Source organism: Mesorhizobium sp. NZP2234 (assembly GCF_013170765.1).
GTDB classification, from domain to species: Bacteria; Pseudomonadota; Alphaproteobacteria; order Rhizobiales; family Rhizobiaceae; genus Mesorhizobium; species Mesorhizobium loti_D.
Window position 1 is genome coordinate 3,289,943 of sequence record NZ_CP033364.1, and the last position, 55,430, is coordinate 3,345,372.

At 63.7% G+C, this 55,430-nt stretch carries 53 protein-coding genes, 1 other RNA gene and 1 pseudogene (2 of these 55 running past the window's edge); 35 read left to right on the plus strand and 20 right to left on the minus strand.

Annotation, left to right across the window (positions count from 1 at the left end; genetic code table 11):
• The 3 genes in view from EB230_RS16170 to EB230_RS16180 are tightly spaced (at most 41 nt apart) and all read left to right on the plus strand, a layout consistent with a single transcriptional unit that may run on beyond the window.
• Positions 1-671, plus strand: the 3' portion of a protein-coding gene (locus EB230_RS16170) for an ABC transporter permease (protein WP_172373203.1). It extends 208 nt beyond the left edge of the window; the window shows 671 of its 879 coding nt (coding positions 209-879); its start codon lies beyond the left edge, outside the window; it ends in the stop codon at positions 669-671.
• Positions 668-1,822, plus strand: coding sequence for an ABC transporter permease (locus EB230_RS16175; RefSeq protein WP_172373204.1), 1,155 nt, complete (start codon positions 668-670; stop codon positions 1,820-1,822). The genes EB230_RS16170 and EB230_RS16175 overlap by 4 nt, the downstream gene beginning before the upstream one ends.
• A gap of 41 nt (positions 1,823-1,863) precedes the next feature.
• A complete protein-coding gene (locus tag EB230_RS16180; protein ID WP_172373205.1) occupies positions 1,864-2,835 on the plus strand; it encodes an ABC transporter substrate-binding protein in 972 nt (323 codons plus the stop codon).
• A gap of 61 nt (positions 2,836-2,896) precedes the next feature.
• On the opposite strand, the gene EB230_RS16185 is transcribed toward EB230_RS16180, so the two are convergent.
• Positions 2,897-3,355 (minus strand): Lrp/AsnC family transcriptional regulator, encoded by a 459-nt coding sequence (locus tag EB230_RS16185; RefSeq protein ID WP_056571969.1) that lies wholly within the window; start codon positions 3,353-3,355, stop codon positions 2,897-2,899.
• A 122-nt stretch (positions 3,356-3,477) separates the two neighbouring features.
• Here EB230_RS16185 and EB230_RS16190 point away from each other — a divergent pair, with 122 nt between their 5' ends.
• Both EB230_RS16190 and EB230_RS16195 read left to right on the plus strand, forming a co-directional pair.
• On the plus strand, positions 3,478-4,761 hold the full coding sequence (locus tag EB230_RS16190; RefSeq protein ID WP_172373206.1) for a cystathionine gamma-synthase family protein: 1,284 nt from the start codon (positions 3,478-3,480) through the stop codon (positions 4,759-4,761).
• A gap of 164 nt (positions 4,762-4,925) precedes the next feature.
• Positions 4,926-5,369, plus strand: a complete 444-nt coding sequence (locus EB230_RS16195) for a CHRD domain-containing protein (protein ID WP_056571975.1) — start codon at positions 4,926-4,928, stop codon at positions 5,367-5,369.
• A 43-nt stretch (positions 5,370-5,412) separates the two neighbouring features.
• On the opposite strand, the gene EB230_RS16200 is transcribed toward EB230_RS16195, so the two are convergent.
• The 3 genes from EB230_RS16200 to EB230_RS16210 form a co-directional block, all read right to left on the minus strand.
• Complete coding sequence (locus EB230_RS16200; RefSeq protein WP_172373207.1) at positions 5,413-7,062, minus strand: thiamine pyrophosphate-binding protein; 1,650 nt, start codon at positions 7,060-7,062, stop codon at positions 5,413-5,415.
• Complete coding sequence (locus tag EB230_RS16205; protein WP_172373208.1) at positions 7,059-8,234, minus strand: CaiB/BaiF CoA-transferase family protein; 1,176 nt, start codon at positions 8,232-8,234, stop codon at positions 7,059-7,061. The genes EB230_RS16200 and EB230_RS16205 overlap by 4 nt, the downstream gene beginning before the upstream one ends.
• Before the next feature lie 99 nt (positions 8,235-8,333).
• A complete protein-coding gene (locus EB230_RS16210) occupies positions 8,334-9,266 on the minus strand; it encodes an alpha/beta hydrolase (protein WP_056571982.1) in 933 nt (310 codons plus the stop codon).
• 183 nt (positions 9,267-9,449) lie between these two features.
• Between EB230_RS16210 and EB230_RS16215 the strand changes: the two genes are divergently transcribed.
• On the plus strand, positions 9,450-10,457 hold the full coding sequence (locus tag EB230_RS16215; RefSeq protein WP_172373209.1) for a ribonuclease: 1,008 nt from the start codon (positions 9,450-9,452) through the stop codon (positions 10,455-10,457).
• A 38-nt stretch (positions 10,458-10,495) separates the two neighbouring features.
• Here the strand turns inward: EB230_RS16215 and EB230_RS16220 are convergent, their stop codons facing one another.
• On the minus strand, positions 10,496-11,782 hold the full coding sequence (locus tag EB230_RS16220) for a GGDEF domain-containing protein (protein WP_172375092.1): 1,287 nt from the start codon (positions 11,780-11,782) through the stop codon (positions 10,496-10,498).
• A 253-nt stretch (positions 11,783-12,035) separates the two neighbouring features.
• Here EB230_RS16220 and ettA point away from each other — a divergent pair, with 253 nt between their 5' ends.
• From ettA to EB230_RS16245, 5 genes are all read left to right on the plus strand, one after another.
• Entirely contained in the window at positions 12,036-13,685 is a 1,650-nt protein-coding gene (gene ettA / locus EB230_RS16225) for an energy-dependent translational throttle protein EttA (RefSeq protein WP_056571985.1), read from the plus strand.
• Between the two features lie 45 nt (positions 13,686-13,730).
• A complete protein-coding gene (gene tam, locus EB230_RS16230; RefSeq protein WP_056571987.1) occupies positions 13,731-14,501 on the plus strand; it encodes a trans-aconitate 2-methyltransferase in 771 nt (256 codons plus the stop codon).
• Between the two features lie 109 nt (positions 14,502-14,610).
• Positions 14,611-14,946 (plus strand): hypothetical protein, encoded by a 336-nt coding sequence (locus EB230_RS16235; RefSeq protein WP_056571989.1) that lies wholly within the window; start codon positions 14,611-14,613, stop codon positions 14,944-14,946.
• 129 nt (positions 14,947-15,075) lie between these two features.
• Positions 15,076-16,197: a beta-ketoacyl-ACP synthase III gene (locus EB230_RS16240; RefSeq protein WP_056571991.1), complete on the plus strand. Its 1,122-nt coding sequence runs from the start codon at positions 15,076-15,078 to the stop codon at positions 16,195-16,197.
• Positions 16,198-16,366: 169 nt separating this feature from the next.
• Positions 16,367-16,816 (plus strand): GFA family protein, encoded by a 450-nt coding sequence (locus tag EB230_RS16245; RefSeq protein ID WP_056571993.1) that lies wholly within the window; start codon positions 16,367-16,369, stop codon positions 16,814-16,816.
• On the opposite strand, the gene EB230_RS16250 is transcribed toward EB230_RS16245, so the two are convergent.
• The 4 genes from EB230_RS16250 to EB230_RS16265 all read right to left on the minus strand — a co-directional run bounded on the left by EB230_RS16250 (position 16,783) and on the right by EB230_RS16265 (position 19,408).
• Positions 16,783-17,725, minus strand: a protein-coding gene (locus EB230_RS16250) for an IS630 family transposase (RefSeq protein ID WP_156394344.1) whose coding sequence is annotated in 2 segments (ribosomal slippage) — positions 16,783-17,388 and positions 17,390-17,725 — 942 coding nt in all. Because the reading frame shifts where the segments join, the coding sequence is not laid out codon by codon here. The genes EB230_RS16245 and EB230_RS16250 overlap by 34 nt on opposite strands.
• Before the next feature lie 122 nt (positions 17,726-17,847).
• Positions 17,848-18,414, minus strand: a complete 567-nt coding sequence (locus tag EB230_RS16255) for an isoprenylcysteine carboxylmethyltransferase family protein (protein WP_056573369.1) — start codon at positions 18,412-18,414, stop codon at positions 17,848-17,850.
• Between the two features lie 153 nt (positions 18,415-18,567).
• Positions 18,568-18,966: a glyoxalase/bleomycin resistance/extradiol dioxygenase family protein gene (locus tag EB230_RS16260; RefSeq protein ID WP_056573540.1), complete on the minus strand. Its 399-nt coding sequence runs from the start codon at positions 18,964-18,966 to the stop codon at positions 18,568-18,570.
• Between the two features lie 19 nt (positions 18,967-18,985).
• Positions 18,986-19,408, minus strand: a complete 423-nt coding sequence (locus tag EB230_RS16265; RefSeq protein WP_056573365.1) for a hypothetical protein — start codon at positions 19,406-19,408, stop codon at positions 18,986-18,988.
• A 197-nt stretch (positions 19,409-19,605) separates the two neighbouring features.
• Between EB230_RS16265 and EB230_RS16270 the strand changes: the two genes are divergently transcribed.
• Both EB230_RS16270 and EB230_RS16275 read left to right on the plus strand, forming a co-directional pair.
• A complete protein-coding gene (locus EB230_RS16270; protein WP_244494106.1) occupies positions 19,606-20,163 on the plus strand; it encodes a TetR/AcrR family transcriptional regulator in 558 nt (185 codons plus the stop codon).
• Between the two features lie 17 nt (positions 20,164-20,180).
• Positions 20,181-20,798: an MOSC domain-containing protein gene (locus EB230_RS16275; protein WP_056573358.1), complete on the plus strand. Its 618-nt coding sequence runs from the start codon at positions 20,181-20,183 to the stop codon at positions 20,796-20,798.
• A gap of 48 nt (positions 20,799-20,846) precedes the next feature.
• Here EB230_RS16275 and EB230_RS16280 read toward each other — a convergent pair whose 3' ends face one another.
• Positions 20,847-21,686, minus strand: a complete 840-nt coding sequence (locus tag EB230_RS16280; protein WP_056573356.1) for an SDR family oxidoreductase — start codon at positions 21,684-21,686, stop codon at positions 20,847-20,849.
• Between the two features lie 131 nt (positions 21,687-21,817).
• Complete coding sequence (locus EB230_RS16285; RefSeq protein ID WP_172373211.1) at positions 21,818-22,780, minus strand: D-amino acid aminotransferase; 963 nt, start codon at positions 22,778-22,780, stop codon at positions 21,818-21,820.
• Between the two features lie 287 nt (positions 22,781-23,067).
• Here EB230_RS16285 and EB230_RS32640 point away from each other — a divergent pair, with 287 nt between their 5' ends.
• On the plus strand, positions 23,068-23,313 hold the full coding sequence (locus EB230_RS32640; RefSeq protein WP_244494105.1) for a hypothetical protein: 246 nt from the start codon (positions 23,068-23,070) through the stop codon (positions 23,311-23,313).
• A gap of 15 nt (positions 23,314-23,328) precedes the next feature.
• On the opposite strand, the gene EB230_RS16295 is transcribed toward EB230_RS32640, so the two are convergent.
• Together EB230_RS16295 and tsaA are read right to left on the minus strand one after the other, a co-directional pair.
• Complete coding sequence (locus EB230_RS16295) at positions 23,329-23,643, minus strand: DUF2293 domain-containing protein (protein ID WP_056573349.1); 315 nt, start codon at positions 23,641-23,643, stop codon at positions 23,329-23,331.
• A complete protein-coding gene (gene tsaA, locus EB230_RS16300) occupies positions 23,640-24,164 on the minus strand; it encodes a tRNA (N6-threonylcarbamoyladenosine(37)-N6)-methyltransferase TrmO (protein ID WP_081295086.1) in 525 nt (174 codons plus the stop codon). Before tsaA ends, EB230_RS16295 begins: the two co-directional genes overlap by 4 nt.
• A gap of 187 nt (positions 24,165-24,351) precedes the next feature.
• Here tsaA and EB230_RS16305 point away from each other — a divergent pair, with 187 nt between their 5' ends.
• Positions 24,352-25,374: a metalloregulator ArsR/SmtB family transcription factor gene (locus EB230_RS16305; protein ID WP_056573343.1), complete on the plus strand. Its 1,023-nt coding sequence runs from the start codon at positions 24,352-24,354 to the stop codon at positions 25,372-25,374.
• Complete coding sequence (gene metF, locus EB230_RS16310; protein WP_140775777.1) at positions 25,374-26,291, plus strand: methylenetetrahydrofolate reductase [NAD(P)H]; 918 nt, start codon at positions 25,374-25,376, stop codon at positions 26,289-26,291. The genes EB230_RS16305 and metF overlap by 1 nt, the downstream gene beginning before the upstream one ends.
• A gap of 428 nt (positions 26,292-26,719) precedes the next feature.
• Here the strand turns inward: metF and EB230_RS16315 are convergent, their stop codons facing one another.
• Positions 26,720-27,637, minus strand: a complete 918-nt coding sequence (locus EB230_RS16315; protein ID WP_056573335.1) for a DMT family transporter — start codon at positions 27,635-27,637, stop codon at positions 26,720-26,722.
• A 225-nt stretch (positions 27,638-27,862) separates the two neighbouring features.
• Between EB230_RS16315 and EB230_RS16320 the strand changes: the two genes are divergently transcribed.
• On the plus strand, positions 27,863-29,083 hold the full coding sequence (locus EB230_RS16320) for an alanine racemase (protein ID WP_056573332.1): 1,221 nt from the start codon (positions 27,863-27,865) through the stop codon (positions 29,081-29,083).
• Positions 29,084-29,161: 78 nt separating this feature from the next.
• Here the strand turns inward: EB230_RS16320 and EB230_RS16325 are convergent, their stop codons facing one another.
• Both EB230_RS16325 and EB230_RS16330 read right to left on the minus strand, forming a co-directional pair.
• Positions 29,162-30,340: a lytic murein transglycosylase gene (locus EB230_RS16325; protein WP_056573329.1), complete on the minus strand. Its 1,179-nt coding sequence runs from the start codon at positions 30,338-30,340 to the stop codon at positions 29,162-29,164.
• Between the two features lie 297 nt (positions 30,341-30,637).
• The gene (locus EB230_RS16330; protein ID WP_056573324.1) at positions 30,638-31,438 is read right to left on the minus strand and encodes a GH25 family lysozyme; all 801 of its coding nucleotides are present in this window, start codon (positions 31,436-31,438) and stop codon (positions 30,638-30,640) included.
• A 288-nt stretch (positions 31,439-31,726) separates the two neighbouring features.
• On the opposite strand from EB230_RS16330, the gene EB230_RS16335 reads away from it, so the two are divergent.
• Entirely contained in the window at positions 31,727-33,106 is a 1,380-nt protein-coding gene (locus tag EB230_RS16335; protein WP_056573538.1) for a serine hydrolase, read from the plus strand.
• Between the two features lie 130 nt (positions 33,107-33,236).
• Here EB230_RS16335 and EB230_RS16340 read toward each other — a convergent pair.
• The 3 genes and pseudogenes from EB230_RS16340 to EB230_RS16350 form a co-directional block, all read right to left on the minus strand.
• A pseudogene (locus tag EB230_RS16340) lies at positions 33,237-33,905 on the minus strand (class I SAM-dependent methyltransferase); the annotation flags it as partial.
• Positions 33,902-35,200 (minus strand): DUF3419 family protein, encoded by a 1,299-nt coding sequence (locus EB230_RS16345; protein WP_056573317.1) that lies wholly within the window; start codon positions 35,198-35,200, stop codon positions 33,902-33,904. The gene EB230_RS16345 and the pseudogene EB230_RS16340, both read right to left, overlap by 4 nt.
• Positions 35,201-35,232: 32 nt before the next feature.
• The gene (locus tag EB230_RS16350) at positions 35,233-39,174 is read right to left on the minus strand and encodes a hydantoinase B/oxoprolinase family protein (protein WP_065005565.1); all 3,942 of its coding nucleotides are present in this window, start codon (positions 39,172-39,174) and stop codon (positions 35,233-35,235) included.
• Between the two features lie 177 nt (positions 39,175-39,351).
• Between EB230_RS16350 and EB230_RS16355 the strand changes: the two genes are divergently transcribed.
• From EB230_RS16355 to EB230_RS16385, 7 genes are all read left to right on the plus strand, one after another.
• Positions 39,352-39,558, plus strand: coding sequence for a hypothetical protein (locus EB230_RS16355; protein ID WP_027044745.1), 207 nt, complete (start codon positions 39,352-39,354; stop codon positions 39,556-39,558).
• Positions 39,559-39,716: 158 nt separating this feature from the next.
• Positions 39,717-40,436 (plus strand): DnaJ family molecular chaperone, encoded by a 720-nt coding sequence (locus EB230_RS16360; RefSeq protein ID WP_056573535.1) that lies wholly within the window; start codon positions 39,717-39,719, stop codon positions 40,434-40,436.
• Positions 40,433-41,188 (plus strand): N-acetylmuramoyl-L-alanine amidase, encoded by a 756-nt coding sequence (locus EB230_RS16365; RefSeq protein ID WP_056573311.1) that lies wholly within the window; start codon positions 40,433-40,435, stop codon positions 41,186-41,188. Before EB230_RS16360 ends, EB230_RS16365 begins: the two co-directional genes overlap by 4 nt.
• A gap of 211 nt (positions 41,189-41,399) precedes the next feature.
• On the plus strand, positions 41,400-42,107 hold the full coding sequence (locus EB230_RS16370) for a transglycosylase SLT domain-containing protein (protein ID WP_056573308.1): 708 nt from the start codon (positions 41,400-41,402) through the stop codon (positions 42,105-42,107).
• A gap of 77 nt (positions 42,108-42,184) precedes the next feature.
• Positions 42,185-42,583, plus strand: an RNA gene (gene rnpB, locus EB230_RS16375) — RNase P RNA component class A.
• A 164-nt stretch (positions 42,584-42,747) separates the two neighbouring features.
• The gene (locus tag EB230_RS16380) at positions 42,748-43,185 is read left to right on the plus strand and encodes a ribbon-helix-helix domain-containing protein (RefSeq protein ID WP_244494104.1); all 438 of its coding nucleotides are present in this window, start codon (positions 42,748-42,750) and stop codon (positions 43,183-43,185) included.
• The gene (locus tag EB230_RS16385) at positions 43,085-43,321 is read left to right on the plus strand and encodes a type II toxin-antitoxin system RelE/ParE family toxin (RefSeq protein WP_348626812.1); all 237 of its coding nucleotides are present in this window, start codon (positions 43,085-43,087) and stop codon (positions 43,319-43,321) included. Before EB230_RS16380 ends, EB230_RS16385 begins: the two co-directional genes overlap by 101 nt.
• 8 nt (positions 43,322-43,329) lie before the next feature.
• Here EB230_RS16385 and EB230_RS16390 read toward each other — a convergent pair whose 3' ends face one another.
• The gene (locus tag EB230_RS16390; protein ID WP_056573302.1) at positions 43,330-44,445 is read right to left on the minus strand and encodes a cystathionine gamma-lyase; all 1,116 of its coding nucleotides are present in this window, start codon (positions 44,443-44,445) and stop codon (positions 43,330-43,332) included.
• Positions 44,446-44,850: 405 nt separating this feature from the next.
• Between EB230_RS16390 and mraZ the strand changes: the two genes are divergently transcribed.
• The 10 genes in view from mraZ to murG are tightly spaced (at most 54 nt apart) and all read left to right on the plus strand, a layout consistent with a single transcriptional unit that may run on beyond the window.
• Positions 44,851-45,309, plus strand: coding sequence for a division/cell wall cluster transcriptional repressor MraZ (gene mraZ / locus EB230_RS16395; RefSeq protein WP_056573299.1), 459 nt, complete (start codon positions 44,851-44,853; stop codon positions 45,307-45,309).
• The gene (gene rsmH / locus EB230_RS16400; RefSeq protein ID WP_056573296.1) at positions 45,306-46,340 is read left to right on the plus strand and encodes a 16S rRNA (cytosine(1402)-N(4))-methyltransferase RsmH; all 1,035 of its coding nucleotides are present in this window, start codon (positions 45,306-45,308) and stop codon (positions 46,338-46,340) included. Before mraZ ends, rsmH begins: the two co-directional genes overlap by 4 nt.
• Before the next feature lie 4 nt (positions 46,341-46,344).
• Positions 46,345-46,740: a hypothetical protein gene (locus tag EB230_RS16405; protein ID WP_056573294.1), complete on the plus strand. Its 396-nt coding sequence runs from the start codon at positions 46,345-46,347 to the stop codon at positions 46,738-46,740.
• Positions 46,737-48,446: a penicillin-binding protein 2 gene (locus EB230_RS16410; protein WP_056573290.1), complete on the plus strand. Its 1,710-nt coding sequence runs from the start codon at positions 46,737-46,739 to the stop codon at positions 48,444-48,446. Before EB230_RS16405 ends, EB230_RS16410 begins: the two co-directional genes overlap by 4 nt.
• Positions 48,447-48,500: 54 nt before the next feature.
• Positions 48,501-49,955: a UDP-N-acetylmuramoyl-L-alanyl-D-glutamate--2,6-diaminopimelate ligase gene (locus tag EB230_RS16415; RefSeq protein WP_172373213.1), complete on the plus strand. Its 1,455-nt coding sequence runs from the start codon at positions 48,501-48,503 to the stop codon at positions 49,953-49,955.
• Positions 49,952-51,409: a UDP-N-acetylmuramoylalanyl-D-glutamyl-2,6-diaminopimelate--D-alanyl-D-alanine ligase gene (locus EB230_RS16420; RefSeq protein WP_172373215.1), complete on the plus strand. Its 1,458-nt coding sequence runs from the start codon at positions 49,952-49,954 to the stop codon at positions 51,407-51,409. The genes EB230_RS16415 and EB230_RS16420 overlap by 4 nt, the downstream gene beginning before the upstream one ends.
• Positions 51,410-51,432: 23 nt before the next feature.
• Positions 51,433-52,515 (plus strand): phospho-N-acetylmuramoyl-pentapeptide-transferase, encoded by a 1,083-nt coding sequence (gene mraY / locus EB230_RS16425; RefSeq protein ID WP_056573280.1) that lies wholly within the window; start codon positions 51,433-51,435, stop codon positions 52,513-52,515.
• A gap of 10 nt (positions 52,516-52,525) precedes the next feature.
• Entirely contained in the window at positions 52,526-53,926 is a 1,401-nt protein-coding gene (gene murD, locus EB230_RS16430; protein ID WP_056573275.1) for a UDP-N-acetylmuramoyl-L-alanine--D-glutamate ligase, read from the plus strand.
• Entirely contained in the window at positions 53,926-55,077 is a 1,152-nt protein-coding gene (gene ftsW / locus EB230_RS16435; protein ID WP_056573273.1) for a putative lipid II flippase FtsW, read from the plus strand. Before murD ends, ftsW begins: the two co-directional genes overlap by 1 nt.
• Before the next feature lies 1 nt (position 55,078).
• On the plus strand, positions 55,079-55,430 hold the 5' end (the start) of the coding sequence (gene murG, locus EB230_RS16440) for an undecaprenyldiphospho-muramoylpentapeptide beta-N-acetylglucosaminyltransferase (protein WP_172373217.1). Its footprint extends 776 nt past the window's final position; 352 of the gene's 1,128 nt are visible here — the first part of the coding sequence; its start codon is at positions 55,079-55,081; its stop codon lies beyond the right edge, outside the window.

A 55,430-nucleotide genomic window follows, 5' to 3' on the forward strand; every position in this document is an offset into this window, starting at 1 on the left:
TGAATTTCTTTGAAAACACCTTCCTGCGGCCCATCAATTCGAACCGCAGCCTCGTCTATAATGCCTGGGTGACATTGTCGTCGACACTGCTCGGCTTCGCCTTCGGCACCGCGCTCGGCATAATCATCGCCGTGGGCATCGTGCATGTGGCGACGCTGGACCGCAGCCTGATGCCGTGGATCATCGCTTCGCAGACCATTCCGATCCTTGCGGTGGCGCCGATGATCATCGTCGTGCTGGCGGCGATCGGCATCACCGGCCTGATCCCGAAAGCGATGATCTCGACCTATCTGTCGTTCTTCCCGGTGACCGTCGGCATGGTGAAGGGATTGCGCTCGCCCGAGATCATGCATCTCGACCTGATGCACACCTACAATGCAAGCCGTGCGCAGACCTTCTGGAAATTGCGTGTCCCGGCCTCGGTGCCGTTCCTGTTCACCTCGATGAAGGTGGCGGTGGCGGCAAGCCTGGTCGGCGCCATCGTCGGCGAACTGCCTACCGGCGCGGTCGCCGGCATCGGCGCCAAGCTGCTCGCCGGCGCCTATTACAGCCAGTCCATCGACATCTGGTCGGCGCTGGTCGCGGGTTCCATCGTGGCGGCACTTCTGGTCATGGTGGTCGGCATTGCCGGCCGCCTCGTCGACCGCGCCATGGGCGGGAGGCCGGCATGAACTGGTTGAAACCCTCCTGGCAAGCGGTGCTGGCGATCGTGCTCTGCCTGATCGCGGTCGCCCTCGGCGCGATGTCGAAGCCGGAAGCGGCAGCGCTCGCGGACCCGACAGCGAGCATCAACTATCCCTATCTCGGAACCAAGGGTTTGATGCTCGGCCTGGCGATCGTGGCGGCACTGATCTCGATGATCAGGATTCCACCGCTTGCAGAGGCGGTCGTGCTGTTTGTCGGCGCCCATCTCGTTGCCTGGCTGCTGATCTCGGGCATCGCGGGGTTCGAAGGCACGGCACTGGCACCTTATTTCCTGCTGCTCGCGGCCGCCTGGCTGCTTGGCTGGCGCTGCGTGGCGGTGCTGTCCAGCCTTCGTCCGATGAGGAGCTTGGCCCGCAACGCGCTGCGGCTGATCATCCCGGCCATATTCGGCGCCTGGATCCTGATCATCTGGGAAGCGGTGACGCGCGGCGCAGGCATCCCCTTCATCCTGCTGCCGCCGCCCAGCGCCATCGGCGCGCGCATCGCGAGCTCGCTGCCGGTGCTCGGCGCCGATGTCCGGCAGACCATCTTCAAGGCGGTGCTCTTCGGTTATGTCGTCGGCAGCGGCGCCGGTTTCATCACCGCGATCCTCGCCGACCGCGTGCCGTTCCTGCGGCGCGGGCTCTTGCCGATCGGCAACATGGTCTCGGCACTGCCGATCATCGGCGTGGCGCCGATCATGGTGATGTGGTTCGGCTTCGACTGGCAGTCCAAGGCGGCTGTCGTCATCATCATGACCTTCTTCCCGATGCTGGTGAACACGGTCGCCGGCCTGGCCGCCTCCGGCCATATGGAGCGCGACCTGATGCGCACCTATGCGTCGGGTTACTGGCCGACGCTGATCAAGCTCCGGCTGCCGGCGGCGGCCCCCTTCATCTTCAACGCGCTGAAGATCAACTCGACGCTGGCGCTGATCGGCGCCATCGTCGCCGAGTTCTTCGGCACGCCCGTGGTCGGCATGGGCTTCCGCATCTCGACCGAGGTCGGGCGGATGAACATCGACATGGTCTGGGCCGAAATCGCAGTTGCAGCACTTGCGGGTTCGGTCTTTTATGGCGTGGTCGCTCTTGTCGAAAGAGCCGTCACGTTTTGGCATCCCTCTGTCCGTGGTGGATAGGGGCGGTGGGTTTAAGGGCACTAACTTCAGAGGGTAAAAGAATGAAAAAACTGATTATTCCCGTTCTGGCCGGCGCGATGTCGCTGGCCGCGTTCCAGGCGATGGCCGCCGACAAGGTGACGTTGCAGTTGAAATGGGTCACGCAGGCCCAGTTTGCCGGCTACTATGTCGCCAAGGCCAAGGGTTTCTACGAGGCCGAGGGTCTCGACATCGACATCAAGCCGGGCGGCCCGGACATTGCGCCCGAGCAGGTGATCGCCGGCGGCGGCGCCGACGTGATCGTCGACTGGATGGGCGGCGCACTGGCCGCGCGCGAAAAGGGTGTGCCGCTGGTCAACATTGCCCAGCCGTTCAAGAAGGCCGGCATGGAACTGGTCTGCCCGAAGGACGGCCCGATCAAGACCGAAGCCGACTTCAAGGGCCACACGCTCGGTGTCTGGTTCTTCGGCAACGAATATCCGTTCTACGCCTGGATGAACAAGCTTGGCCTGAAGACCGACGGCGGCCCGGACGGCGTCACGGTCTTGAAGCAGAGCTTTGACGTGCAGCCGCTGATCCAGAAGCAGGCGGATTGCATCTCGGTCATGACCTACAATGAGTACTGGCAGCTGATCGACGCCGGCTACAAGCCGGAACAGCTGACCGTGTTCAACTACTCGGCGATGGGCAACGACCTGCTCGAGGACGGGCTCTATGCCTCGGAAGACAAGCTCAAGGACCCGGCCTTCGAGGACAAGATGGTTCGTTTCGTGCGCGCCTCGATGAAGGGCTGGAAATATGCCGTCGACAACAATGACGAAGCCGCCGGCATCGTCATGGACGGCGGCGGCCAGGACGAGAACCACCAGAAGCGGATGATGAGCGAAGTCGCCAAGCTGATCGACAATGCCGATGGCAAGCTCGACCCGGCGACCTACGAGCGCACCGCCAAGGCGCTGCTCGACCAGAAGATCATCACCAAGGAGCCGAAAGGCGCCTACACGACGGCGATCACCGACAAGGCGATCAAATAATAGGCCTGTGGGAGCGTGATCCCGGAAAGATCATGCTCAAACGACCAGATGGAACGGCGCCTCAGAGGCGCCGTTCCTTTATGGTGTTCATGACGAAGCTGGTTTCGATCGAGGCGACGCATTTCAGCCGCGCGATCTTTTCCTTGATGAAGCGCTCATACTGTTCCAGGCTGCCGGTCACCACCTTCAGCACATAGTCGCGCGAACCGGTAACGAGGTGGCACTCCAACACCTCTTCCCAGCCGCGGATCGCCTCCTCGAACATGACGATCTCGTCCTCGTTCTGCCGGCTGAGCCGGATGGTGGCGATGGCGACCATGCTCCAGCCGAAGGCGGCGGGGTCGACCAGCGTGGTGTAGCCCCTGATGACGCCGGTCTCCTCCAGCCGCCGCACACGCCTGAGGCAAGGCGACGGCGACAGGCCGATGCGCTCGGCAAGCTCGTTGTTGGTGATGCGGGCATCCGCCCGCAATTCCCTGAGAATCCTGAGGTCGAAGTCGTCGGCTATCTTCTGCTGCACTTTCGCTCTCTCGCGGCAAATTGTTGCCGACATGCAGCCATGCAAGCCCAGGAATAGCAAGGACTGGCTGATCGGGATCGCATAAATTGCGGCGGAATACCCCTCGAAAAACAGGAAGAGTCATGACCGCGCCGCGCCCGTCGAAAACCCATATCGGCAACCACAAGCTCCATCCGGAGACGCTGATGCTGAGCTACGGCTTCGATCCGCAACTTTCGGAGGGCGCGGTCAAGCCGCCGGTGTTCCTGACCTCGACCTTCGTGTTCAAATCGGCGGAAGAGGGACGCGACTTCTTCGACTACACATCCGGCCGCAAGGAGCCGCCGAGCGGCACGGCGTCGGGCCTGGTCTATTCGCGCTTCAACCATCCCAACAGCGAGATCGTCGAGGATCGGCTGGCGGTCTATGAGGGGACGGATGCCTGCATCCTGTTCTCATCCGGCATGTCGGCGATCGCCACGACGCTGCTCGCCTATGCCCGCCCGGGCGATGTCATCCTGCATTCGCAGCCGCTCTATGGCGGCACCGAGACGCTGCTCACGCGCACGCTTTCCGGATTCGGCATCGGCGCAGTCGGCTTTGCCGACGGTGTCGACGAGAAAGCGGTGCGCGCCGCAGCCGATGCCGCGGTGGCGAAGGGCCGTGTTTCGGTCATTTTGATCGAGACGCCATCGAACCCGACCAACAGCCTGGTCGACATTGCGCTGATCAAGACGATCGCCGACGAGATCGGTGCCGGGCAGCGCTCAAGGCCGATCATCGTCTGCGACAACACGCTGCTCGGTCCCGTCTTCCAGCGGCCGATCGAGCACGGCGCCGACGTCTCGGTCTATTCGCTGACCAAATATGTCGGCGGCCATTCCGACCTGATCGCGGGCGCGGCCATGGGCAGCAAGGCGGTCACCAAGCCGATCAAGGCGCTGCGTGGCGCGATCGGCACGCAGCTCGACCCGCATTCCTGCTGGATGCTCGGCCGTTCGCTTGAGACGCTGTCGATCCGCATGGAGCGGGCTAACGACAATGCGCGCCTGGTCGCCGAATTCCTGCGCGATCACGCCAAGGTCGAGAAGGTGCATTATCTGCCGTTCCTGGGCGAGGATACGCCGGCTGGCCGCACCTACAGGGCGCAATGCAGCGGCGCCGGCTCGACCTTCTCCTTCGACATCAGGGGCGGTGAGAAGGCGGCCTTCGCCTTCCTCAACGCCCTGCAGATCTTCAAGCTGGCGGTAAGCCTCGGCGGCACGGAATCGCTCGCCAGCCACCCGGCGGCGATGACCCACTCCGGCATTCCCTTCGACGTGCGACAGCGCATCGGGGTGCTCGAGACCACGGTCAGGCTGTCGATCGGCGTTGAACATCCGGACGATCTGATCGCCGACCTGACGCAGGCGCTGGCGGCGGTCTGACAGCCACTCTTCCGGCTTTCGGAAAAGGGCGAGCGATCGCCTCTTTTGCTGCTTTCCCGGTCACAAAACCGTGTGCAGGGAAACATTGGCCCGTCCAACCGTTCCAGTTGAGGCATGCGCGCGACGGGGGCTCGCGACGCATGCGACAGCCACGGAGGTCCTTAATGCGCACATATTCCATCTTGCCGGTACTTTCGGCGTTGGCCATTTCGACCGCTTTCTTCTTCGCGTCCCCGGCCATGGCCGAGGTGGTGAAGTACAAGGCGACGCTCGATGGCAGCCAACAGAGCCCGCCCGTAACCACCAAGGGCAAGGGCACCGCCACGCTCACCTTCGACACCACCAAGAAGAAGCTCAGCTGGAACGTGAAATATTCCGGCCTCAGCGGACCGGCTGTTGCAGCGCATATTCACGGCCCGGCGGCGATGGGTGCGAATGCCGCTCCCGTCATCCCGTTCAAAGGCAAGCTCAAGAGCCCGATCAAGGGGTCCGCGACGCTGACGGACGCACAGGCTGCCGACCTTGCGGCCGGCAATTATTATGTCAACGTCCACACCGCCGCCAACAAGGATGGCGAGATCCGCGGCCAGATCGAGGCTGCGAAGTAGCGCAAGCACTTCAAAAAGGGGCTGATATCAGCCCCTTTTTGAATCACGCCTTGTCGCGGATCTGAGTCAGCGTGCGCGTCGGCGTGATGGCTTCCGGATCGAGCCTGATTTCGACGATCGCCGGCTTGCCGCTGGCGCGGGCTCGCTCGAAGGCGGGCGCGAAATCAGCCGTCTTCTCGACTGTCTCGCCATGGCCGCCATAGGCGCGGGCCAGCGATGCGAAATCGGGGTTCTTGAGGCCGGTGGCGACGACGCGGCCGGGATATTCGCGCTCCTGGTGCATGCGGATCGTGCCGTAGATGCCGTTGTTGACGACGATGACGACGATCGGCAGGTCATATTGCACGGCGGTGGCGAATTCCTGGCCGTTCATCAGGAAGCAGCCGTCGCCGGCAAAAGCGATCACGGTGCGCTCCGGGAACAGCGCCTTGGCGGCGACGGCGGCCGGGGTGCCATAGCCCATCGAACCCGATGTCGGCGCTGCTTGTGTGCCGAAGCGGCGGGAGCGGTGGAAGCGATGCACCCAGGTGGCGTAGTTGCCGGCACCGTTGGTGAGAATGGCATCGTCGGGAAGTACCTTCTCCAGATAGTTCATGATCGGCCCCATCTGGACCGTGCCGGGGCCGGTTTCCGGTGGTGTCGACCAGTCGAGATAGGCGGCATGCAGCTTCGCCGGCTCGTCCTCCCAGCCTGGTGTCGCGGCCGGTCTGCGCTTGGCGAAAGCCTCGACAAAAGCCGAGGGCGAGGCGTTGATCGCCAGCGTCGGCCGATAGACGCGGCCGAGTTCACCGGCATCGGCGTGAACATGGACCAGCGCCTGGTCGGGGTAGGGGCTTTTCAGCAAGGTGTAGTCCGAAGACGGCATTTCGCCCATGCGGCCGCCGATCAGCAGCACGAGGTCCGCCTGTTTGATGGCGTTGGCCAGTTTCGGATTGATGCCGATGCCGACATCGCCGGCATAGTTCGGGTGCAGGTGGTCGAACAGCATCTGGCGTCGGAAGGAACAGCCGACCGGCAGCGACCATGTCTCTGATATGGCGCGCATGTGCGCCACGGCTTCCTCATTCCAGCGCGTGCCGCCGAGAATGACGAACGGGCGCTTGGCGCCGTTAAGCAGCATCTCCAGCGCGTCGAGTTCGGCCGCGCCGGGATATGTCTCGACCGGCGTGTGGGGAAGTGCGTCCGGCGCGTCGACCACGCTGGTCAGCATGTCCTCGGGCAGCGAGATGACCACTGGGCCGGGGCGTCCCGATGTCGCCACGGCGAAAGCGCGAGTGACCAATTCCGGGATGCGCGAGGCATCGTCGATTTCGACCACCCATTTGGCGATGTCGCCGAAGAACCTCTTATAGTCCACCTCCTGGAACGCCTCCCGCTCCTTGGCGTGGCTGGCGACCTGGCCGATGAACAGGATGAGCGGGACCGAATCCTGCATGGCGATGTGGATGCCGGCCGAGGCGTTGGTGGCGCCGGGGCCGCGGGTGACGAAGCAGATGCCGGGCTTGCCGGTCAGCCTGCCCTGGCAGTCAGCCATCATCGCCGCGCCACCTTCCTGGCGGCACACGATGGTACGGATCGCCGAGTCGTGCAGCGCGTCGAGCACCGCGAGATAGGATTCGCCCGGCACGCAGAACATGCGGTCGGTGCCGTTCGCTTCCAGCGCTTCGACGATCAGTTGTCCACCAGTCTTCATTTGCCTGATCTCTCCAGCTCAGCGAGGATTTCGTCGGTATGTTCGCCTAGGCGCGGCGAAGGGCGTTCATAGACCAGCGGCGTGCCCGACATCACCATCGGCGCGCGCACGGAAGGCAGACGGTTGCCATGGCCGTCGTCGAGGTCGAGCCGCATGCCGCGCGCGATCGTCTGCGGGTCGGCGAACATCTGGCCGATCGTGTTGATCGGGCTCGCCGGCACGCCAGCGGCTTCGAGCTTTGCCAGCAGCGGATCGCGATCAAGGATGCTCAGCGCCTCGATGATGCGCGCGCGCAGCTCGACCCGGTTGGCGACCCGGGCGGGATTGGTGGCGAAGTCGGGATTGACGAACAGATCGTCCAGCCCGACGGCGGCACAGAATTTCTGGAACTGGCCGTCATTGCCGACCGCCAGGATGATGTGGCCGTCACGGACCGGCACCACCTCGTAAGGCGCGATGTTCATATGCGCATTGCCCATCTGCACCGGCGACTTGCCGGAGACGAGATAGTTGAGGTTCTGATTTCCGAGCGCCGAGATCTGCGTGTCGAACAGCGCCATGTCGATGTGCTGGCCTTGGCCGGTCTGGTCGGCGTGCCGCAGCGCGGCCTGGATGGCGATGACCGAATAAAGCCCGGTGAAGATGTCCGAGATGGCGACGCCGGCCTTTTGCGGTTCACGGCCGGGCTCGCCGGTGATCGACATCATGCCGGCCATGGCCTGGATGATGAAGTCGTAGCCGGCGCGTGGCGCATACGGGCCGTCCTGGCCAAACCCGGTGATTGAGCAATAGACGAGGCGCGGGTTGATCTGGCGCAGGCTGTCATGGTCGAGCCCGTATTTCCTGAGCCCGCCGAGCTTGAAATTCTCGATCAGCACATCCGATGTGGCGACCAGCCGGCGGATGGTTTGCGCACCCTCAGGCGTCGAAAAGTCGATGGCGATGGAGCGCTTGCCGCGATTGCAGGAATGGTAATAGGCGGCCGACAGGTTCTCGCCGTCATGGCTCATCACGAAGGGCGGGCCCCATTTGCGGGTGTCGTCGCCGCCGTCGGGGCTTTCGACCTTGATGACATCGGCGCCGAGATCGGCGAGCAACTGTCCAGCCCAGGGGCCGGCCAGGATGCGGGCGAGTTCGATGACGCGGACACCTTTCAGCGGGGGTTCAGCCATAAATCACCATGATTGCGGCAATCACCGTGATTGCCGCGAGATCAGAGGCTCTACCAAGACCGGCAATGGCTGTCACGGCCCTTGCAATAGGCCAATCGGTCACGCCTTCAGGGCACCGTCGGCCCAAGCGGCGAAATCGTCCATGATGAGGTCGCGGTTCACCTCGTTCAGGCTTTCGTGGCGGGTGTCGGCGTAAACCTTTGAAACGAGATTCGAAAAGCCCATCCTGAGCATGCGGTTGGCAAGGTGGGTGATGCCCTTGCCGTAGTCCGAAGCGGGGTCTTTCTCGCCGCCGACGATCGCGACCGGAAGGTCGCGCCGCACGCTCGTGAACCCGGCATCCTTGCCGCCGTTCATCGCCATGGAGACCACATCGTGCCACATCGACACCGAGGCGTCCCAGCCGCACAGCGGATCGGCGATGTATTTCGCCACCTCGGCCTCGTCGCGCGACAACCAGTCGAACGGCGTGCGGTGGTTGGGCACCGCCTTGCCCCAGGCCTGGAAGGTGAGTTTCGGCAGCAGGCGCGATGGGACGTCGGAGCCCAGCCGCATCCGTTCCCAGGCAAGGATGCCGAGCGCTACCTGCCCAAGCCGCCCTTGCGAGAAGTTGCCGTTCCAGATCGCGGCGGCATGGACACGCGGCGAGTGGCTCAAAAGGTAGTTCAGCGCTATCGACGCGCCCATCGAATGACCGAAAAGGATGACCGGCAGATCAGGGCATTCGCTGGCGATCAGGTCATGGATGGTATCGACGTCGGCGATCACCTTGGCTGGGCCATCCTTGTCGGCGAACTTGCCGAGCGGCGCGTCGGGCGCCTTGGTCGCGCCATGGCCGCGATGATCGTGGACATAGGCGTGGAGGCCGCGCGCGGCCAGGAAATCGGCGAAACCGGCATAGCGCGCGGCGTGTTCGGCCAGTCCATGATTGATCTGGACGACGGCACGTGGCCGGCCATCGGCATGCCTGACGAGGAGATTGAGATCGGCCCCGGTCGGTGAGCGGACCATGCGTTGTTGACTGAAAGGCATGGCCGCCTGTTCTCTCCCCCATTTATCGTTGTTGGTTTTGTTTGCGCCGGCGCCGGTTTCGCGTCAATCCACAGCAACTGCTTTTGCGCGACGATGTTTCTTGCGTTTGGCCAGCAAAACATCGCAATTCTGACATGGAGACAGCTTCAGTCTGTCGCCCACTTTCTTCAGCCGGGGATTCTCATGCGCATTGGTGTTGTTTTCGGATTGGCCATGCTGGCGGTATCGCTGGCCGGCGCGGCACATGCCGACGTCAAGATGAGCGGCACTTTCGTCGCCGACGCTGCCTGTCCGGCAACGCAAGCCATCAAAAACGGCAAGAATCCCGGCAATGTCTCGACCGATGCCGGACAGAGCTACCAGCTGCTGGCCGGCAACAAGGACGCGCCGACACATTACCTGATCCTGGTGCCGGGTGCCGATCCGGAGCGCCGCTGGGTGAAGGTCAGTTGCGGCCATCTGTCGGGCAGCAGTGCCGCGACGGTGCCGGCTGCACCTGGCGGACAAGGCAAGCCCGCCGCCTCGGGCAAGCCCGAATATGTCTTCGCGCTGAGCTGGCAGCCGGCTTTTTGCGAGACCAAGTCGAACAAGACCGAATGCAAGGCGCAGAACCCGAACGAGTTCGATGCCACCAATTTCACCCTGCACGGCCTGTGGCCGCAGCCGAACGGCAATTTCTATTGCCAGGTGGCGGCCAACGACAAGGCCAACGACAATCCGGCTCACTGGAAGGACCTGCCGCCGGTCAATCTGGACGCTGGCACCCGCAAGGAGCTCGACCAGGTGATGCCGGGGACGGCCTCCCAGCTGGAACGGCATGAGTGGATCAAGCACGGCACCTGCTACGGCAAGAGCCAGCAGGAGTATTTTGCGGATGCGCTCAGCCTGATGCGGCAGGTCAACAGCTCGCCGGTGCGCGATCTCTTCGTCAAGAATATTGGCGGCAAGCTGACGGCGGACCAGATCCGCGGCGCCTTCGACACCGCGTTCGGCGCGGGAGCAGGCGACCGCGTGCGGGTGTCCTGCGTCATCGATCCCACGAGCGGCCGGCGGCTGATCGGCGAACTGACGCTTGGCCTTGCCGGCCCGATCGGCCCGAACGCTTCGCTCAAGAACCTGCTGCTGGCCTCGGTGCCGACCAACAAGGCCGGTTGCCCGACCGGCACCGTCGACGCGATCGGGTTCCAGTAAGCGCCGCCCGAACGGCCGTCGCCTGCCCGTGACCGGCGCTAGATTTGCCCCGACTTGGTCCAAGCGACCGCCATATCGGCCTCGGGGCCGCCTGGCTCGCCGACGACGCGATCACGCCCGGTCGACTTCGCCTTGTAGAGGCGCTGGTCGGCGAGCGCCAACAGATCGGCAAGGCAGCGGGTCGTTTCGCCGACGGTTGAAACCCCGGCGCTGACGGTCAGCTCGAAGCGGCTGGTGACGGCCGATGCCTTGACCGCGTAGCGGATGCTTTCGCCAAACAGCCTGGCGACCGAATGCGGGCGCGAACTCAGGACGGCGAATTCCTCGCCGCCGATCCTGAACACCTGGTCTTCGGCGCTGGCCACCTCGCGAAGCAGGGTCGCAACCGTCTTCAGCACCTTGTCGCCCTCGGCATGGCCGAAACGGTCGTTGATCGACTTGAAATGGTCGACATCGATGATCAGCAGGCTGAGCGGCCTCGCCGTGCGCAGGCTGATCTCGACCGCGGCTTCCCCGTCAGCATCGAAGCGGCCGCGATGCAGCAGGCCGGTCAGGCCGTCGCGGCCGACATGCTCGACCAGTGCTTCGTAGCGCTCGCGGTATGTCAGCGTCTGGAAAATATCGGTCAGCCCACGCGGCAGCGGAATGTCGCGCTCCTCGAACCATCTGAGGTAAGCCACGAGCATGCCGCTGAAGGCCAGGGCCGCGGCCATCTTGGCGAACCAGCCGCCGAGGAAGACATCGATCGGCGCGCCGGCAACGAAATGCAGCGCGGTGAAGAAACCCGCCTGGTCGAAGGTCAGCACGCAGGCGACGCAAATCAGGATGCGTGCGAACTGCGCCTCGCGCAGATACCGGCCAAGCTTTTCATAGATCAGGATGATGAGGATGGCGTCGATGAACAGCAGCGTCGTGCCCCACACCATCAGCCAGCCCATCTCGTCGATGAAGCCGATGTCGGGCAGCCGGCCATCGGGCAGCGGCGCTATGGCGTGCAGGCGCAAGAGCAGCACCAGCCCGATCATCAGCGCATTGCCGAGCAGCAGGCCGTAGATCGGCTGGCGTACGGTGGCGGCGTCCTCCTTCATGTAGAGCAGGAGGAGCATCACCAGCTTGCCCGAAAACAGCACCGCCGAGCCCGGCGAAACCATGCCGAATGGCAAGGCGACATAAAAGACGCTGGCGAGATAGGTTTCCAGGAAGTGCATGACGCCGAGCGCGCAGACGAAAACGCCCAGACCAATGCGCTTCCTGAAGCGAAAAAGCGTCACCATGACGCTGAAGTAGACGATCGCTTCGGCAAGGAGCAGGAAACTGTTCAGCAATGCCGTCGATCCGCTCTCTTTCCAGGAATCGCGGCCAGCCGGCGATTCCACCCCGATCCTCTTTTGACGCGGAAGGGTTAACCGGAGCTTTCAGCGGCTCGTTGCCGATGGAAAACTTCAGGAGGCGGCGCGCACTTAGTTCGTGTGGTCGGCTTGATCTGGCAAAAGCGATTGCCGTTCGCCGCCGCATCGCCTACATAGCGGCCAACCTCCATTCAAATCGACAATTCAGTCAGTTTCAGGGAAAGCGCGCGTGGCACGCCAGTTCATCTATCACATGTCCGGCCTGTCGAAGGCCTATGGCACCAAGAAGGTGCTCGATAACGTTCATCTGTCCTTCTACCCGGACGCCAAGATCGGCATTCTCGGGCCGAACGGCTCGGGCAAGTCGACGATCCTGCGCATCATGGCCGGGCTCGACAAGGAGTTCCAGGGCGAGGCATGGCTGGCCGAAGGTGCCACCGTCGGCTACCTGGCGCAGGAGCCGCATCTCGACAACTCCAAGACCGTGCGTGAAAACGTCATGGACGGCGTCGGCAGGAAGACCGCCATCATCGAGCGCTACAACGAGCTGATGATGAACTATTCCGACGAGACGGCGGACGAGTCCGCCAAGCTCCAGGACGAGATGGACCGGCTCAACCTTTGGGATCTCGACCAGCAGGTCGAGATGGCGATGGACGCGCTGCAATGTCCGCCGCCTGACTCCGAAGTCACCAACCTGTCGGGCGGCGAGCGCCGCCGCGTGGCGCTCTGCCGGCTGCTGCTCGAACAGCCCGACCTGCTGCTGCTCGACGAACCGACCAACCATCTCGACGCCGAGACCACGGCGTGGCTCGAAAAGCACCTGCGCGACTATCCGGGCTCGGTGCTGATCATCACCCACGACCGCTACTTCCTCGACAATGTCACCGGCTGGATCCTCGAACTCGACCGCGGCCGCGGCATTCCCTACGAGGGCAACTACACCAGATATCTCGACGCCAAGGCCAAGCGCCTGATCCAGGAAGGCCGCGAGGACGACGCCCGCCAGAAGTCCATCTGGCGCGAGCGCGAATGGATCCAGTCGAGCCCGAAGGCCCGCCAGACTAAGTCGAAGGCGCGTATCAAGGCCTATGAGGAATTGGTCGAGCAATCGCAGAACCGCAAGCCGACCGATACACAGATCGTCATTCCCTCGAGCGAGCGCCTCGGCAATGTGGTCATCGAGGTCGAAGGCCTCAACAAGGGCTTTGACGACGAGCTTCTGATCGAGAACCTGTCGTTCCGGCTGCCGCCAGGCGGCATCGTCGGCGTCATCGGCCCGAACGGCGCCGGCAAGACGACGCTGTTCAAGATGTTTACCGGCCAGGAAAAGCCGGATGCAGGCACCGTGCGCATCGGCGAGACGGTCAAGCTGGGCTATGTCGACCAGAGCCGCGATGCACTGGATGGGAATAAGACCGTGTGGGAAGAAATCTCCGGCGGCGCCGAAATCATCAAGCTCGGCAAGCACGAGATCAACAGCCGCGCCTATTGCTCGTCCTTCAACTTCCGTGGCGGCGACCAGCAGCAGAAGGTCGGCAACCTCTCCGGCGGCCAGCGCAACCGCGTGCATCTGGCCAAGATGTTGAAGAATGGCGGCAATGTCCTGCTGCTCGACGAACCGACCAACGACCTCGACACCGAAACGCTGGGAGCGCTGGAAGACGCGCTCGAAGCCTATGCCGGCTGCGCCGTCATCATCAGCCACGATCGCATGTTCCTCGACCGCATGGCGACCCACATGCTGGCCTTCGAAGGCGATGCGCATGTCGAATGGTTCGAAGGCAATTTCGAGGAATATGAGAAGGACAAGCTGCGGCGCCTGGGCGCCGAAGCGGCGGCCCCGCACCGCATGACGCACAAGCGGCTGACGCGGTAGGGGACCATAGGGGCGGCGAATTCTCAAACCACATGAGGAGTTCAAATGGCTGACTGGTCCGCCGCCCAATATCTGAAATTCGAGGATGAGCGCACGCGGCCCGCGCGCGACCTGGCGGCACAGGTGCCGGTCGATTTCCCGCGCCGGGTCGTCGACATCGGCTGCGGACCGGGCAATTCCACCGAGCTCCTGGTCGAGCGCTGGCCGGATGCGCAGGTGAGCGGTTTCGACACCTCTCCCGACATGATCGAGAAGGCGAGGGCGCGCCTGCCCAATGTCAGCTTCGACCTCGCCGATGCTTCGACATGGCGGCCGGCCGAGCCGGTCAATGTCATCTTTGCCAATGCGGTGTTCCAGTGGCTGCCCGAGCACCCTTCGGTGTTTCAGCGGCTGATGGGCTTCCTCGCGCCCGGCGGTGCGCTGGCGATCCAGATGCCCGACAATATGGCCGAGGATTCGCATCGGCTGATGCGTGAGACCGCCGCCGAAATGCCGTTTGCGGCAAGGATAAAGGGCGCGGCGCGCGCGCCGCTGCCGCCGGTGTCGTTCTACTACGACCTGTTGTCGCCGCTCAGCGACCGGCTCGATATCTGGCACACCATCTACAATCATCCGCTGGCCGATGCCGAAGCGATCGTCGAGTGGGTCAAGGCGACCGGGCTGAAGCCGTTCCTCGATCCGCTGGAGGCGGAAGAGCGCAAGCTGTTCCTCGACAGCTACACGGCCAAGATCGCCAAGGCCTATCCCAGGACGGCAAACGGCAAGGTTTTGCTACGCTTCCCGCGAATTTTCATAGTCGCCAAAAGGGCCGGCTAGGAAAGAATTATCCACTTTTCTTGGGCCCTGACGCGGCCGCTTGACCCGGTTTGACCGCCATGCCAACTCATCGCGCGGGCGACGATGGCCCGCATTGCAGGGGGGAGTGATGACTTTGAAAAGATTGCTTTGCGGCGGTGGCGTATGCGCGGCGGCACTTCTGGCGTTTTCGGTTTCGGCCGAAGCCAAGCGGGCGCGCTGCTTCACCACGGATGACGGGTATTTTCCCTGCAGCTACCGCATGATCGACGATGCGGGCAGCTTCCGCATCTCGGCGCCGGGCTATCCGACCTATGTGCTGGAGATCGACGGGCCGGGTTTTGCCTATGGCTACGTCAATCTCGGCCGCCGCAACGTGCCGTTGCCGGGACAGTATGTGCGCAGCCGCGACGACGGCGCCTGCTGGAACAACCCGCAGACGAACACCAAGCTGTGCGCCTGGTGAAAGCGGGTCAGGCCGGCCTGAAACCTTGCTTTAAGCCGGCGTAAACCGGCCGGATGAGAAAAGTGTTGCGCCGAAGCGTTTCGGCGCCCACATGAAGCCGCAACGCCTGCGGATGGGACGGACTGAAACATGCATCGCGTCATCATCAGCGGCATCGGCGCTGAAATTCCTGAAGCTGTCATCACCAATGAAGAGCTGGTCGAGAGCTTCAACAGCTGGGTCGACACCGAGAACGCACGCCGCCAGGTCACCGGTGAGGCGCTGCTGCAGAAATCCGACAGCGACTTCATCGTTCATGCCTCGGGTGTGAAATCCCGTCATGTGATCGAGCGCGAAGGCATACTCGATCCAACCCGCATGGCGCCGCGCATTCCGGCGCGGCCCGACGATGCGCTGTCGCTGGAAGCGGAATTCGGCATCGCCTCGGCCAGGAAGGCGCTCGACCACGCCGGGCTTGAGCCGTCGCAGATCGACCTGATCATCTGCTCGGCTTCCCACCACCAGCGGCCCTATCCGGCGATCGCCATCGAAATGCAGGAAGCGCTGGGGACAAGGGGCGCGGGCTTCGACATGGGGCTTGGCTGTTCCTCCGCCGCCGCGGCCCTGCACATGGCCGTCAATCTGGTGCGCTCGGGCGCGCACAAGCGCATCCTGGTGACCACGCCGGAAATCATCACCGGCCATCTCAATTTCCGCGACCGGCAGACGCATTTCATCTTCGGCGACGCCTCGGTTTCGCTGGTGGTGGAGGGACTTGCCAAGGGCGACAAACGGCCGGGACGCTTCGAGGTGTTGGACACACGCATCTGGACGCAGATGTCGAACAACATCCGCACCAATCTCGGCTATCACACGCGCACCGCCCAGGACGATCCCTACATGATCAACCTGGAAGGCAATTTGATCAAGCAGGTCGGCAACAAGGTGTTCAAGGAAGTCACCGTCGCCGGCCAGAAGTTCATCGTCGAATTCCTGGCCGAGCACGGGCTGACCCCTCAGGCGGTCCGGCGCTTCTGGCTGCATCAGGCCAATGCGCGCATGAATGCCATGATCCTGAAGCTCTCCTTTGGCCACGACGTCGATCATGACCGTGCGCCGATGGTGCTGGAGCGGCTGGGCAACACCGCGGGCGCCGGGGCCATCGTGGCGCTGTCGGAGAACCATGCCGACATGAAGCCCGGCGATTTCGGCTTGATCTGCGCCTTCGGCGCGGGGTATTCGATAGGCGGCGCGCTCATCCGAATGCTCTAAGCAACGTCGCGGTGATGCCGGCCTGAAAGACCATTCGGACTTTCGTCCTCAGCGGGCCGCTTCGCGCCGTCTTCCACTCCGTTTCAACCTGACCTGACCCTCGCACAGCCTGTGTCGGGGGTATCTCAACTTGGAGCAACGCGATCCCGTTTCAGAAAGGAGAGTTCCAATGGCCGATGCACGATGCAGCTGCGGTGCCCTCACGCTCACGCTGACAGGCCCACCAAAGCTGGTTGTCGCCTGCCACTGTCTCGATTGCCAGCGCCGAACCGGCGCGCCCTTCGGCGTCGGCGCCTTTTATCCGGCTGATGCTGTCGCCATCTCTGGAACCGCGAAGGAATTCACCCGCGATGCGGCAAGCGGCGGCAAGGTCCGCAACTGCTTTTGTCCGAACTGCGGATCGACCGTCTGCTGGAGGGCCGACAGGCTGCCGTCAATGATCGGCGTCGCCGTCGGCGCGCTTTCGGATCCGAAATATCCTTCGCCAGCGCGGTCGATCTTCGAGCAGTCGAAACATGATTGGGTTCAAATCGGCGGCGCCGTCGACCATTTTCGGGAAAGCAGCGCGGCTAGAGCGTGTTTCACTTACATTGAAGCATATCCAGCGTTGACGAGATAGTTGGCGCATTCAGCGGGTTGAAAGCTTTCGAGGAGTGTTCCGATACGTCGCCATGTGGCCTCGACGGTCCGTTCTGAAGCCTTTCGCATGAGGTGCTTGAGCTTGGCGAAGACCTGCTCGATCGGGTTTAGGTCTGGACTGTAGGGTGGCAGGTAGAAAAGCTTGGCTCCGGCCGCGCGAATGGCACGACGAATGGCTTGCCCCTTGTGACTTCCAAGATTGTCCATGACGACGATGTCACCGGGCGAGAGCGTCGGCACGAGGAACTGCTCAACCCAGGCCGCAAAGCTTGCACCGTTGATGGGACCATCAATGACGCAGGGCGCGTCGATGCGCTCGCAGCGCAGCGCGGCCAGGAAGGTCAGCGTGCGCCATTTGCCATGCGGAGCCTTGGCGACCAATCGGTGCCCACGAGGCCCCCAGCCTCGTAGCGGCGCCATGTTGGTTTTTGCCCAGGTTTCGTCGATGAACACCAGGCGCCGTGGATCAAGCCTGCCTTGATACTTCCTCCATTGTGCCCGGCGCCGCGCAATCGCCGGCCTGTCCTGCTCGCTGGCGAACAGCGTTTTTTTTGAAGCTGAACCCGGCCTCCTTCAGCACCCGCCACACCGACACCGGGGCTGCCACGATGCCGCGCTCGGCAAGCTCCGCCGACAGCGCTCGCACGCTCACATGCGACTGTGAGGCTACCCGCTCCAGCAGCCACACGCGATGTGGCTCCAAATCCCGGCCGGATTGACGCCCCATGCGCAACGCCGATGCGCTTCCGCTCAATCGTTGGCGTTGCGACCACTTCACAACACTCGCCACGCTCACCCCGAACAATGCAGCCGTTTCCCGGCATGTCCGGCCAGCCGCAACCGCTGCCGCAACGCGCTCACGAAGATCGTTTGAATAGGGTCTTGGCATCCGATGCTGGCCTCCGCCCAGCCAGCATCTTGAATCACAAAATCACCTCGGCGTGAATCCCAACCGATTCAAATCAACAGCAACACGCTCTAGAAGATCGGACTAAGCGGCGCTCCAACGTGTCAGGCCGGTGTGAAGGGCACCAGCATCGGCACTCGCCGTGCGTAATCGTCATAGGCGGGGCCAAGTTCGCCGCGCAGGAAGCGTTCCTCGAGCCTTGCCTTCATGACGACGCCGATGATGAGCAGGGCCGCGCCGGCAACACCCCAGACCGTCCCCTTTGCCGCCATGGTGGCGAGCACCGCCAACAGCAGCCCCGTATAAATCGGATGCCGGACCAGGCCATAGGGGCCCGTGTCGACGATGCGATGGTCTGCCTTGGCAGTGACCGAGGCCGACCACAACCTGCCCAGATGAATGCGCGCCCACCACGAGAAGATCAGCCCGACGGCGATCAGGGCAATGCAAGCCCAGGCCTCTGCGAGGGTTGGGGTCCACAATCTCAACCTGCCTTCGTAGCCGTGCGCCGGAACGAACAGCAGGACGGTGCCGGCCAGCCAGAAGACACGATAGCGGGCCTCGGCCCTAATAGTGGCGCGTTTTTGAACTGGATCAGCCCACGCTGCGGCCGCAATCCACGTGAGCACCCAAATCAGCCAGAGCAGCGTGATTGCCGTCACCGGTCGCATGCCGAACCTCCGGTCCTTGTTTCATGCAGGTCGTTCTCCCAAAGCCGGGATCCATTTTTGAGCGACATGCATCCGAGCACCATGAAAGCGATCCGACGCGGCGGCAATGCGGCGCCAATTCCATTTCCGGTAAGAAGGTCGTGATCCTTGTCCTCACTCGCTGGAACAGCTGAACATCCATTGCACGCCATAGGCGTCGACCAGCATGCCGAAACTGCTTCCCCAATATTGCCGCGCCACGGGCACGGTGATGCGGCCGCCAGCGGCCATGCGTTGGAAAAGCTCCCGCATGGCGGCCAGATCGTCGAATTCCAGCATCATGGCGGAGCCTTTCATCGGCTCCGCATCGTCATTGTCGGAGGCATGAAACAGCACACCGGGACCTTCGAAGCGGGCATGCAGGATCTTTCCACGCATGGCTTCGGTGCGAACCGGCATTCCGTTGTCGCCCCAGCGCAACAGGATGGTTGCCCGGCCGAGCCCGCACTCTTCGTAGAAGGCCAGTGCCGGCTCGCAGTTGGTGGTGAAGAACAGCGAAGGGGAGAGCCGCATCCTGTCGTTCCCCATCGGTTCAGTGCGCCGCGGCGGTGACGGCGGCGACAAGCGCATCGCTCGTATATTGCCTGTCGCCGATGCCCCAGCCGCCGTCGGGCGCGTTGACGATGTTGATCCAGGTATTTTCGGGCTTGTGCTCCGGGACGCAGAGATCGGCGACAATCCCGGCGGCAGTGGTGATGAAGGCCTTGCGGGCTTCAACCGAGCCAAGGCCGATATTGGGTAATTTCAACTCCACCATGACGACAGGCCGGTTGGCACCGCCGGCATAGATGTGGCGGGACGGCAGGACATGGACCGTGCCGCCGACGATCGACGTGAGGAAGGAATTGCCCGTAGCGCCGGAGGCATCGATCAGGGCGTCGCTGAGGCGCGGCAGGATTTCGCGCTCTCCGGCCTCTGTCAGTACACCTTCCGGCGCGGTCACGGTGATTGGCATCTGGGCTCTCCTTGTCCTCGGGTTGCACGGCCTTGCTTGACGGATCGCCTTCCGGCTTGCCATGTTTCGTATCAATTGTTACGTTATGCGAGACAGGCGAGTCAACGGGTTTCGTATCGATCGCTATGGATAAATTGGAAAGGGCAAGGGGTGGTCGTCCCCGTGCGTTCGACCCCGACCGGGCACTGGATGCGGCGATGCACCTGTTCTGGGAGCATGGCTATGAGGCGACGTCGCTTGCCATGCTGCGTGAGGCGATGGGGCTGACGCCGCCGCAGATTTACAATGCTTTCACCGACAAGGAGACCTTGTTCCGCAAGGCGCTGACACGCTACCACGAGACCGAGATAGGGTTTGCGCTGGAGGCGCTGAGTGCGCCGGTACCGACGCGCGAGGCGATCCGGCGGTTGCTCATGGGGGCGGCGGAGGCCTATTCCAGGCCCGGCAAGCCGGGCGGATGCCTGTTCGTCAGCGGCGCGCTGGCGGCCTCGCCGCAGGCGCAAGGCATCGCGGATGAACTCAAGGCCTATCGCAAGGCGAGCGAGGCGGCGATCGCGCAGCGGCTGGCCAGGGGCAGGGCAGCGGGTGAACTGCCGCAAGAGCTCTCCGTCGAGAGTCTCGCCAAATACATTGCCGGCGTCATGAATGGCATGTCGATCCAGGCGCGCGACGGCGCATCGGCCGAAGAGTTGCGCCTTTTGGCCCAAACCGCTCTTGCGGCTCTGCCGGCTGAAGAGCAAAAACGGGAGGCATGATTCAAGGACGGAACGCCATGCTGGATCTCTTCCCCGAGGCCGAAAAGCCGGTCGAAATCATCCCGGCAAAGAAGCTTTCCGCCCGCGCGGCCGCGCTTTATGCCGCGCCGCCGGGTCATTTCCAGACACGCCCGGTGAAGGAATTGCGGCTGGGCTTCGACGGCATATGGGGCGATTTCCATGCCGGCGCGACGCGGCGTTCGGGAGGACGCGAACCCTGGTATCCGCGCGGCACCGAAATGCGCAACGAGCGGCAAGTGTCGATCGTGGCCGGGGATGAACTGGCCATTGTCGCCGAGCGGATGGGGCTGGCCGAGATCAGGCCGGAATGGATCGGCGCCAATCTGGTGATCGAAGGCGTGCCACATCTGTCGATGCTGCCGGCTGGCACGCTGCTGTTCTTCAAGGATGGTGTCACCCTCAAGGTCGACGCCCAGAACGGACCATGCCGCATCGCCGGGCGGTCAATTGCTCAAAATTCCGGGATGGCCGACATCGAAGCTGGCGCATTGTTGTTCCCGAAAGCGGCGAAGCGGCTGCGGGGCGTGGTCGCCTGGGTCGAGAAGCCGGGAACGATCAAGGCCGGCGAAGAGATTTCCGCGCGGGTGCCGGAGCAGTGGATCTATCGGGCCTGAGAGCAAGGGCTACGCCGCCCTTGGGCGGCGTAGCAAAAGTGCCGGGCCTCAGCCCTTGCGGTTCTTGTTGGCGCCTTGCGCCATGACGGACACGTGGTCCCACCTGTCCCAGGTGGCGAGGCGGTTGGCGTATTCCTGGCGGATCATCGGCAGGCCGCCATCGCCGAAGAACACGCGCAGCGGCGGCTCGGCGGCGTCGACGATGGCCAGCATCGCCGGGCCGGTCGCCTCGGGATCGCCGGCGACCGAGTTGGCGCGGCGCTCGGCCATCTTGGCACGGGCAGGCGCATAGGCCTCGATGGGCTTGGAGACCTTGGCGGAGGCGCCGGACCAGTCGGTGGAAAAGCCACCCGGCTCGACCAGCGTGACATGAATGCCGAACTCCGCGACCTCGATGCTGAGTGACTGGCTGAAGGCTTCCAGCGCCCATTTCGAGGCGTGGTAGAGGCCGAGCGAGGCAAAGGCATTGACGCCGCCGATCGACGAGATCTGGATGATGTGGCCGGACCTCTGCGACCGCATGATCGGCAGGGCTGCCTGCGTGACCCAGAGCGCGCCGAACACATTGGTTTCGATCTGGTCGCGGGCTTCCTGTTCGCTGACTTCCTCGATGGCGCCGAAATGGCCATAGCCGGCATTGTTGATGACCACGTCGAGCCGGCCGAAGCGCTTGTGCGCCTCGGCGATGGCGGCGTCGACAGCTTTCTTGTCGGTGACGTCCAGCTTTATCGCAGCAATGTTGTCGCCATATTTCTCGACCAGATCGGCGAGCGTGCCGGCGTCACGGGCGGTCGCGGCAACGCGGTCGCCACGCGCCAATGCGGCCTCGGCCCAGACGCGGCCAAAACCCTTCGACGATCCGGTGATGAACCAAACCTTTGATGTCATGATGTGGGATCCTTGCCCCTGAGGGCGCGATTTTGCGAAAACGGAGGCTTCTCCGCTTTCGCGCATATACAGTCCGTCCCTTGATTTTCCAGAGGAGAGGGGAAATCTTTTTTGAACAGGACGGCCCGGTATTAGGGATATTTCACGGGGCTCGACCACGCCGGGTGATCGTGCTTTCGCCAATAGAGCGCCATCAGCCGGCTGGTGACGGCCCCGACCTTGCCATCGGCGATGGCCGCGCCGTCGATCCGCGTCACCGGCATGATGCCGCCGGCGGTCGAGGTGATGAAGACCTCGTCGGCCGCCTTTAGCGCGGCGACGCTGATATCGGCAGCCTCGGCGGTGAGCCCTTCCTCGCCACAGAGATCGAAAACGGTGCGGCGGGTGATGCCGGGCAGCACGCCGATGGCCGGCGTCGACAGTCTCCCATCCTTGACGCAGAAGACGTTGAAGCCCGGGCCCTCGGCGACATTGCCGTTGAAGTCGAGAATGAGCGCTGTCTCGGCGTCGCGGTCATAGGCATCGTAGAGGCCGCGCACCAGGTCGAGCCAGTGATAGTTCTTGATCGCGGGATCGATCGAAGCCGGCGGGATACGCACCTTGTCGCTGATGGCGACGTGCAGGCCGCGCCGCAACTGCTCGGCATTGGCGACCGAGCCGAACTGGACCGCGAAAGCCATGAAGCGATTGATCGCCTGGCGCGGATCGCGGCTGAAGGTCGGCGAGGCGCCGCGGGTGCACAGCATCTCGACATAGGCGGCGCGATGGCCCGACAGCGCGACGCAATTGTGCAGGATCTCGGCCACGCCTTCGCGATCGAAGGGGATCGTCATGCGCAGCTTTTCGAGCCCGCCGAAGAAGCGGTCGAGATGCAGGTCAAGCCGGAAGAAGCGGCCGTCCCAGACATGCACCGTATCGTAGGTGGCATCCGAGTGCAGAAATCCCCAATCCAGCACCGACACCTTGGCCTGCGACATCGGCAGGTACTGACCATCGAGGAAGGCGATGCCATCGGGATAGGAATGCGGGTCGACATGGCGATCGCCAACCAGCGGCAGTCGCGCCGGGTCCTCTGTTGCCTTCGTCCGGGTCATCGCGGCCTCCTCTCGCACAAGGCGGATCTGCAGGCTATCGGCGCCGGACAGAAGCGATAGAGCCAGCCATCAGGCGCTGTTCGTCCTCCATGATCTGGCCGATACACCGGATTGGAGTTGCCCTATGATCCGGCAGCTTGGAATGGGAGGGGATATGGTCAGGCTTGGGACCGTCATCGCAACCATGATGATTTTCGCCGTGGCGGGCGAAGCCAGTGCGCAATGCGTAAAACAAGGCGACGAACTCTGCCCTGGCCGGTGATGCCGGCGCCGACTGGTCGATCGCCATGACGATCAGGGACGATGGCGCATCGATCGATTATCCGTCACTCGGCTGCGGCGGGTCGCTGTCGCAGACGTCGCGGGATGAGACATCCGCTGAGTTCCATGAAAGCATCACTTACGGCCAGGACAAATGCATCGATGGCGGCGACATCACCGTCCGGGTTTTCAAGGGGAACCTGTCCTGGACCTGGGTGGGCCAGGCTGACGGCCAGCCCTACAACGCGGTTGCCGTGCTGAAGCGAAAATAAACAGACCCTGCCGCCTCACTCATCCTCGTCGTCGGCGTCGAGCAGGCGTGTCGCCCGCCAGCGGGTGAGCACCATGTTGGTCTGCTCGATAACGAAGAAGCGTGCGGAGTCGCGGTCATAGCCCTCGGCCAGCAGTTTTTCGTAATCGGTGTGCATGTGGCGGATGTGGGCGATCGTCGCCAGCCACACCGCGATCGTCGGCGGCAAGGTCTTCATATGCACCGAGCCGGCGTCAGCGCGGATCTTTTCCATGTCGGCGTAAGGCGCCAGCGGCAGGAGCGCCGTCAGTGCCTTGGCGATGGCGCGGCGGCGGCCGGTCGGCGCCGTCATCGCTCCTCGCGCCCTTCCATGGTCGCCTCCGGTACGGCGTCGGTCGAGGCGAAGTAAGGCTTGATGTCGATGACCGGGGTGCCGTCGAGCGCATCGATGGCGTCGATATCGATACGCCCGGCGGCGATATCGAGCCCGACAAGTTTTGCCACATGCAGGCCGATCGGGTTCGGCCGGGCAGGGGAGCGCAGGCCGAATACGCCTTTTGCTTCAGCCGCATGGCGCGGTTTCTGAACAATCAGATTCCGCGGCGCGTGATGCAGCCAGGACAGGATGACGACGTGGCTGGCGCGCTCAAGGCCCTGCAAGCCGCCGCGATAGGGCGCGTCGATGGTCAGCACCGCCGGCCGGCCGGCTTCGCGGGCCGCGCGCATGTTTTTCGGGCAGGTCTCGCGTGTGGTCCATGGCGAGGCGATGCGGCCAATGAAGACGACGCCGCCATCCGCGGGCATTGCAGCCGGGTCCTGTTCCAGCCTCTGCTCACCTTCGCGCGCCTCGAACATCTCACGCGGTGCGGTCATTCTGCCATCTCTGTGTTGGTGCCAGTCCCAAGACCGCTACACGTTTTTGGGCGATATGCACCGGGAAATCACGCATGCGGCATTTTCTTGTCCGGAAGCGACATAGCGCTTGCAAGGTTTTGAAAATCGACATAAACATATGTTTATATCTTTTTCAAATCTGATGCGCTGAAAAGAGAATACGCAGATGCATGTCTCGCTCGACACCATGGTGGATACGCTGAAGGCGGCGGCCGAATCCAGCCGCCTGCGCATATTGGCACTGTTGTCGCGCGGCGACCTCACCGTTTCCGATCTTACCGAAATTCTCGGCCAGTCGCAGCCGCGCGTCTCGCGGCACCTGAAGCTCTTGCTGGAGGCCGGGCTGATCGGCCGTTACCAGGAGGGGTCGTGGGCTTTCTTCCGCCTGTCGGATGCCGATTCCGCGCGGGACTTTGTCATGGGGCTGGTTTCCAGCATTCGCGGCGCCGATCCGCAGGTCGAGCGCGATCTCGAGCGCCTGGCCTCGGTCAAGCGCAAGCGGCAGGACCGGGCGGCGGAGTATTTTTCCGTGAATGCCGCAAGCTGGGACCATATCCGCTCCCTGCATGTGCCGGACCGCGCGGTCGAGGCCGCGATGCTGAAGCTGGTCGGCAAGCGGCCGTTCCAGTCGATGCTGGACCTCGGCACCGGCACCGGCCGGCTGCTCGAAATCTTCTCGCCGCTCTACCGGCGCGGCGTCGGCATCGACATGTCGCGCGAAATGCTGACCGTGGCGCGCGCCAATCTCGACAAGGCCGGCGTTTCCAACGCGCAGGTGCGGCAGGGCGATATCTTCTCGCCGCCGGTGGAGCGTGACGCCTTCGATCTCGTCACCATCCACCAGGTGCTGCACTATCTCGACGATCCCGCCCGCGCCATCCACGAAGCAGCGCGGCTGTTGCGCCCGTCGGGCCGGCTGGTCATCGTCGACTTCGCGCCGCACACGCTGGAATTCCTGCGTGACGAGCACGCGCATGTCAGGCTCGGCTTTTCCGACCGGCAGATCGGCGAGTGGTTTGCCGAGGCGGGCCTCGATCTCGAGGATGCCCAGGAGTTCGAGCCGCGGGGCGGCAACGAGGCCAGGCTCACAGTCAAGCTGTGGCTTGGCCGCGACCGGCGCCTGCTGATCGCCGATCCTGCCAATGACAGCCAGCAGAGCAAAGTAAGTTCGATAGGGGAAATCGCCTGATGAACCAGTTCCGCTTTTCCCGCCGCCCCGACATTGGCGACAAGGTCCGGGTTTCCTTCGAATTCTTCCCGCCCAAGAACGACGAGATGGAGGCGCGCCTCTGGGATACGGTCACGCGGCTGGAGCCGCTGAAGCCGAAATTCGTTTCGGTGACCTACGGCGCCGGCGGCTCGACGCGCGAGCGCACGGCGCGCACCATCAGCCGTATCCTGAACGAGACGAGCCTCACGCCGGCCGCGCACATGACCTGCGTCGACGCGGCCCGCCATCAGGTGGACGCCGTGATCCAGGAATTCGCCGATATGGGCGTGAAGCGCTTCGTCGCCTTGCGCGGCGATCCGGCCGCTGGCGTGGGCACCGCCTATCGCCCGCATCCGGACGGCTATGCCAACGGTGCGGAACTGGTGGGAGCGCTGAAGGACGCCGGCGATTTCGACATTTCGGTCTCGGCCTATCCGGAGAAGCATCCGGAAAGTCCTGACTTCGCCACCGATATCGACATGCTGAAGCGCAAGGTCGACAATGGCGCGACGCGGGCGATCACCCAGTTCTTCTTCGACAATGATCTCTACGAGCGCTATGTCGAGCGCGCGCGCCGCGCCGGCATCTACATCCCGATCGTGCCCGGCATCCTGCCGGTGCACAATTTCACCCAGGTCGCCAATTTCTCGGCGCGCTGCGGCGCGCTGGTGCCGGCATGGCTGGCGGAGCGCTTCGACGGCCTGCAGAACGACCCGCAGACCCATGCGCTGGTGGCATCGGCGGTCGCCGCCGAGCAGGTGCTGGACCTGGTCGAGCGCGGCGTCGGCGACTTCCACTTCTACACGATGAACCGCGCCGACCTCGTCTTTGCCATCTGCCACATGATCGGCATCCGCTCGCACGAGGCGGAGGTGGCGGGTTCGGCTGCCGCGTGAGGCAGGGCCAAAAGCAAAAGGCCGGGTAAAACCCGGCCTTTCGAATTGCTTGGACTATCTGGTGCTGGTCTTCCCCGTTTTGGCGGGTTCAGGGAAGGACGCCCATAATGAGGGCGCCGATGAAAGCAAACGCAGCACAAATCATCAATGCGTTGATTGGCCTCGTAAGTCCCATGACATAGCCTCCTCTTAAAGAGCTATGCCTAGGAGTCTAGGTTCATTTGTGCCACAGGCAAGCGGAAAATGTGCTGCATTGCGACGTAATTGCCAGATTTGCGACGTCGGTTTTGCCGTTAGCCGTTGAAACTTCTGGGCAAAAACCCGCTTCAGACCTGTGAATAAATTGTGGCGGGATGGTGTCGCGAGCGTGTCATGGCAGCGCTACCGTCACGAAGTCGATTTCGATTTTCGCGCCAATGCGGTTCAGCCTACCGCCTTCCAAGCACGCGTCCGTCGATTGTGAGAAGACCAAGTCCGATCAGCACCACGCCGCCGATCTCGAACAACTCCAGGCGTTCGCCGAGGAACAGAAAACCGAGCAGCATGGCGCTGGCCGGAACGATCAGCGTGACCAGCGAAGCGTTGGTGGCGCCGGCGGAGGCAACGAGGTTGAAATAGAGGATATAGGCAAAGGCGGTGGACAGGAGAGCCAGTGCCAGCACCGCCGCCCAGACCGGCGGCGAGGCCGAGAACAGTCCGGCCGGGCCGTATGTGAAGAGCACAATGGGGATCATGATGATGGTCGAGGCGGTCAGTTGCCCGGTGGCGATGACCGGCGAGGGCACGCCCTTGAACCGGCGGGCGATCATCAGCGCAATGCCATAGGACAGCGAGGCGCCGATCAGCGCGAATTTCGCCCAGACCGGGCCGCCAAGCCCGGCGAGCAGGCCAGGACCGATCATCACGGCGGTGCCGGCAACGCCGAGCGCGATGCCCGCGAGCTTGTTCCAGGAAAGCTTTTCGTCCGATGTCATCGCGTTGGCGAGGATCAGCGTCCAGAACGGCGTGGTTGCGTTGAGCACCGAGGCGACGCCGGCGCCAAGCTCGGTCTGGCCGGCGAAGATCAGCGAGAAGGGGACGACGTTGTTGGTGAAGGCCAGCAGGAAGAACAGGCCGGCATGCGGAAGCGCAAGGCGGAACGAGGGGCCGCGCAGGCCGAGATAGAGCTGCAGCGCGATCGCCGCGATGGCGACGCGAAACAGCACCAGCACCAGCGGATGAAGTTCGGCCACGGCGATGCGAGCGAAGAAGAACGAGCCACCCCAGATCGCGCCGAGCAGCAGCAATTGCCCCCAGTCGGCAAGCGTCATCGGTCCGCGCGGTGCTGATGTCGCGGCTATTGCCATGTCTATCGTCCTCCCCCAAGACAGGCCGTAATGCCGGCCCGGATGCAAGCCGGTCAGACACAAGGCATATCCGTTCCGGCGACAAGGGCCACCCGAAACCTGATCGGCGGCAAACGATGCCGCCAAAAATTAGCGCCGCTGCGTCAAAGGCACGAGACACAGAATTGTTTTCATTAGCCGCTAGCTTGGATTAATTGTGCGCAGGCTGAAGTCGAGGATTCGTCAATGCAGCGATTCGAGAATGCCCGCGAGGCGGCTCTGGCGCTTCGCCCGGACGATCCCGTCTATTGCTTCCGCCCGCGGGTGCTGAAGGCCGATGCCAGGCAGTTCATGGGTATGTTTCCCGGCAAGACCGCCTATGCGGTCAAGACCAATGGCGAGCAGATCGTGCTGAAGACGCTGGTCGAGGCCGGCGTCACCGCCTTCGACGTCGCTTCACCCGGCGAATTCGCGGCCGTGCGCGCCGTCTCGCCCGATGCCGAGATGCTCTACATGCACCCGGTCAAGGCGCAGTCGGATATCAAGCTGGCGCTGGAGAAATACGGCATCCGCGTCATCTCGCTCGACCATGAGGACGAGATCACCAAGCTGACCCGGGTGGTGCGGGCACTCGACATCGACCCGGGCTCGGTCAGCGTGTTCGTGCGGGTGCAGACCAAGGGGCATGCCGCCTACGAGCTGTCGAAGAAGTTCGGCGCCGGTCCGGCCTATGCCGTGGAACTGGCGGAACGGCTGAACCGTACGGGCTACAAGGTGGGCCTGTGTTTCCACGTCGGCAGCCAGATCGAGGATCCAGATACCTATGAGCGGGCGCTGGCTTCGGCCGACTGGGTGCGCAACCGGCTGGCCTTCGATATTGCGGGGCTCGACGTCGGCGGCGGCTTTCCCGCCGAATACGGCCATGATCCCAACCGCAAGCAGATCGAGATGCCCTCGCTCGGCCAGATCATGTCGCGGCTTTCCGGCGACCTGAAAGAGTACCAGTTCGACCAGATGCCGCTGGTGGCCGAGCCGGGCAGGGTGATCGTGGCGCGCTGCCTGTCGCTGATCGTGCGGGTGCTGCTGCGCAAGGGCAAACGGCTCTACATCAATGACGGCATCTGGGCGTCGCTGTCGGATTCCTGGACCGGCAAGATCACGCTGCCGGCGCGCTTCATTCCCGATCCGGCGATCAGGACCCGCAATGGCGATGAGAGCAAGATCGTGCCGTTCAAGGTCTGCGGCGCGACCTGCGATTCCGTCGATATCCTGTCGAGGCCATTCTGGCTGCCGGAAACCGTCGACACCGGCGACTGGATCGAGATCGGCCATATCGGCGCCTATTCGCTGTCGCTCAGGACCCGCTTCAACGGCTTTTATCCCGACACCTTCGTCGAGGTGACGACGCCGTTCGACGAGGGCGACGCGCCGCAGGGATTCGCGAGTTTGGAGACGATGGCGGATTAGGAACGAGAGTGAGTAGTCAGTAGTCAGTAGTCGTCAGTAGGGAATTCTCTAAATTCCACCACTCACTACTCACTCCCTTCACAGCTTCCCCAACAGGTCCGGCGTCGGCCAGCCGTCCACCGGCAGGCCGAGCCGCATCTGTTCCTTGCGGATGGCTTCGCGCGTGTTGGTGCCCAGAATGCCGTCGACAGTGCCGACGTCGTAGCCCCGGGCTTCGAGTTTGGTCTGCAGCGCCTTCATCTGCTCGTTGTCGAGGCCTTGTTCGGGGTTGCGCGGATCAAGCGGCGGCGCGCCGGCGAGCCTCGCGGCGAGATTGGCCGCGGTCAGCGCGTAGGTGAAGGACTGGTTCCATTCGAGATAGACATCGAAATTGTCATAGGTCAGGAAGGCTGGCCCCTTGCGGCCCATGGGCAGCGCAAGGCCGGCCTTGAGGCCCTTGTCGACGAGCGGCGAGCCGTCCGGATTGGTGACGCCCCACTGCGCCCACTGTGTCAGCGGCAATTTGTTGGTGCGCCCGGTCTGGTCCCAGGGCATCTCATCGGGCACCCGCACTTCCTGGATCCAGGGTTCGTCACGCTTCCAGCCGCGCGACAGCACTTTGTTGGCGGTGGTCATGATCACGTCGGGCACGCTGTTGCGCAGGTCGATCTTGCCGTCGCCGTCGCCATCGACGCCACGCGCCAGATAGTCCGAAGGCAGGATCTGCGTCTGACCGATTTCGCCGGCCCAGGCGCCCTTGACGTCGGCCGGCAGCACGCCACGGTCGATCAACTCCAGAAGCGGCACCAACTGTTGGCGGAAAAGTTGCGGGCGGCGGCAATCATGCGAAAGCGTCACCAGCGCGCTCAGCGTGTGGAAATCGCCCTGCACGGCGCCGAAATCGGTTTCGAGCGCCCAGAAGGCGGTGATGACAGGCGCCTGGACGCCGAACTGCTGGTCGGCACGGGCGAAGATGTCGGCGTATTTCTTCATGTTCGCCGCACCTTGCTTCAGGCGGTAGGCGGAGATCATGCGGTTGGAAAATTCGATGAAGGTCTGGGTGAAGACGCCCTGGGCGCGGTCGCGCGCCAGCGCCCTCTGGTCAAAGGTGGCATCTTCAAGCGCGTCGAGGCCGATGGCGCCGACACCGGCCGCCTTGGCTTCCGCCGCCACGCCCTGTTTCCAGGTTTCGAAGTCGCCGCCGCATTCCTGTGCCATCGCCGGCAGGGCCGTGGCGCACAGGAATAGCGCCGCGAGGGCTTGGGAACGCAGTCGCATCAGCTTCCTTCCGAAACGAAGAGGGCATTGTCGTGATTGGCTGGAAGCCCAACGCCCCGAATTACCAGCGGTTGCACTTTTTTGCCGCTGGCTGTGTCGAAAAGCAGGCGGCAGGCCCGGTGTCAACGGTTCTTCTGCCACAGTTCCTTGTTCAAGGCGGCTCGGCTGGCGTTGAACCCGGTTCAACGGGAACCCTGCTGGAGTGATTTGATCAAAGACCTAGCTGCCGTTGAACCCGGTTCAACGGGAACCCTGCTGGAGTGCTTTGGCCGAGGATTCGCTGCCGTTGAACCTGGTTCAGCGGGTGTTCTGCCGCAGCCATTTGTTCCAGGCGGCCTCGCTGCCGTTGAAGACGTTGATGTCGGACTTGCCGGTCATGCCCGGAACGATGCCGGTGCCGGTGTACTGCCAGAAGGTGAAGGGATGGCTGCCATACTTCTCGCGCGGGTGGCCGGCGACGGAGCGTAGCCAGTAGGGGTAACCGCGGAAGCTCGAGAGCTCGTTGTCGTCGAAGAAATCGACCGAGGTGTAGATGATCGGCTTCTTGCCGTAGTGCCGCTCGACGATTTCGAGGAAGGTGGTCATTTCCGCGCGCACCGTGGCCGGGTCGGGTCGTAACCTGCAGGTCGGGGATTTCGGGTTCCATTCCATGTCGAGCACCGGCGGCATGGCGGATCGGTCGACGGGAACATTCTGGATGAACCAGCGTGCCTGCTGGGCGGCCGGAGTGCAGAAATAGAAGAAATGATAGGCCGCGCGCGGAACGCCGGCGGCCTTCGTGCGCGACCAGTGCTCGTTGAAATACTCATCGAAGCGGTCGCCACCCTCCGTCGCCTTGATGAAGGCGAAGGAAATGCCGCTGGCCTTGGCGGTCGGCCAATCGACCGAGGTCTGGTATTTCGACACGTCGGTGCCGTGGACGGCATAGTTCCAGGGCGCGCCACTGTCCCATTCATGCGGCTTGGAATCGGCGAAGCGCGGCGCGCGCACGGCCACCGTCGGGCTACTGGAAGCGGACGGCGACAGCGGCGAGAGATCGTCCACCGTCGAGCAGGCGCCAAGCAGTGTCAGCATGAAAAGGGCCGCAAGACGGCGCATCGCAACTTCCAAGCCGGAATCAGCCGGTCGCTGATGGGTCTGTGAACCGATGGCCGACGACTGGTCGAGCCCCCTCCAGGCGATCGCCCCACAGCATCGCCCAGCATATCCATTTCTGTGCATGTCGTTGTCCCAAAACCGCTATGCGGTCTAGGGCGGCATGCATCCCCCGTGATCGCCGATCATGGTTGATAATCCGTTGACGGCGCTCGACAAGTATCCCGATTTGCGGAAGCAATGGCGGCAAATCGATGACATAAGGTCGGGCGAAAGCCCGGGAGGATGCGGATGCGGATCGTCGTCAAGATCGTCAGATGGGTGCTTGGCCTGATCGTGCTGGCGGTCGTCGCGCTGTTTGCCTGGCTTTACATCGCGCCACCCGAACTGATCCGCGTCGGCTCCGGCTATTCGGCCAAGATCGTCTGCTCCAACGTCTTCATAGCCGGGCGCGATCCCAATGAGGTGCTTGCCGTCGACGTGCAGGCGCCCGGACACCCGCTGCTGCGGCTGATGCGGGTCTCGGTCGACAAGAACCGGGGCACGGTCTCCGCCGGCCTGCTTGGCTTCCTCGGCAAAAGCGAGGCGGTTTCCCGCGATGGATTGGGCTGCACCTCGATACCCGACGGCGATGTCGGCAAGGCGCGGCGCACGGCGGTCCATGGCGAAACGTCGGCTGCCAGCCAGGACACGCTGTGGCCCGAGGGCGAGCGGGTCGAGGCATCGCAGGATCCGGTGATCGGCAAGCTGCTGGACGACGCGGCGCTGACCGGTACCGGCATGCGCGCGCTGGTCGTGGTCAAGAACGGCCGCGTCGTCGCCGAACGCTATGGCAACGGTTTTTCCGCCAAGACGCCGCTGCTTGGCTGGTCGATGACCAAGACGGTGAACGCCGCCATCATCGGCACGCTGGTCAAGGACGGCAAGATGGCCGTCGACAACAAGGGCCTGTTCGCGCCGTGGAAGGCGGATGGCCGCGCCGCCATCAGCCTTGCCGACATGATGGCGATGTCGAGCGGGCTGCAGTTCAACGAGGATTATGGCGACGTCGCCGACGTCACGCGCATGCTCTATCTCGAGCCCGACATGGCGGGCTTTGCCATATCCAAGCCGTTGGTGGGCGAGGTCGGCAAGGTGTTCTCCTATTCGAGCGGCACCGCGGTGATGCTGTCGCGGCTGTGGCAGGATGCGATCGGCGACAAGGCCAAGGCGCTGACATGGCCGCGCACGGCGCTGTTCGAGCCGCTCGGCATGCACAGCGCCGTGCTCGAAACCGACGAGCAGGGCACGTTCGTCGGCTCATCCTATCTCTACGCCACGGCGCATGATTGGGCCCGCTTCGGGCAGTTCCTGCTGCAAGGCGGGGTCTGGAACGGCAACCAAATCCTGCCGGCCGGCTTCGTCGACTGGATGCGCGAGCCGGCGCCGGCCTCGAAGGTCTACGGCAAGGGCCAGTTGTGGATCGAGGCGCCGGGCGACGAGGAAAATCCCGGCGCCGGTGTCGCGGCAGGCCTGCCCAAGGATACCTACTGGATGGAAGGCCATGACGGCCAGACGGTCACCATCATTCCGTCGGAGCAATTGGTGATCGTGCGGCTGGGGCTGACACCGGCCAAGCTCGGCTATCGCCCGCAGGCGATGGTGGGTGCGCTGGTGAAGGCGCTGCATTAGCTCTCTTTACCCTCCCCTTGATGGGGAGGGTCGGCGCGCAGCGCCGGGGTGGGGTGCCTAGCGCTTCATCCCCACCCGCGCCTTCGGCGCGACCTCCTCCATCGAGGGGGGAGGCAAGGTTGCGCGGCCCGATCACCGCCAGCCAGGCATAGCCGCGATAAAGCGTGCGGAAACGGAAGGTTGCGCCGGTTCGCCGAGATTCCGATTCCAGAACCTCGCGCAGCGATTCACGTGGCGAGACGTGAAATTTCCTCAGCCAGCCGCGCAGCAGAGTCTGGAACCAGTTGGGCAGGCCTTCCTGCTGACCGAAATCGACGACATGCAGCGAGCCGTTGGGGGCCAGCGCAGCAAGGGCTGCCGACACCGTCTTTTCCCATCCCGGGATCATCGACAGCGAATAGGACACGAAGACGCGGTCGAAGCGCTCGATGCCGTAGAGGGAGCCCGCATCGAAATCGGTGGCGTCGCCCCGTGCCAGCGTGACGCGGCCGGACAGGCCTTCGCGGTCGATCGCCTTGCGGGCGGTCTCCAGCATCTCGGCCGAGATATCGAGGCCGAAGAAGCGGGCGTCGGGATAGCGACGGGCGGCGAGGATGATGTTGCGGCCGGTGCCGCAGCCGAGTTCCAGCACGGTGCCGCCCGCCGGTACATCCAGTCCATCGATCAGCCGGTCGCGGCCGAGCAGGTAGTATTTGCGGGTCAGGTCGTAGATATGGCGTTGCCAGCGATAGACGCCGTCCATCAGTTCGGCGTGGCTGGCCTTGAATTCGGGGCTGGCCGGTAGCTCCGTCGTGCTCATGCCGGGCGCTTCACATAGAGGTGGAAGCCACCATAGATGGCCGAGCGATCGCGGGCCGAGAATTCGCGCGACGCCTCGTCCTGATAGTCCCACTGATCGAGCAGAGAGGTCGAGACACGGCCCGGCAGCAGGCTGGGTTCGGCGGCTGTGCGGAAGATGACGCGGGCCCCAGCGGAGGCGGTGCGGCTGATTTCCGACCACAGCGCATTGAGCTGATCAGCGGTCATCCAATCCTGCGCGTCGAGCAGGATGAAGCGGTCGACCGTGCCGGCATCCTTGCCGGCCAGGAATTCGATCAGATTGGCATGGTGGATGGCGACGCGGTCGATATTGCCGCGGATGGTGTCGTAGTTCTGCTTTTCCAGATAGGCGGGCAGGGCGGCCTCGCCGGGATTTGGATAGCGGCGGGCAAAGGCCTGCCAGGCGAAGTAATTGTTCTCCAGGGGAAAGTCGCAGGCGAGCTTTTCCAGCCGGGCCTTCAGCACGCTGGCCATGGTGCCGTCGCCGGAGGTGATCAGGGAATCATACTGCGCCGGCGGAATGCCGAGGCCGAACAGAGAAGCCTTGCGCGACGTCGCCCATTTCAGGAGCTTCTTGTCGAAGACCGGCGCCAGCTCCTCGTTGAAGAAGCGGCGCTGTTCGCCGATGTTCCTGGCTTCCATCATGCGGGCCGGGTTGACGCCGAAGAATTTGGCTGTGCGGTGGCCCATGGCGATGAACAGGCCAAGCAGGCCGGTCTGGTAGAAATTGCGGTCGAAGACACCGATGCGCCTGATGCCGCGCCAGTTGCGGCGCTCCCAGTAGTGGCGGCTCACCGGGTCGAGATGCGGCGCGATGAAACGGTCATAAGCTTGCGAATTGTGGCTGGTGTCGGCGGCGCCGAAGAAGCGGAACAGGTCGCCCTGCGAGGGCAGGCGGCGCACCGCTTCCAGCTTCATGCGGTTCAGCGCGATGTGCGCGGCGTTGAGGTCGACGGCGTCGATCCGTGCCGGCGAGCGGGTGAGGTAGGCCAGGATGTTGCAGCCACCGGAAGCGATCGTGACGATGCGGTGACCCTGGCCAAGCTGCATGGCCTCCATGTCGACATCGGGGTCTTCCCAGATCTGCGGATAGACGAGGCCGGAGAACAGAAGGGCGAACAGCCGCTCCGAGATGCCGGCTTTGGAAAGCGCGCGGTTCTGGTAGACGGCCTTTCCAACTTCCTTGCCGCGGCGAAAAACCAGATCCGAGGAGACGTCCGTCATGACAAAGTGATTCCCCATTTGCTTTGGCGCAAGCGGGTAGCGCAGGGTCATGACAGGCCGGTGACAGGCTGTTGACGTGTTCTTTACAGCTTGCCAAACCCACCCGGTGTCGGCGTCGTCAGGATAACTGCCTCACCGGCATCAAGCATGGTCTGGTCGCAGGCCTTCAGCACGTCGACCGTCCCGTCCTTGCGGCGCACCTTGGTCGAGCCGACCTCGCCATCCCCGCCACCGTCCAGCCCCCGCGGCGGGCGGTTGCGGTGCGAGGACAGGATCGCGCATTCCATCTTCTCGAGGAAGCGTATGGTGCGTTTGGTGCCGTCGCCGGCATCCCACTTACCCTTGCCGCCGGAGCCCTCGCGGATGTGGAAATCCTCCAGCACCACGGGAAAGCGCAGTTCCAGCACCTCGGGATCGGTGAGGCGCGAATTGGTCATGTGGGTATGCACGCCGGAGGTGCCGGCAAAGCCGCGGCCGGAATTCATCTGGCCTGCCGGCGAGCCGGAACAGATCGTCTCGTAGTACTGGTACTTCTTGTTGCCGAAGGTCAAATTGTTCATCGTTCCCTGCGCATTGGCCATGGCGCCCATGGCGCCGAACAGCGCATTGGTGACATGCTGCGAGGTCTCGACATTGCCTGCGACGACAGCGGCGGGGTAGGCGGGCTTCAGCATGCAGCCATCGGGAATGACGATATTGATTGGCCGCAGGCACCCGGCATTCATCGGGATCATGTCCTCGACCATGACGCGGAAGGCGTAGAGGACCGCCGCGCGGGCGACGGGCTCCGGCGCGTTGAAATTGTTCTTCATGACAGGTGACGTGCCGGTGAAGTCGACTGTCGCCTCGCGCTTTTGCCGGTCGACCGATATCTTCACCTTGATCACCTGGCCGGTATCCGTGGAGTATTCATAGGCCGACGTGTCCGGCAGCCGCTCGATCACCCGCCGCACGCTTTCGGCGGCGTTGTCCTGGACGTGCCCCATATAGGCCTCGACGACATCAAGGCCGAAATGCGCGACCATCTTGCGCAACTCGGCGACGCCTTTCTCGTTGGCGGCGATCTGCGCCTTGAGGTCGGCGATGTTCTGATGCGGGTTGCGGGCCGGGTAGGGGTGATCGGTCAGCAGCGTCTGCAGTTCCGTCTCGCGGAAGCGGCCGCGGTCGACGATGCGGAAATTGTCGAACAGCACGCCTTCCTCGTCCACCGTGGTGGCCAGCGGCGTCATCGAGCCGGGCGCGGTGCCGCCAATATCGGCGTGGTGGCCGCGCGAGGCAACGTAGAAGAGAATTTCCTCCCCCCTTGAGGGGGAGGTGGCGGCGAAGCCGCCGGAGGGGGGCGGATCGACCGGGCTCGGCGCTCTTGCGGTGCCTTCTGAGAGGACCCCACCCGGCCGCTGCGCGGCCACCCTCCCCTCGAGGGGGAGGGAAAAGACGGGCGTCACCACCGTGATGTCGGGCAGATGCGTGCCGCCATTATAAGGCGCGTTGAGGGCAAAGACGTCGCCGGGGTGGATGTCGCCGGAGTTCAGCCGGATGATGGTTTCGACCGAACGGTCCATCGAGCCGAGGTGCACCGGCATATGCGGCGCGTTGGCGACCAGCGCCCCGGTGTGGTCGAAGACGGCGCAGGAAAAATCCAGCCTTTCCTTGATGTTGACGGAGTAGGCGGTGTTCTGCAAGGTGACACCCATCTGCTCGGCGATCGACATGAACAGGTTGTTGAAGACTTCGAGCATCACCGGGTCGGCCGATGTGCCAAGGGCGGCGGCCCGCGCCTTCCTTTCGGTGCGGCGGATCACGACGTGGTTGAGGTTGGTGATTTCGGCCCGCCAGCCCGGTTCGACAACGATGGTCTGGTTCGGTTCGATGATGAGAGCGGGGCCCGGGACCAGATTGGATGGGCGCAGGTTTTCGCGACGATGGATGCCGGCTTCATGCCACCGGCCTTCGGTGTAGATGCGCCGCGTTCCAGAAGCGCCAGCTTCAATCCTCGCAGGTCCGGCGGGCGCATAGGCTTCGGCGCTGCTCTCGTCTATTTCGCTGCCCTCGACGCCGACCGTCTCGACGATCATCGGCTTGTCGTCATAGACGAAGCCGAATTGCGCCTTGTGGGCGATTTCGAAATCGCGCTTCGCCTGGAAAATCGAGTCGCTTTCGAAATTCACCGGCAGTGTCGTGTCGGTGCCGTCATAGCGGATGTGCAGCACGGGCCTGGTCGCAACCTTGTCCTCGGCGATCCCTTGGGCCGCAAGCTCGGCGATGACGGCCTTTTTCAGGATGGCGATGAGGCTGCCGATCTCCGTTCTGGATTCTTCGGCAAGCGGCTTGAGCAATGCCTGCTGGCGCGAGGCAAAGACGGACGCCAGGCCGATCCCGTAAGCCGAAAGCAGGCCGGAGAAGGGATGGATCAGCACCGCCTCCATGCCGAGCGCATCGGCGACCAGGCATGCGTGCTGGCCGCCGGCGCCGCCGAAGCAGTTCAGCAGATATTCGGTGACGTCGTAGCCGCGCTGCACGGAAATCTTCTTGATGGCGTTGGCCATGTTCTCGACGGCGATGGTGACGAAGCCTTCGGCAACCGCCTCCGGCGAGCGGCCATCGCCGATTTCGGCGGCAAGGGCCGCGAATTTCGCGCGCACCGTTCCGACGTCGAGCGGCTGGTCCTGGCCGGGACCGAAGATCGCCGGGAAGAAATCGGGCTGCAGCTTGCCGAGCATCACGTTGGCGTCGGTGACGGCCAGCGGGCCGCCGCGCCGGTAGGCGGCGGGGCCGGGATTGGCGCCCGCGGAGTCCGGTCCGGCGCGAAAACGGCCGGCCTCGTAATGCAGGATCGAACCACCGCCGGCGGCGACGGTGTGGATGCGCATCATCGGGGCGCGGACGCGCACGCCGGCGACCTCCGTGTCGAAAGCGCGTTCGTACTCGCCATCATAGTGGGCGACGTCGGTGGACGTACCGCCCATGTCGAAGCCGATGACCTTGTCGAAGCCGGCGAGCTTCGCCGTCTCGACCATGCCGACAACGCCGCCAGCCGGACCCGACAGCAGCGCGTCCTTGCCCTGGAACATGTCGGCGGCGGTGAGGCCACCCGAGGACATCATGAACATGAGATGGGGACTTTCCCTCCCCCTTGAGGGGAGGGTCGCGGCAAAGCCGCCGGGTGGGGTCGGTTCAACCGGGCTCAACGTTCTGCCTCCCGAGAGGACCCCCTCTGGCTGCTTCGCGGCTTGCCCTTCGCTATGGTTCCGGGCGTTCGTTGCTGAAAAAGCCAAATCGTTGGCTTTTTCCCGGCCTTCGGCCGATCGCCCCAACTCGAGAGGGGAGAGGACGCCGAGCTCCAGCCCGACCTTCCGCACATACCGCGACAGGATGGGCGACAGATAGGCGTCGACCACGGTGGTGTCGCCGCGGCCGACCAGCTTGATCAGCGGCGAGACCTCGTGGCTGACCGAGACCTGGCTGAAACCCAGCTTGCGGCAGACCTTTGCCACCGCCTTCTCGTGGTCGGGGTATTTCCAGGCGTGCATGAAGACGATTGCGACGGCATCGATGCCGTCGGCCTTCGCCTGCTCGATCGCCGGCCGGCAAGCGGCGATGTCGAGCAGCCGTTCGACGCAGCCATCGGCCAGCACGCGTTCGTCGATCTCGATGACGCGCTCATAGAGCTGCTCGGGAAGGATGATTTCCTTGGCGAAGATATCGGGCCGCGCCTGGTAGGCGATCCTGAGCGCATCGCGAAACCCCTTGGTGATGAGCAGGAGCACGCGGTCGCCCTTGCGCTCCAGAAGCGCGTTGGTCGCGACCGTGGTGCCCATCTTGATATCGCCGATCAGGCCGGATGGGATCGTGGCGCCCGATTCAACGCCGAGCAGGTCGCGGATGCCCTGGATGGCGGCATCGGCATAGGCTTCGGGGTTTTCCGAAAGCAGTTTGCGCGGGTGCAGCCGCCCTTGCGGGTCACGGCCGATGACATCCGTGAAGGTGCCGCCGCGATCGATCCAGAAATCCCATTTCGCGGCCATGGCTGTCGTCTCCGGCATTTCGTTTCAGGTTTCGTTGTTAATGCGCCAACGCGCCGGCAGCAACGCATCCCGTTGATGTTACATGCAGAAACGCAACGTTACGAAACTCATGACCGCGTGGTGCATTGTCTGTCCGAGCGCTCACGCAATTCGGGCGTGTATTGAAGGAGAGATATTATGAAAAAGCTCATTCTAGCTTCCGTGTCCGCCCTTGCCCTGCTGGGCGTCGCAGCCTGCAGCGACAGCGGCACAGACAAGACCACCACGCAGAGCACCAATCCGCCGGCTGCCGAGCAGCCGATGAAGCCCGCGGCACCGGCTGACAATTCGACCAAGCCTGCCGAGCCGGCTCCGGCAACGCCCGCTCCTGCGCCCGCGCAGTAGTTTGTAAGCAGTAAAAGTGTCTTGGGAGGAAGGGCCGGCGTTTCGCCGGCCTTTTCTTGCTAGGGGTAGCCAGACCGACAAAGTGCCTCTCGATCACGGACCCGGACAGGCCGTTATTGGCTTGATAGCGGGGACCGGTTGGCTCTATGAAGCGGGCCATGTCGATTTGGGATCGCCTCGGCGAATTTATCACTCGGGTATCGTCTTCAGCGACGTCGGGCGTTGCCGACGTCGTCGAGGCCGTGCGCACGGTATTCTCCGGAGATGCGGATCTGCGCCGCCGCGTCGCCTTCTCGGTGGCGATGATCGCGCTATCGGCCAAGATGGCCAAGGCAGACGGCATCGTCACCCAGGACGAGGTGCGCGCCTTCCAGGAAATATTCGAAGTGCCGCCGAAGGAGACGCGCAACGTCGCAAGGCTGTTCGATCTCGCCCAGAAGGACGTGGCCGGGTTCGAAACCTATGCCGAGCGCATGGCACAGCTGTGCGGTTCCGGTCATTCCAATTGCGTCATGCTGGAAGACATACTCGACGGCCTGTTCCATATCGCCAAGGCCGATGGGCTGGTGCACGAGCGCGAAGGCATCTTCCTGCACCGTATCGCCGAGATATTCCGGATCGACGAAGCGCATTACGAATCGATCCTGGCCCGCCACGTCAATCTTGGCGCCGGCGATCCCTACGTCGTGCTCGGCATCGAGCGCGGCAAGCCGTTCGAGGAGGTCAAGAAGCGGTATCGCAAGCTGGTTTCCGACAATCACCCGGACCGGCTGATCGCGCGCGGCCTGCCGCAGGAATTCATCAAGATCGCGACGACCAGGGTCGCGGCGATCAACGCCGCCTATGAAATGATCGAGCGGGGCCTGCGACACGTATGAGCGGCTTCCTGCCTGACGAGCCGAGCGCCGAGGTCAGGGTGTCGCCGAATTTCGGGCCAAGGCGCGATATGCTGAAGCCCGACATGATCGTGCTGCACTATACCGGCATGGCGACAGGGGCCGGGGCGGAGGCATGGCTGTGCGATCCGGCGAGCGAAGTCTCGTCGCATTATCTCGTCCATGAGAACGGCCACATCGTGCAGATGGTCAGGGAAAGCGACCGCGCGTGGCACGCTGGCAAGAGCTCCTGGTTCGGGCGCACCGACATCAATTCCTGCTCGGTCGGCATCGAGATCGTCAATCCTGGACATTCGCTGGGCTATCCCGGCTTCCGCCGTCGCCAGATCAATGCGGTGATCGGCCTGTGCAAGGGGATTGCCGGGCGGCATGCGATCCCCGCCAGGCGCGTGCTGGCGCATTCCGATGTGGCGCCGGGTCGCAAGATCGATCCGGGCGAGAAGTTCCCGTGGACTGCTCTGTTCGAGGCCGGTGTCGGCCATCTGGTGCCGGCGGCACCCGTCAGGCGCGGAGCCGCGCTGAAGCCCGGCGAAAACGGTGCCGATGTCGAGGCACTGCAGTCGATGCTGGCGCTCTATGGCTATGGTGTTGAGATATCGGGCATTTTCGACCACCAGACAAGGATTGTCGTCGAGGCCTTCCAACGGCATTTCCGACCCCGCCTGGTTGACGGGCTGGCCGACGGCTCGACGATGCGCACGCTGCAAAAATTGCTTGCTTCCATAAGCGGCTGACCCAGGGTCAAGGCGCTGCCCAAGTAATCTTCTCCCTGAATCAGGTTACAAACTGTCACTCAAAGTGACTTGCCTCGCCTTCATTGGCGCCAAATCGGGCTTCAAAGGGCAATTCGTACAGTTTGTCGGACGTCTTTCCCCCGGATGTTCCGATACTAATCAAGCCGCGCCGTGCGAAGATCTTCGAACGGTCCAGACAGAACAGGATCACATGCAGAAATTGACCGTTGTAACGGCAGCTCTTGCTGCCGGCGTAATGACTTTTGCCTTCAGTGCGGCTGACGCCGCGCCGTTGAGCCCACGGGCCGATCAGGGGGTGGTCATTGCGACCGCCAAGGGCAAGGCCATTTCGGCCAAAAGCAGCAAGAGTGCGAAGGCAACGACGAAGCAGGCTTCCGCCAAGGTGGAAAAGGCCAGCTGGGCCAAGGCGCAGAAATCCACCCCCAAAAGGCAGACGAAGCGTGGCCGCAAGACCATCGACATGACGACGACGGCCTCGATCGGCCTCAGGAATGTCGCCGCGTCGACGGCGGCGGTAGCCAGCGGCGGCCAGTATTCAGCGATCGTTGCCCGCTATGCGGCAAGCTACGGCGTTCCGGTGTCGCTGGCGCACGCCGTCATCAAGATCGAGAGCAACTACCGGCCGAACATGGTCGGCGGCGCCGGCGAGATCGGCCTGATGCAGATCAAGCCGGCGACGGCGCGGATGATGGGCTATAACGGCTCGGCCAAAGGCCTGTTCGATCCCGACACCAACATCAAATACGGCATGAAGTACCTCGCCTTGGCGCAGAATCTTGGCGGTGGCACGACCTGCGGCACGATCCTGAAATACAATGCTGGCCATGCCGCGACGCGCATGAACCCCATCTCGGCCGCCTATTGCAGCAAGGTCAAGGTTCAGATGGCGGCGCTTTGACCGCAAGTTGCGAGAGCCGGCGGACAAGCCGGCTTTTTCATTTGCGTTTTCCCGGCTGAACCCCTTTATACGCCTTGCCAGCTGGCTGGGCGGCCGCACTCGCAAACGCCGAAAGGCCGCGAGTGAGGAAAGTCCGGGCTCCATGGAGACACGGTGCCGGTTAATGGCCGGCGGGGGCGACCCCAGGGAAAGTGCCACAGAAAGCAAACCGCCACGACTTGTCGGGGTAAGGGTGAAAGGGTGGGGTAAGAGCCCACCGCGCGACTGGCAACAGGAGCGGCACGGTAAACCCCACCGGGAGCAAAACCGAATAGGGGCGGTGCGAGGGGAAACCCTCGAGGGCTGTTTCCGGCTCACCGTCCGGGTAGGTTGCGTGAGGCGCATGGCAACATGCGCCCAAGATGAATGGCCGCCACGTTCTCGTCCCGCAAGAGGCGAGGGCCATACAGAACCCGGCTTACAGGCCAGCTGGCAGTTTCGCCTCGAAAAGAATCCTTTGAGATCAGCAGGTTGCGCCCTCGGGCGCGCCTGTCGATTCAAGCCTTTTCAAATGTTTGTCCATAGGCCCGGCTCAGCCAGTCGCTTGAAGCTGGTGCGATTAATCGTACCATGGTTCGAGAACGATATCAGGAGCCCCGTCATGGGACAGGTCGACAAGCGCAGCATCACGCTTTCCCCGGAACTGGCGCAAGCGGTGGACGATGTGGTCGCCGCCGGCGAATATGCCTCGGCGAGCGAGGTCATCCGCGACGCGCTGCGGCAATGGAAGGATCGTCGCGACCTGCTCGGCTACACGGTCGAGGAATTGCGCAAACTGGTGCAGGGGGGATCGACAGCGGACCGGGTCGATTCGCGTCCATGGATGACATCAAGGCCGAGGCGCGGAGGCGCTTGCGTTCTGACGACGCAGCAGGAATCTGTTGCCCATTGTCCGGAGCGCACGCGCAGAAGAAGATCTGATTGCGATTTGGCAACATATTGCCGACGACAGCGAGACTGCAGCCGATCGACAACTCGACCGCATCGAGGCACGGTGGCAGCAACTGGCCACCTATCCCTTCCCAGGCGCGCCACGTGAGGATATCGCGCCAGGCATCCGTCACCTGGTCCTCGGTGACTATCTTATTCTTTATCGGGTCCGCGGTGACGCGATCGAAATCGTCCGCGTGCTGCACGGCCATCGCAACATCGAGGCTGACGACCTCGGTGCGTGACTGGTTCGTCAGCGGCTGATCCTGTCCAGCGACGTCTCGATGGCCTTCCAAAGCTCTTCCACCGGCTCACAGCCGACCGAAAGGCGGACGAAGCCCGGCGGCACCGCATCGCCTCGCTTCAAACGCCGCTCGGCTGAGGTGTGGACGCCGCCGAAGGAGGTCGCGGCCTCTATCAGCGGGCAATTGTTGATGAAATCCTCGGCCTTCTCCTCCGAGGCGAGTTCGAAGGAAATGAGGAAGCCGAAGCGCTCCATCTGGGCGCGGGCAAGGTTGTGCGAGGGGTCGCCGTTCAAACCGGGAAAACGCAGGCCACGCACCGCGCGGTGTTCCTTCAGCCGTTGCGCGATCGTTTCGGCCGAAGAACACATGCGGTCGAAGCGCACCTCGAGTGTTTCGAGGCCGCGATGCACCAGCCACGCTTCGAACGGTCCGGGAATGCCGCCGGCCATTGCGCGCCAGTCCGTCACCTTGGTGACGATGTCGGCGTTCCGGCTGGCGACGTGGCCGAACAGCACGTCCGAGTGCCCGTTGACCGCCTTGGTGTCGGCGGAGACGACGATATCGGCGCCGAAGTCGAGCGGGCGCTGGCCGAACGGCGTCATCGTCGTGTTGTCGACGACAAGAACCCCGTTTTGTTCGTGGACAGCCTTGGCGATGGCCGAGATGTCGCAAATGTCCAGCCGCGGATTGGACGGGGTTTCCACGAAGACAAGCGAATAGCCTGCGAAGCCGCCATCAAGGAAGGTCGGCGTCGGCCTGGTGTCGCAAACCATGCCGAGCGGCGTCAGGAAGCGTTCGGCCATCGCACGCGTGGCGTGATAGCCGTCCGCCGGCAGGAGCACGCGATCGCCCGATTTCAGGAGCGCGAAAAACACCGACGAAATTGCCGCCATTCCGGAGGGAAAACTCACGCATTGCGCATCTTCCAGATGGCCGAGCACATGTTCCACGGCACGCCAGGTCGGATTGTCGTAACGGCCATATTGATCGATGCCGGTCTCGACGCCCGGCGTGTGAAAGATCGAAGCCATGGTCAGCGGCAAGGGGATCGGGTCGCCGTCGGCGAAATCGCGGCTGCGCAAATGGGACAGTTCGGCGGCGCGTGACTTTGCCGTCTCGGACATGGCTTGATCCTTGTTTTGGGCGGAAGACGTCGCTCGACGCTATGCGGGCGGGTGATCCGCGGCAAGCCCAGGTCTTTTGGGCCAGAGGGCTCTAAACGCTTCGTTAGGCTTAATAGACCATAAAGACGAGACGTGCCGTCAAGGCTGCTCGGATTGGTCGCGATGCGCGTGTTTGTGAAGCCTATTCCCGTTGACGCCCATAGTACCCCATGATATCCCATTCAGACATCAAAGCCTTCGTTCCGCGTCAGTGTAAAGCGTACGCCAATCGGGCAGCCGCGGCGGCTGCGCTTTTGCCGATTTTTGCCTGTGTGGACGCGGCTGATGCGGGGCAGGAAACGCGCTGCGGCGGCGCGTGCGAGACAATGAAGAGGGGTGCGGCGGCGCAAGCGGCTGTAGCGTTTAATGGACCGGTTTCTGTCGAACACGGTGAGCAGGATCGATGCGAAGGGACGGGTGTCCGTTCCGGCGCATTTCCGCGCCGTCGTGCAGAAACGCGGCTATTCGGAACTCTACGCACTGCGCTGCCTCGACCTGCCGGCGATGGATGTCGGCGGGCTCGACCTGCTCGACCGCTACGAGCAGCGCATCGCGCAGGAAGATCCGTTCCTGCAGACGGCGGACGACATGTCCTTCTTCTGTCATGGCGACGGGACCTTCCTGAAACTCGATCAGGACGGCCGCATCACGATGACCGATTTCATCCGCGAGCACACCGGCATTTCGGCGGAGGTGGCCTTTGTCGGGCGCGGCAATTTCTTTCAGATCTGGGAGCCGGGGCGGCTTGCTGCCTATGGGGCGCAGGCACGGGCCCGGCTTTTGCAGCTTCGGCAGGGGACGAAGCCTGGGGAGCGACCGGAATGACGGTGGGCCACGGCGATGACCTTCCTCACGCTGTAGGTGGGCACGCCGTTGGCGGACCGGTCCGCCACATTCCGGTCCTCCTTGGCGAAGTGCTCGAGGCACTGGCGCCGGCGGCGGGCGACATCATCATCGACGGCACGTTCGGCGCCGGCGGCTACACAAAAGCCATTCTGGCGACCGGGGCGTCCGTCGTGGCGATCGACCGCGATCCCGACGCCATCGCGGCCGGACGCGATCTCGAGGCGCAATCGGGCGGCAGGCTGCGGCTGGTGCAGGCGCCGTTCTCGACGCTGGACGAACATGTCGAAAGTGTCGACGGCATCGTGCTCGACATTGGCGTGTCGTCCATGCAGCTCGACCAGGCCGGGCGCGGCTTTTCCTTCCGCGCCGACGGGCCGCTCGACATGCGCATGGCGCAGGCGGGCCTCAGCGCCGCCGACGTCGTCAACAGCTTCAAGCCGGGCGACCTTGCCCGCATCTTCGGCTTCCTCGGTGAGGAGCGTCACGCCGGCCGCATCGCCCGCATGATCGAGGCGCGCCGTGAGAAGCGGCCATTCGAGCGCACGCTGGAACTGGCGGACGCCATCGAGACGCATATCGGCCGCGCGCCCAAGGACAAGATCCATCCTGCCACTCGCGTGTTCCAGGCGCTGCGCATCTACGTCAATGACGAACTTGGCGAATTGGCCAAGGCCCTGTTCGCGGCCGAACGCGCATTGAAGCCGGGCGGGCGCCTGGTGGTGGTGACGTTCCATTCGCTGGAAGACCGCATCGTCAAGCGTTTCATCGCCGACCGGGCCGACGTCGCCACCGGCTCGCGTCATTTGCCCGAGGCGCAGGCGCGCACCGCGACCTTCCGCAAGGCCGGCGGCGGCGTGACGCCAGGTGATGCCGAGACAGCGGCCAATCCGCGTGCCCGTTCGGCCAGGTTGCGCGCGGCGATCCGCACCGAGGCACCGGCGCGTGCCGGCGATTTTTCGATTTTCGGCCTTCCAAAACTTCCCGGCATCAACCAGCCGGGGGAGAGGTAAGCACGTGTTCCGTACCAGCGACATTGTCCTGATCGCCGTCATGGTTTCGGCGGCGGCCCTGACCTACAAGACCAAGCGCGAGGCCGAGGATCAGTTGGCGGCGGTGCAGAAAATCCATACCCAGATCCGCTATGAGGAGGAGACGATCGACCTGCTCAAGGCCGACTGGAGCCTGCTCACGCAGCCGTCGCGGCTGCAGAAGCTGACCGAACTCTACAAGTCGCAGCTCGCGCTCGAGCCGGTCAGCGCACGCCAGATCGTGGGCCTGGGCGATCTTCCGGCAAAGGCCCTGGATATCCAGGACATCCTGAACGGACGTCAAGGCGCCATGGCCGACAATTCCGACAAGGCGCCCTCGGGCGACAAGGACCCCGTCGTCACCGGAGGCATCGCCCAATGATCGGCAAACTGCTGAGGCGTCGCGCCAGGACGGGTGAAGACGGATCGATCGTCGTCGAGGGCGCCCGCAAGGCGACAGGCGGCAAGGGCAAGGCGCGCATCGTGATGACGATGGCGGTGTTCTTCGGCATCTTCTCGACCATTTCAGGCCGGCTGGTCTATCTCGGCTTCCAGACGCCAGATCTGTCGGGCGGCCCGCAGAGCCGGGTCACCGCCTCGCGGCCCGACATTGTCGATCGCAACGGCGAAGTGCTGGCGACCGACATCAAGACAGCGTCGCTGTTCGCGGAGCCGCGCCGCATCGTCGATGCCGACGAGGCGATCGAGAAACTGTCGACCGTGCTGCCCGAGATCGATTACGAGCAGACCTACCACAAGCTCAAGAGCGGCGCCGGATTCGTCTGGCTGCAGCGGCAGCTGACGCCCAAGCAGCAGGCCGATATCATGCAGCTCGGCATTCCCGGTTTCGGCTTTCGCACGGAGAAGCGCCGTTTCTATCCGAGCGGCGAGACCTCGTCCTACATTGTCGGCCTGACCAACATCGACAACCAGGGCATCTCCGGCATGGAGAAATATATCGACGAGCAGGGGCTGAGCGACCTGCAGGCGTCGGGCCTGGCGGTGGCCAAGGATCTCAAGCCGGTGAAGCTTTCCATCGATCTGCGCGTCCAGCACGTGGTGCGCGACGAGATCGCCGCTGGCCTGGAGCGCTACCGCGCCCTGGGCGCCGGCGCCGTCGTGCTCAACGTCAAGACCGGCGAAGTGGTGGCCATGGCCTCGGTGCCGGATTTTGATCCGAACAATCCTTACAATGCACAGGAGAAGGACCGGCTGAACCGGATGTCGGCCGGCCTCTACGAGATGGGTTCGACCTTCAAGAGCTTCACCTCGGCGATGGCGCTCGATTCCGGCAAGGCGACGATGAATAGCCGTTTCGATGCCTCGCATCCGATCCGGGTCGGCCATCAGGCCATTCACGATTTCCACGGCAAGAACCGTGTGCTGTCATTGCCGGAAGTGTTCCTCTATTCGTCCAACATCGGGTCGGCCAGGGAGGCCGAGCTGGTCGGCATCGAGGGGCACCGGGAATTCCTCCATCGCCTTGGCATTCTGGAGAGGATGCAGACCGAACTGCCGGAAGTCGCCCGCCCGACTGAACCGAAGGTCTGGAAACAGGTCAATTCGTTCACGATCGCCTTCGGCCACGGCGTATCGACGACGCCCCTGCAGGCAGCCGTCGGCTGCGCGGCGCTGATGAATGGCGGCTTCCTGATGAACCCGACCTTCCTGGTGCGTACGCAGGCGGAAGCGATGGCCACCGCCAAGAAGGTCGTGAGCGAAAAGACGGTCGAGGGCATGCGCTACCTCTATTCGCTCAACGCCGAGAAGGGCTCGGCCAGAAACGCCAGAGTCCCCGGCTACCGCGTTGGCGGCAAGACCGGAACGGCCGAGAAGGTCATCAACGGCCGCTACTCGAAGGACTTGAATTTCAATACGTTCGTCGCCGCCTTCCCGATGGACGACCCGCAATACCTCGTCTTCACGATTGCCGACGCCCCGCACCCTGAAAAGCCTGGCATGACGGACGTCGCGGCCGCGAATGCAGGGGTTATGGCCGGCAATATCATCAGGCGTTCCGCGGCCATGCTTGGCGTGAAACCAGATTTCAGCCATGAAAATGGTGCAACGTTGGTTTCCTATGAGTGATTCTTAGGGCGCGCCGGCGACTGCGCGCTATTTTATTGCGGTGAACGGAACTCGATGAAGCTCAGAGATCTAGCCGGTGTCCTGCCAGTCGAAGGAACAGCTTCCGCCGATCTGGAGGTTACCGGGATTTCGTCCGATTCCCGGCAGGTAAAGCCCGGCGTCGTCTTTTTTGCGCTCGCCGGTACCAAGGCGGACGGCACGGCCTACGCTGCCGAAGCGGCCAGGCGTGGCGCGCTTGCGATCGTGACAAGCAAAGGCGGTTCCGTTGCCGGACTGCCGGTTCCGGTGCTGGCGGTCGATGATCCGCGCCTGGCGCTGGCGCTGAGTGCTTCCCGCTATTTCGGCAGGCAGCCGCAAACCATGGTGGCGGTGACCGGCACCAGCGGCAAGACCTCGGTCGCCGCCTTCACCAGGCAGATCTGGGAGCAGGCGGGCTATGCCGCGGCTTCGATCGGCACCACCGGCGTGGTGGCGCCAGGCCGCAACGAATATGGCTCGCTGACCACGCCCGATCCGGTCGCCCTGCACCAGTTGCTCAGGGAATTGGCCGATGCCGGCGTCACCCACGCTTCGATGGAGGCTTCCAGCCACGGCCTCGACCAGCGCCGGCTTGACGGCGTGAAGCTGGCGGCTGGCGGCTTCACCAATCTTGGCCGCGACCATATGGATTACCATCCGACGGTCGAGGACTATCACCGCGCCAAGCTGCGCCTGTTCGACACGCTGCTGCCGAAAGGTGCGCCGGCGGTGATCTTCGCCGACGACCCGTGGTCGGCGCCGACCATCCAGGCGGCGCGGGCCGCCGGGCTCGACGTGCTGACGGTTGGCCGCCATGGCGATTTCCTCACGCTGAAGCGGGTCGAGCACGAACGCCATCGCCAGCGCGCCGAAGTGGAGGCCGAGGGCGTGCTTTACGAAATCGATCTGCCGCTGGCCGGCGATTTCCAGATTTCGAACGCGCTGGTTTCGGCGGGGCTTGCCATTTCCACGGGAACACCGGTCGCCAAGGCCTTGATGTCCCTGGAGAAACTGAAGGGCGCGCCGGGCCGGCTCGATCTCGTCGGGACCACCGCCAGTGGCGCGCCGGTCTATGTCGACTATGCCCACAAGCCCGATGCGCTGGAAAATGTGCTGGCCTCGGTGCGGCCGTTCACGACCGGCCGCGTCATGGTCGTGTTCGGCTGCGGCGGCGACCGCGACCGGGGAAAAAGGCCGATCATGGGCGAGATCGCCACCCGGCTCGCCGATGTCGTCATCGTCACCGACGACAATCCGCGCTCCGAAGTGCCCGAAACGATCCGCGCCGCCATCATGGCCGCCGCACCAGGCGCCATCGAGATCGGCGACCGGCGCAAGGCGATCCACGAGGCCGTCGGCATGCTTGATGCCGGCGACACGCTGATCGTGGCCGGCAAGGGCCATGAGGAAGGCCAGACGATCGGCTCCGAAACCCTGCATTTTTCAGATCATGAGGAAGTCCGCGCCGCTTTGCGGGAGCGTGCCGCATGAGTTTGCTGTGGACCTCCGAAGCGCTGGTTGCCGCCATGGACGGGCGGCCGCTCGGGCCTATGCCGGACGGCATATCGGGCATTTCGATCGACAGCCGCAGCCTGCAGCCGGGTGACGCCTTCTTCGCCATCAAGGGCGAGGCCATGGACGGTCACGACTTCGCCACCGCGGCCATCAAGGCCGGCGCCGGCGTGCTGGTGGTGGCGGAAGGCAAGCTGCCGTCGCTCGGCCGGCTGACGGCGCCGATCATCGTCGTCGAGGACGTGCTGGTCGCACTGGAAAAGCTCGGCGTCGCATCGCGGAGCCGCTCGGCTGCCAAGATCATCGCCGTCACCGGTTCGGCCGGCAAGACCACCACCAAGGAAGCGCTGCGCCATGTGCTTTCGGCGGTCGGCAAGGTGCACGCCTCGGCGCAGTCCTTCAACAACCATTGGGGCGTGCCGCTGACCCTGGCACGCATGCCCGCCGATTGCGACTATGCCGTGTTCGAGATCGGCATGAACCACCCTGACGAGATCCGGCCGCTGGTGAAGATGGTGCGGCCGCATGTCGCCATCGTCACCATGATCGCGGCCGCCCATCTCGGCTTCTTCCGCAATCTGGACGAGATCGCCAAGGCCAAGGCCGAGATTTTCGAAGGGCTGGAGCCCGAGGGTGCCGCGGTTCTCAACCGCGACGATGCGCGCTTCAAGCTTCTCGACAAGATGGCGCATGCCGCCGGCGTCGAGCATGTCTACGGCTTTGGCGAAAATGCGCGCTCGACCTTCAAGCTCACCAAGTGCGAGTTGCATGCCGACCATTCCGACATCGCGGCCAGGATCAATGGCCATGACATGATCGCCCGTATCGGTGCACCCGGCCGGCACATGGTGCAGAACGTGCTGGCGGTACTGGGCGCGGCGCAGCTGGTCGGCGCCGACCTCGACAAGGTAGCACTGGCCCTTGTCGATCTCTCGGCCGAGCGCGGCCGCGGAAAACGCCATGTGCTGCGCCACCCCGGTGGCTCGGCTTCGGGTCACCCCGGTGGCTCGATCACGCTGATCGACGAGAGCTATAACGCCAATCCGGCCTCGATGGCGGCGGCCATGGCACTGCTCAACGCAACGCCGGTGACGGGCGAGGGCCGCCGCATCGCCGTGCTCGGCGACATGCTCGAACTCGGCGAACATTCGGCCAAGCTGCATGCCGCACTGGCCGATCTCATCGTCGGCACCGGCACCCAGACCGTCTTTCTCGGCGGGCCGGAAATGCGGGCGCTGGCGGAAGCGCTGCCAAGCGACATCAGGACAGAATACCGCGCCGGCGTCGAGGAACTGAAGCCGGTGCTGCTTGCCGCACTGAGGCCGGGCGACGTGGTGATGATCAAATCGTCGAAGGGCATCGGTTTTGCAAAACTGGTCGATGCGCTGCTGGGGAAGTTCCCGGCTGAAACGACAACCAGCAAACTGACCTAGGTCAAGTCGGGGGACGAAAGCGCATGTTTACACTGCTGGTTGATTTCGCGGACAGGGTCTCCGTCTTCAACGTCTTCCGCTACATCACCTTCCGCACCGGCGGGGCGCTGATCACGTCGGCGCTGATCGTCTTCATCTTTGGGCCGACCATCATCAATTCGCTGAGGCTGCGCCAGGGCAAGGGCCAGCCGATCCGCGCCGATGGACCGCAAACGCATTTCAAGAAAGCCGGCACGCCGACCATGGGCGGCCTGATGATCCTGTCGGGCATCATCGGCTCATCGCTTTTATGGGCGAACCTGTCGAGCATCTATGTCTGGGTGGTGCTTCTGGTGACGCTGGGTTTCGGCTCGATCGGCTTCTATGACGATTATCTGAAGGTGACGAAGCAGTCGCATCTCGGCTTCTCCGGCAAGGCACGGCTGGCGCTCGAATTCGTCATTGCCGGCATCGCCGCCTGGGCAATCATGCATAACGGCCAGGCGCCGTTCTCGTCGTCGCTGACATTCCCCTTCGCCAAGGAATTCATCATCAACCTCGGCTGGTTCTTCATTCCGTTCTCCTGCTTCGTCATCGTCGGCGCGGGCAATGCGGTGAACCTGACCGATGGCCTCGACGGTCTGGCGATCGTGCCTATCATGATCGCGGCGGCCTCCTTCGGCGTCATCGCCTATCTCTCGGGCAATGCGGTGTTCGCCGAATATCTGCAGATCCATTTTGTTCCCGGCACCGGTGAACTGGCGGTCGTGCTGGGCGCTGTCATCGGCGCCGGCCTCGGCTTCCTCTGGTTCAACGCGCCGCCGGCGGCGATCTTCATGGGCGACACCGGTTCGCTGGCCATGGGCGGCCTGATCGGCACGGTGGCGGTCGCCACCAAGCACGAGATCGTGCTGGTCATCGTCGGCGGATTGTTTGTCGTGGAAATCCTGTCGGTCATCATCCAGGTCGGCTACTTCAAGATGACCGGCAAGCGGGTGTTCCTGATGGCGCCGATCCACCATCATTTCGAAAAGCTCGGCTGGACCGAAAGCCAGGTGGTGATCCGGTTCTGGATCATCGCCGTGATCCTGGCGCTGGTCGGCCTGTCGACCCTGAAGCTCAGATAGGAGCCCCCCGTTGATCCCCGCCGCATCCTTCGCAGGCAAGCAGGTTTCGCTCTTCGGGCTCGGCGGTTCGGGGATCGCGACGGCGCGCGCGCTGATCGAGGGCGGCGCGCAGGTGCTGGCCTGGGACGACAATCCCGACAGCGTCGCCAAGGCGGCGGCAACCGGCATCGCAACCGCCGACCTGCGCGGCGCCGACTGGGCGAAATTCTCGGCCTTCGTGCTGTCGCCGGGCGTGCCGCTGACCCATCCCAAGCCGCACTGGACGGTGGAGCTGGCGCGTGGCGCCGGCGTCGAGGTGATCGGTGATATCGAACTGTTCTGCCGGGAGCGGACGCTCAGCGCGCCAACGGCGCCCTTCATCGCCATCACCGGCACCAACGGCAAGTCGACCACGACCGCGCTGACAGCGCATATCCTGACGGCTTCCGGCCGCGATACCCAGATGGGCGGCAATATCGGCCGCGCGGTGATGACGCTCGATCCGCCGAAGCCCGATCGGCACTATGTCGTCGAATGCTCATCCTACCAGATCGACCTTGCGCCCTCGATCAACCCGACCGCAGGCATCCTGCTCAACCTGACGCCGGACCATCTCGATCGCCACGGCACCATGCAGCACTACGCCTCGATCAAGGAGCGGCTGGTGGCCGGCAGCGAGACGGCGATCATCGGCATCGACGATTCCTGGTGCGCACAGATCGCCGAGCGGCTGGAGCGGGCAGGGCGGCAGGTCATCCGCATTTCCAAGCGGTTGCCGCTGACCGACGGCTATTTCGCCGACGGCACCAATCTGATGGAAGCCGTGCACGGCCGCTATAGCCGCGTCGCCTTCCTCGAAGGCATAGGCTCGCTGCGCGGCCAGCATAATGCGCAGAACGCGCTGGCCGCCGTCGCAGCTTGCCTGAAAGTCGGGCTGGACCTCGGCGAAATCCAGTCGGGGCTCGAAAGCTTCCCGGGTCTCGCCCACCGCATGGAGCAGGTCGGCCGCAAGGACCATGTGCTGTTCGTCAACGACTCCAAGGCAACCAACGCCGACGCGGCGGCACCCGCCCTGTCGAGCTTTCCCCGTATCTACTGGATCGCGGGCGGCCTGCCCAAGGAAGGCGGCATCGAGCCGCTGCGCGGCTTCTTCCCGCGCATCGCCAAGGCCTATCTGATCGGCGAGGCGGCGCCCGCCTTTTCGGCGACACTGGGCGAGGCCGTGCCCTACGAGATTTCAGGCACACTGGCCGCCGCGGTCGCGCATGCCGCGCATGATGCGGCCAGCGACGACAGCGGCGAGGTGGTGGTGCTGCTGTCCCCGGCCTGCGCGAGTTTCGACCAGTTCAAGAATTTCGAAGTTCGCGGCGAAGCCTTCAGGCAAGCTGCGAGCGCTATAGATGGCGTCAAACCCATCGGAGGGGCACGATAATGCAGAGCCGTCTCGATAAAAGTCCCGTCGCGACCTGGTGGTGGACGATCGATCGCTGGTTCCTGGCGGCGTTCCTGTCGCTGATGGGGCTCGGCATCGTCTTGTCCTTCGCCGCCAGCCCGGCGGTGGCCGAACGTATCGGCCTCGACAGTTTCCACTTCGCCACCAGGCAGATCATCTTCACCGTGCCGGCGCTCGGCGTGATGCTGGCCGTCTCCTTCCTCGATTCCAGGGAGATCCGGCGCATGTCGCTGATCATGCTGTGCCTGATGCTGGTGCTGATGGTGGCGGTGCTCTATGTCGGCGTCGAGGTGAAGGGGGCGCGGCGCTGGGTCTCGCTCGCCGGCCTGTCGATCCAGCCGTCTGAGTTCCTGAAGCCGGCCTTCGTCATCATGTGCGCCTGGCTTTTCGCCGAGCACAAGCGCCAGCCCGACATTCCGGGCAATCTGTTCGCCATGCTGCTCCTGGTGCTGGTCGTGTCGCTGCTGGTGGCGCAGCCCGACCTGGGCCAGACCATGCTGACGACCGGCACCTGGGGCATCATGTTCTTCATGGCGGGGCTGCCCTGGCTGTGGATCATCGTGCTGGGTGCCGCCGGCGTCGGCGGTGTCTTCGCCGCCTACACGGTGTTTCCGCACGTCGCCTTGCGCATCGACAAGTTCCTCACCGGCGAAGGCGACACGTTCCAGGTCGACATGGGACGCGACGCGCTGATCAATGGCGGCTGGTTCGGCGTCGGGCCGGGCGAGGGTACGGTCAAGCGGGTCATCCCCGACAGCCATGCCGACTTCGTCTTCTCGGTCGCGGGCGAGGAATTCGGGCTGATCATGTGCTTCTTCATCATGTCGATCTTTGCCTTCATCGTGCTGCGCGGCCTCAACACGGCGCTCAAGGAACATGACGATTTCACCCGCTATGCGGTCGGCGGCCTCGTCACCGTGTTCGGCCTGCAGGCCGTCATCAACATGTGCGTCAACCTGCAGCTGGTTCCGGCCAAGGGCATGACGCTGCCCTTCATCTCCTATGGCGGCTCCTCGCAGATCGCCATCGCCATCTCGATGGGCATGGTGCTGGCGCTGACGCGCAAGCGGCCGGAAAAGCGCAAGCAGATGGGCTTTACGCTGCCGCAACGCGCCCTGCCGGCGGAGTGACATGGCGAGGGGTGTCATCCTTCTCGCGGCGGGCGGAACCGGCGGACATCTGTTTCCGGCCGAGGCGCTGGCGCATGAGCTGATCGAGCGCGGCTGGACGGTGCAGTTGGCGACCGACGAACGCGCCGAGCGGTTTGCAGGCCACTTTCCGGCCACCGCCATCCATCCGATCCAGTCGGCGACGATGGGTTCGAAGAATCCCATTGCCGTGCTCGGCGCCTTCTGGAAAATCTGGCGCGGCGTGCGCCAGGCCTCCGCCATTATCGGCAGGATCAAGCCGGACGCGGTGGTCGGCTTCGGCGGCTACCCGACCCTGCCACCGCTCTATGCGGCGACGCGGCGCAAGGTGCCGA

What these genes read in the sequence shown, in the direction of transcription:
- EB230_RS16175 (WP_172373204.1), top strand. Translation starts at nt 668, where the DNA reads ATGAACTGGTTGAAACCCTCCTGGCAAGCGGTGCTGGCGATCGTGCTC.
- EB230_RS16180 (WP_172373205.1), top strand. Translation starts at nt 1,864, where the DNA reads ATGAAAAAACTGATTATTCCCGTTCTGGCCGGCGCGATGTCGCTGGCC.
- EB230_RS16190 (WP_172373206.1), top strand. Translation starts at nt 3,478, where the DNA reads ATGACCGCGCCGCGCCCGTCGAAAACCCATATCGGCAACCACAAGCTC.
- EB230_RS16195 (WP_056571975.1), top strand. Translation starts at nt 4,926, where the DNA reads ATGCGCACATATTCCATCTTGCCGGTACTTTCGGCGTTGGCCATTTCG.
- EB230_RS16200 (WP_172373207.1), bottom strand. Translation starts at nt 7,062, where the DNA reads ATGAAGACTGGTGGACAACTGATCGTCGAAGCGCTGGAAGCGAACGGC.
- EB230_RS16205 (WP_172373208.1), bottom strand. Translation starts at nt 8,234, where the DNA reads ATGGCTGAACCCCCGCTGAAAGGTGTCCGCGTCATCGAACTCGCCCGC.
- EB230_RS16210 (WP_056571982.1), bottom strand. Translation starts at nt 9,266, where the DNA reads ATGCCTTTCAGTCAACAACGCATGGTCCGCTCACCGACCGGGGCCGAT.
- EB230_RS16215 (WP_172373209.1), top strand. Translation starts at nt 9,450, where the DNA reads ATGCGCATTGGTGTTGTTTTCGGATTGGCCATGCTGGCGGTATCGCTG.
- tam (WP_056571987.1), top strand. Translation starts at nt 13,731, where the DNA reads ATGGCTGACTGGTCCGCCGCCCAATATCTGAAATTCGAGGATGAGCGC.
- EB230_RS16235 (WP_056571989.1), top strand. Translation starts at nt 14,611, where the DNA reads ATGACTTTGAAAAGATTGCTTTGCGGCGGTGGCGTATGCGCGGCGGCA.
- EB230_RS16240 (WP_056571991.1), top strand. Translation starts at nt 15,076, where the DNA reads ATGCATCGCGTCATCATCAGCGGCATCGGCGCTGAAATTCCTGAAGCT.
- EB230_RS16245 (WP_056571993.1), top strand. Translation starts at nt 16,367, where the DNA reads ATGGCCGATGCACGATGCAGCTGCGGTGCCCTCACGCTCACGCTGACA.
- EB230_RS16255 (WP_056573369.1), bottom strand. Translation starts at nt 18,414, where the DNA reads ATGCGACCGGTGACGGCAATCACGCTGCTCTGGCTGATTTGGGTGCTC.
- EB230_RS16260 (WP_056573540.1), bottom strand. Translation starts at nt 18,966, where the DNA reads ATGCGGCTCTCCCCTTCGCTGTTCTTCACCACCAACTGCGAGCCGGCA.
- EB230_RS16265 (WP_056573365.1), bottom strand. Translation starts at nt 19,408, where the DNA reads ATGCCAATCACCGTGACCGCGCCGGAAGGTGTACTGACAGAGGCCGGA.
- EB230_RS16270 (WP_244494106.1), top strand. Translation starts at nt 19,606, where the DNA reads ATGCACCTGTTCTGGGAGCATGGCTATGAGGCGACGTCGCTTGCCATG.
- EB230_RS16275 (WP_056573358.1), top strand. Translation starts at nt 20,181, where the DNA reads ATGCTGGATCTCTTCCCCGAGGCCGAAAAGCCGGTCGAAATCATCCCG.
- EB230_RS16280 (WP_056573356.1), bottom strand. Translation starts at nt 21,686, where the DNA reads ATGACATCAAAGGTTTGGTTCATCACCGGATCGTCGAAGGGTTTTGGC.
- EB230_RS16285 (WP_172373211.1), bottom strand. Translation starts at nt 22,780, where the DNA reads ATGACCCGGACGAAGGCAACAGAGGACCCGGCGCGACTGCCGCTGGTT.
- EB230_RS32640 (WP_244494105.1), top strand. Translation starts at nt 23,068, where the DNA reads ATGACGATCAGGGACGATGGCGCATCGATCGATTATCCGTCACTCGGC.
- EB230_RS16295 (WP_056573349.1), bottom strand. Translation starts at nt 23,643, where the DNA reads ATGACGGCGCCGACCGGCCGCCGCCGCGCCATCGCCAAGGCACTGACG.
- tsaA (WP_081295086.1), bottom strand. Translation starts at nt 24,164, where the DNA reads ATGACCGCACCGCGTGAGATGTTCGAGGCGCGCGAAGGTGAGCAGAGG.
- EB230_RS16305 (WP_056573343.1), top strand. Translation starts at nt 24,352, where the DNA reads ATGCATGTCTCGCTCGACACCATGGTGGATACGCTGAAGGCGGCGGCC.
- metF (WP_140775777.1), top strand. Translation starts at nt 25,374, where the DNA reads ATGAACCAGTTCCGCTTTTCCCGCCGCCCCGACATTGGCGACAAGGTC.
- EB230_RS16315 (WP_056573335.1), bottom strand. Translation starts at nt 27,637, where the DNA reads ATGGCAATAGCCGCGACATCAGCACCGCGCGGACCGATGACGCTTGCC.
- EB230_RS16320 (WP_056573332.1), top strand. Translation starts at nt 27,863, where the DNA reads ATGCAGCGATTCGAGAATGCCCGCGAGGCGGCTCTGGCGCTTCGCCCG.
- EB230_RS16325 (WP_056573329.1), bottom strand. Translation starts at nt 30,340, where the DNA reads ATGCGACTGCGTTCCCAAGCCCTCGCGGCGCTATTCCTGTGCGCCACG.
- EB230_RS16330 (WP_056573324.1), bottom strand. Translation starts at nt 31,438, where the DNA reads ATGCGCCGTCTTGCGGCCCTTTTCATGCTGACACTGCTTGGCGCCTGC.
- EB230_RS16335 (WP_056573538.1), top strand. Translation starts at nt 31,727, where the DNA reads ATGCGGATCGTCGTCAAGATCGTCAGATGGGTGCTTGGCCTGATCGTG.
- EB230_RS16345 (WP_056573317.1), bottom strand. Translation starts at nt 35,200, where the DNA reads ATGACCCTGCGCTACCCGCTTGCGCCAAAGCAAATGGGGAATCACTTT.
- EB230_RS16350 (WP_065005565.1), bottom strand. Translation starts at nt 39,174, where the DNA reads ATGGCCGCGAAATGGGATTTCTGGATCGATCGCGGCGGCACCTTCACG.
- EB230_RS16355 (WP_027044745.1), top strand. Translation starts at nt 39,352, where the DNA reads ATGAAAAAGCTCATTCTAGCTTCCGTGTCCGCCCTTGCCCTGCTGGGC.
- EB230_RS16360 (WP_056573535.1), top strand. Translation starts at nt 39,717, where the DNA reads ATGTCGATTTGGGATCGCCTCGGCGAATTTATCACTCGGGTATCGTCT.
- EB230_RS16365 (WP_056573311.1), top strand. Translation starts at nt 40,433, where the DNA reads ATGAGCGGCTTCCTGCCTGACGAGCCGAGCGCCGAGGTCAGGGTGTCG.
- EB230_RS16370 (WP_056573308.1), top strand. Translation starts at nt 41,400, where the DNA reads ATGCAGAAATTGACCGTTGTAACGGCAGCTCTTGCTGCCGGCGTAATG.
- EB230_RS16380 (WP_244494104.1), top strand. Translation starts at nt 42,748, where the DNA reads ATGGGACAGGTCGACAAGCGCAGCATCACGCTTTCCCCGGAACTGGCG.
- EB230_RS16390 (WP_056573302.1), bottom strand. Translation starts at nt 44,445, where the DNA reads ATGTCCGAGACGGCAAAGTCACGCGCCGCCGAACTGTCCCATTTGCGC.
- mraZ (WP_056573299.1), top strand. Translation starts at nt 44,851, where the DNA reads ATGGACCGGTTTCTGTCGAACACGGTGAGCAGGATCGATGCGAAGGGA.
- rsmH (WP_056573296.1), top strand. Translation starts at nt 45,306, where the DNA reads ATGACGGTGGGCCACGGCGATGACCTTCCTCACGCTGTAGGTGGGCAC.
- EB230_RS16410 (WP_056573290.1), top strand. Translation starts at nt 46,737, where the DNA reads ATGATCGGCAAACTGCTGAGGCGTCGCGCCAGGACGGGTGAAGACGGA.
- EB230_RS16415 (WP_172373213.1), top strand. Translation starts at nt 48,501, where the DNA reads ATGAAGCTCAGAGATCTAGCCGGTGTCCTGCCAGTCGAAGGAACAGCT.
- EB230_RS16420 (WP_172373215.1), top strand. Translation starts at nt 49,952, where the DNA reads ATGAGTTTGCTGTGGACCTCCGAAGCGCTGGTTGCCGCCATGGACGGG.
- mraY (WP_056573280.1), top strand. Translation starts at nt 51,433, where the DNA reads ATGTTTACACTGCTGGTTGATTTCGCGGACAGGGTCTCCGTCTTCAAC.
- ftsW (WP_056573273.1), top strand. Translation starts at nt 53,926, where the DNA reads ATGCAGAGCCGTCTCGATAAAAGTCCCGTCGCGACCTGGTGGTGGACG.